We start from the raw sequence: 57,671 nt of genomic DNA on the forward strand, positions 1-57,671 counted from the left end.
GCGAAGATGCCGACAGGCTCGTTATTGCCGTCCTTCACTAGCGTTAAGAAGGTAATCCAAGTCCCGGTTGCGTCTGTATAAGGAGCAAGCTGCACGAAGCCTTCTTCCAGCACTTTGTCATACCCTTCAAGGAACTCCGGAGTGAGCTCATACGGTGTGCCGGGCTTGTAGAGATCGTCGGTGCTTGTCTGCATTATATTCAGGAAGGTTTGGCCATCCTTCTCGATTTTCTCAGGCATTAGAGCGTATGCGTTCGAAATAAGATCATTTGTCTTCATAGCATTGAACTGAAGCTTCAGAACGCCTAGCTCGCGCGAAGCTGTACTTCCCTCTAACAGCTGTGTATGGGATTTAGAGACCAAATCGAGGTTGGACTTGGTTTGGACACCGAAGGTTCGCGCAGTCCGTTCCATTTCTTCCAGATAGGCGGATTTCTGCGCTTTGTAAGAGGACAGCTGTGTAACACTGATAATAATAGCGAAAATAATAGCGAGTACAACAGAGCTGGTAAGTGTGAGGCTTTTGTCTTTTAATTTAAACATTCTGTCTAACCTCTCGTTTCTAAGTGGTGTAGAAGTGAATTCATGCTGTCTATTCTTGCGTAAGTATAACAGCCAAGTATTAGATAAGTTCGTAGAGGATGTTAGGAATATATTTAGATGAAACCTTTCTCATTATTTTCATGGCATTTTAAGGGAAGTTTAAAGCTGGGTTAAGTTAGGTTGGCTAATATGGTTCTTGTAAGCAAATTGACTGCGAAAGGTGGAAACATCATGAGAGGATCAAGAACAATAGTAGCAAGCACGCTAGCTTTGACACTGGCTTTAGGCGGAGGAATATGGGCAGCCCAAGATGCGAATGCCGCGACGGCAGCTGCGCAGACTAACATAACGAAGGAACGTGGATTATACGGAGGAGAGAAGAGCTTCGGAGGCGAGCGAGGAGGCGTGGCTGGCTTAAGCCAGCTGCAAGAGCAATTAGCCGAATACTTAAATGTAGATACGGAATCGCTGCGCACACAGCTGCAGGACTCGACGCTTGCCGAGATAGCGGAGGCTGGGGGCATTACACGTGATGCTCTGAAGGCGAAGCTGATCGAATGGATCGATGCAGCGGCGGCTTCTGCTGAAGCTCAGTCTACAGATTCGACTAAGGACAAGGTGCTGGATAGCTCGGCGCTTGCGGATAAGCTGCTTGACTCACAAGGCGGCTTCGGCGGTAAAGGCGGATTCGATGGAGGCAAGGGCGGCGGGCGTGGCTTCGCAGGCAACAGTGAAGCTCTTGCAGAGCTGCTTGGCCTGACGACAGATGAGCTGCAAAGCGCATTGAAAGAAGAAGGTGCGACGCTTGCCAGCATTGCCGCAGAGCAAGGGGTAGATGTACAGAAGGTTATTGATCTGCAGGTGAGTGAGGCGAAGGTGAAGCTGGATGAGAAGCTGGCTTCCGGTGATCTGACGCAGGATAACTATGATACGAGTGTAGCCTCCTTGACAGAACGGATAACGAGTCAAGTGAATATGGAGGCTGCGAGGTTGGAAGGCGGCAGAGGCAAGCATGGTGAAGGATACTTTGCTAATAGTGAAGAGGTAGCAGAGCTGCTCGGGTTAACAACAGATGAGCTGAAGGCTGCACTCGCAGAGGAGGATGCGACGCTTGCGAGCGTCGCTGCTGAGCAGGGACTAGATGTGCAGACTATCGTTGATCTGTTGGTCAATGAAGCAACAGCGAAGCTGGATGAGAAGCTTGCAGCTGGTGAATTAACACAGGAGGAGTACGATACCAAGGTGGCAAGCTTAACCGAGCGTGTAACGAAGCAGGTCAATGGTGAATTCGAGAAGCCGGAAGGCGGACGAGGTGGACATGGCGGCTTCAAAGGAAGTGAGGATGGCACAGCCGGCAGCAGTGAGGAAGCAGCTGCTGAATAAATAGATGCATAAAAGCCGTACGAGGTCTGCGCTTTCAGCCTGGTACGGCTTTTGCATGATGCCTGATGTAAGAAGTATCTATGCTTTTAGAACATCGTGATCCACGTAACGTTCCCCGTTCAACTCGCTAATGATGTTAATGGCTGCCTTCGCGCCATCGCCAGCTGTGATAACGGCATGTACACTAACGCCAGCAGCTGTTCCTGCGGCCCAGACACCGGCAATATTCGTCTTGCCTGCGGCATCTGTATCGATGACTGTTTTGATCCGCGGCTCTGTGCCTGGCTTCGTATGGACACCAATATGCTCTGCGAGGTCTGTTAATGCCCCTGTTGCAATCAGCACATGCTTGGCTTCGTAGGTACCGTGATCCGTTTGTACGGAAAGTCCGCCTTCGATAGCTTCAACCTTCTCGACCGTTTCTTCTTTAATCTCCGCTCCGAAGTGAAGCGCTTGCTGTTTGCCTATATCTACAAGATCGGGACCGCCAATTTCCTTGATGCCATAATAGTTCTCGAACCAGGCGCGTTTCGTCATCCCTTTGTTGTTCTCGAACACAAGCGTTGTCTTCCCTGCTTTGGCTGTGAAAATAGCTGCGCTGGCTCCAGCTGGACCAGCACCAATGATTACGATATCGTACATCATTCCAACCTCCAATTAACAAATAGAATAGACTGCTCTATTATTATAATAGGAAAATTTTAGTGCAAGCAAATGGAAAAAAGTTCAATATATTCACATGTCTCTCGTTGACTCCTAGGCTTGCCTTTTGCTATAGTTCTATTAATGAATGGTTTCATAGTGAAACTATATGGTTGATGGTTGTCTGAGAGGAGAATGGGGAATGACAATAGGCACCGAGCTGCTAGGACAGATTATTTCCCGTTACGAAGGGGCGCATTTCGCGGTGAATCGCAGGTTAACGGCTTTGCTGCGCGAGTTGATGCCAGAGGGGATTACAGTCGATCAGTATTCCACGATGCGCTACTTGCGTATGGAGGAGGTTAGTACCTCTTCTGAGCTTGCTGATATGTTCTGTGTGGGAAAAAGCTCCATTACTGCGATTATTACGCGGTTGTTCGATAAACAGCTGATCGAGCGGATTCCGGATGATAAGGATCGCCGGGTAACTCTGCTTAGGCTGACGGATGAAGGCAAGCGAATGACTGATGCAATGGAGATTAGGATTCAAGAAATGATCGCAACCTTACTGTGTCATTTTGATGAGGAAGAGGCATTAAACTTTATTGAGACCTTCGAGAAGCTTGCTAATGTAATGAAGCTCTCAGTGGAGACGGAGAGGAGTTAGAGAGAAATGAAGATGGTTCTAAAGTTCAGGTGGATCATTCTGGTATTGTGGCTGGTTGCTGCTGTCGGATTGATGGTGAGTGCGCCGAATATGCAAGAGCTCGTTAGGGAGAAGGGGCAGGTTAACGTTCCGGAAGGCTACTCCTCTACTATAGCGGCGGACATGGCGAAGGAAATAGGGGGCTCGGAATCCGGCGGTGGCGGTGCGGCAACCGTCTTGGTATTCCATCGGGACGGCGGACTGACAGATTCAGATACCGCTGACATGAAGGCTGGTATCAACAAGCTTAAGGAAATGAAGGAAGAGCTTGGCATTACCTCCTTGACGACGCATTTCGATGCGCCGGATTTGGTGGAGCAGATGGTGTCAGGCGATGGCACGACTGTGCTGGCACTGGTGAATGTGGATCTGGATGGTGCTGAGCTTGCTGAGGTGCGTGATAACTTATACGCTGCGGTCTCAGATGTGAAGGTGGATCATTATTTCACAGGCAACTGGCTGATTTCGGAGGATGTAGTTACGAGCTCTGAGGAGGGCTTGAAGAAGACTGAGCTTATTACATTAGGCTTCATTCTGATTATTCTGTTCGCGGTGTTCCGTTCGGTGGTTGCGCCGATTGTACCGCTCTTGACGGTTGGCTTCACCTATCTGATTTCGCAATCGATAGTGGCTTTCCTAGTGGAATATTCAGACTTCCCGCTGTCGAACTTCACACAAATCTTTCTAGTAGCAGTCCTGTTCGGTATAGGTACAGATTATTGTATCCTGCTGATCAGCCGCTTCAAGGAGGAGCTGTCTCACCGAAATGGCGATATTACGGAATCCATCATCGAAACTTACCGTACGGCAGGCAGGACGGTGCTGTTCTCCGGCTTAGCTGTTCTTGTTGGTTTCTCTGCTATTGGATTCTCGACCTTTATTCTGTATCGTTCCGCTGTTGCGGTGGCAGTAGGGATCGCGATCCTTCTTATTGCATTGTTCACGATTGTTCCATTCTTCATGGCGGTGCTCGGCAAAAAGCTGTTCTGGCCTTCCAAAGGTAATCTTGAGCATAAGCCAAGCAAGCTATGGGGAACCGTTGGACAGTTCTCATTGAAGCGTCCAATATGGGCACTTGTTATTCTTGCAGTTGTTATTGTTCCTTTTCTACTGACCTACAAAGGTACGACTTCATTCAACTCGCTGGACGAGATTGGTGAGAAATACGATTCGGCGAAAGCCTTCAATATTATTGCAGATAGCTTCGGGCCGGGTGAATCGCTGCCTTCCTCCATTATCGTGAAATCGGATGCTCCGATGGATACGCCAGAGGGGCTTGCTGCTCTAGAGCAAGTAAGCAGAGAGCTTTCCAAAGTTGAAGGGGTCAAAACGGTACGCAGCGCGACACGTCCGACAGGTGAGGTGCTGGATGATTTCCTCGTCTCGGATCAAGTCGGGACGCTGGAGGAAGGGCTTGGTCAGAGCAATGACGGGCTCGGTACGATCGGCTCCGGATTAACGGAAGCAAGTACGGCATTAAGCGATAATGCGCCGAAGCTGAATGAAGCGGTGGATGGTGCGGGTCAATTGGTTGAGGGGACGAACACCTTGAAGGATGGTGTTGTTCAGCTCAGCGCAGGTCTTAAGCAGATAGAGAAGGGCTTGAACGATGGCTCTTCGGGTGCGAAGGAGCTGAGTGCAGGCCTCGCACAGGCTAAGACAAGCGCAGATCAGCTTGCGGCAGCCAGTCAAGAGCTGCTAACCGGCTATGAACAAGCGGGAGCTGGATTGGGTCAGCTGTCTCAAGCATATGGCAGCATCGCCGCTGAGCAAGCGAAGCTGGCAGACGGATTATCCAGTCTAGGTCAGGGGCTTGGCGGACTCGGTGATCGTTATCCGGAGCTGATGGATGACGAGGCTTATCAGCAGGCGCTTAGCTCAGTAGCGGAGCTTCAGCAGGGCGCCTCGGGGTTAAGTCAGCAGCTGACGCAGCTTAATGCACAGCTTAGCGGCATCAATGGCGGCTTGCAGCAGGCGAATGCCGGATTCACCGAAGCATCCGGCGGGCAAGCAGCGCTGGCGCAAGGACTTGCTCAGCTGGCGGATGGTATTGCGGCTCTGCAAGCAGGCATCGAGCAGGCGGCTGCGGGTCAAGGTCAGGTGATATCGAAGCTGCCAGCCGTTACGAACGGCTTCGACGAGCTGGCGAGCGGACAGAAGGAGCTTCAGGCTGGCTTCGCCGATCTGAACGGCCAATTGGGCGAGCTGACAAGCGGGCTTAATCAGAGCGTGGATGGCCTGACACAAGTGACGGATGGCCTCAGCTCAGCCAAAGGCTATCTGAATGAGCTGTCCTCATCGCCTAATAAGCAAATAACCGGCTGGTTTATTCCAGAGGAGGCTATTGCAGGTGACGAGTTCCAGCAGGCGCTGGATGTGTATTTGTCAGAGGATCGCAAGACGGCCAAATTCGACGTCGTATTCAGCGGCAATCCGTATGAGACGGAGACGATGTCCAAAGTCAGTGATCTTGAGGCGGCAGTTGCTCGCGGCCTGCAAGGCTCCTCTTATGACAAGGCCGACTATGCGGTCGGCGGTGTGACGAGTATGAATCATGATCTGAAGACGATCTCGGATGCAGATTATTCACGTACGGTCATTCTCATGCTGATTGGCATATCGATTATACTAATTATTTTGTTCCGTTCCATCGTTATGCCATTGTATATGGTAGCTTCACTTCTCGTGACCTACTATACTTCGATGGCGATAGCGGAAGTTATATTCGTCCGTATACTTGGTCTCTCGGGTATTGGCTGGGCAGTGCCGTTCTTCGGCTTCGTTATGCTGGTGGCGCTTGGAATCGACTATAGTATCTTCCTAATGGATCGGTTCAAGGAATACAAGCATCTGTCTCCAATGGAAGCTATTCTGGCTGCAATGAAGAATATGGGTACTGTCATTATGTCGGCAGCCGTTATTCTCGGCGGAACCTTCGCCGCCATGCTGCCTTCGGGTGTCATGTCGCTGCTGCAGATCGCAACGATCGTATTGTGCGGGCTGTTCCTATACGCGCTGCTCATGCTGCCGCTGTTCATTCCAGTTATGGTGCGGACGTTCGGCAAGGCGAACTACTGGCCTTTCATGAAGGACGCAGACGACGGTCTGTCTGCGGCTAAGGGCAATGCGAAGGATTCCATTCGTCCTTATCCACGGGATACATCGATTTAACTAGGAAGCAAAGAGCCTCCAATTTCCACATTATTGTGGGGTTGGAGGCTTTTTTTATGAATTTGAGCATGTATCGTCCCACCACCGCGAGCTCGGGGTTTTGTATGGTACATCGGCTGCTTTGTGCCTATGCTAAGGAAGTTATTTTCGCTATTGGAGAAAGGAATTTCTTTATTGGGAGGAGTAAAGTGTGAGTACGTTCCATTAAGGAAAAGAATTTCGTTATTAGGGAAATGACCTTCACCAGAAGTGAAAATCGTTTCGCTAATGCGTGGTACCAGGTAACGCGGCTTGATAATAGCGAAAAGACGTTCACCAACTGCGAAAATCATTTCGCTATTCTCAAGCAGCTAGCCGCGTTGTCACTAAAAAGCACCTGTAATGCTGAGCTCAGCATTACAGGTGCTTTTTAACTGCCCATATTGGATAGGGCCCTGGGGTGAGAGTTTCGGCCATGTGGAGCGGAGAAAGTGGATGAATTCTGGAGAAGCGCAGCGTTCGCCTTTGCCTCCGGGCAACAGCGATCGGAAGAATCATCCGCTTTCGCAGCACCGCCGGACATTTATCCCTTATTATGCGATCGTATGAGACAGCACCAAACCGCCATAGGCGAACGCGATACAAATCACGATAGCAGGATGAACCTTCTTTCTCTCCATCAGCCAATAGGCGATGGCTGCTATCGCAAGAAACTGCCAGATCCCCGAGGAATGAACGGACGTATCGATCATTTGCCATGTCAGAAGCACCATCATAATGGCAATGATCGGTTGTACGAGCAGTGTCATTCCTTTGACGATTGGCGATGTGCGATGCTTCTGCAGCAGCTTGAGCAGCAGAATGAGGGCGACAGCGGATGGCACAATAGTTGCGAACAGAGCAACGAACATTCCGATCCAGCCGTAGACATCATATCCAACGTATGCGGCGATTTTGGTTGCGATTGGTCCTGGCAGCGCGTTGCCTAGTGCAAGAATGTTGGAGAAATCTTTATCCGTTGTCCAACCGTAGCGTGTCACAATCTCGTTGTACATAAGCGGAATGGAGGCTGGTCCGCCGCCATATCCCAGTACATTAGCAACAAAAAATCCGATGATAAGCTCTATCCATTCCATGTTTTCGACTCCCCGCTCGTTTGTGTCACTCTGCGGCGCTTATTTCTCCAGTTGTTGAACCAGCCAGATGCTTTGAAATGAATAGCCCCATAAGCAAGGAACAATACGATGACGACCGCGTCTTGTATATTAAGAATTTGAAGCAGCACGAAGGCAATAAGGAAGAAGGTGAAGCCTAATATTTTGCCTAACCCCTTCACGGCCCGATTAGCGAATTCATAAGCCATTACACCGAGCATGACTGCAATGACAGGAATAACGGCAGCTATCATGCCTTGTATAACCGTGGAATCGCTGAGCACCTGAACGACGGACAGTAAGGCGATCATGGCAATAGCAGATGGCAGGATATGCGAGAGAACGGAGACGGTCGCTCCAATCCAGCCCTTTTTGTGGTAGCCGAGATACGCCGCCATCTTCGTGGCAATCGGTCCGGGGAGGGCATTGGCTAATGCCAGTATTTCGGCGAATTCATCATCGTCAATCCATTTGTAGCGGGTTACAGCCTCGTAACGAATTAAGGGAATAACGGAGGGGCCGCCTCCATAGCCTAGAATACCTGTCTTGAACATAGCCCAGGCTATTTGGCCGTAGTTATTGCTTGTGTTAGGTTCCATCGGTTACAGCCTCATTCCCATTCGACTTTTATAGCGGTTAATCAGAACCTGGCAATCGACGCTCATAATGCCGGGCAGAGGATACAGCTTCTCCTTCATGAACGACTCCATCTCCTGATTGCTCTTGAATAGACCATGCATATGGAGCTTGCTTGGGCCTGTCATATGATAGAGGGAAGTGACGACCGGCTCGTCGGCGAGCTTATCAGCAGCTTCTATCAAATATTTGGGCTCCACCTCTACGTTGAAAAAGGCTGATACCGTAATGCCTATTCTCTCGGGGTTAATGACCGCAGTAAAGCGCTCGATGACGCCGTTATCCATTAAGGTATTAATGCGGGCTTGCACAGCTACACGAGATAACCCGATATCCTTAGCGAGATCTGTGTAAGATATTCTCCCATTATAATGCAGCGCGGAAATGATTTTACGGTCTATTTCATCAATCTGCACAGTATCAATAGGATTTGGTGTTTTGTTATTCATACTTGAAGCTCCTCTCTATTCACACTATGAGTCATTCAAAATGTTGGATATTACTTATTTCCAATTACCATATGTACAAATATATATCTATATTCGAACATGATCAACTAAAAATTGATTTTTTACCTTCGAAAAAATATTTTTCATTGCCTAGATGAACATCGCGTGTTATTTTTAAAAGTAAATACATGTCATGAAAGTTAACTTCAAAGGTGGAGATCGCATTGGGTAAACCGGTAATGGGAACGAAGGTCATGGTTGTTAGTCCACATCATTTGGCTACTGCGGCTGGGGCTAGAATATTGGAAAAGGGCGGCAATGCATTCGACGCGGCTATTGCAGTAAGTGCATGTCTAGCAGTTGTATACCCGCATATGACGGGGCTTGGAGGAGATTCCTTCTGGCTCTCCTATCATAAGGAAGATGGTCAAGTGAGAGCTTATAATGCTAGTGGCCGCTCCGGATACCGCGCAACAGCAGAGGCGTACGCTGGAGAGGAAGCTATACCAACTAGGGGCCCTCGGAGCGCGATAACAGTACCGGGCATGGTGGATGGCTGGCATGAGGTGCACAGCAAATTCGGACGCTTGACGTTCGCCGAGGTTCTCGAGCCTGCTATTCGTTATGCGGTGGAGGGCTTCCCGATGTCTCCGGATCAATATGAGAATACGAAGCATAATGAGGCGCTGCTTGCTTCACAGCCTATTACAGCTTCTATTTATATGCCAGATGGCAGAATTGTGCCTCCTGGTGAGCGTTTTGTACAGAAGGACTTGGGAGCAACGCTGCAGAGCCTTGCCGATCATGGCAGGGATTACTTCTATAAAGGAGAGATCGGAGCGAGTATTGCTGGCTATCTGCAGAGTGTGGGAGGTCTCTTGACAGCTGATGACTTCGCCGATCATAGCGGTGAGTGGGTAACGCCGCTTCGTGGTCAGTATAGAGGGCATGATGTGTATCAGGTTCCGCCTAACTCACAAGGCTTTGTCGGCTTGATGGCTCTGAATATCCTTGAGCATTATGATGTTGAGGAGCTGGGCCATGGCTCTTATGAGTATTATCATGTGCTGGTGGAGGCGCTCAAGCTTAGCTTCCGAGATCGCAATCGCTATTTGACTGATCCTGATTTCTCTGCTGTGCCGCTTGATCGCTTGTTGAGTGCGGAGTATGCGGCTGAGCTGGCGGCTTCTATTGAGCTGGATCGTGCGGTATCTATCGATAGCCAGCCTGTGGGCAATGATACAGCCTACGCTGCTGTAGTAGATTCAGAGGGGAATTCAGTATCCTTCATTCAGAGTCTTTACTTCGAGTTCGGCTCCGGCGTTGTAGCTGGCGATACGGGAGTTATTATGCAGAACAGAGGCTCGTTCTTCTCGCTTGATCCGCAGCATGTGAATCGACTGCTGCCGAATAAACGCAGCTTCCATACTCTGATGCCGGCAATGGCTTGTCAAGACGGACGTCCCACTCATCTATTCGGCACGCAAGGTGGAGAAGGGCAGCCGCAGACGCAGATCGCGATGCTTACTAGAATGATAGATTTCGGCATGAACCCGCAGCAGGCAGTTGAAGAGCCGCGATGGGTATGGGGCAGGACTTGGGGAGCGCCGTCCCAGGAATTGAAGGTTGAGGGACGAATAGACGAAGAAGTGATAGAACGCTTGGCAGAAGCGGGGCACATCGTACGCAAAATGAAGGATATGGACGGCATTATGGGCCATGCGCATGCGATTACGATTAGCTCTGACGGAATCATTATGGGAGGCACCGATCCTCGCTGTGATGGGGCAGCTATCGGCTGGTAGCAAGCGGGATAGGACTGCGGTTAGTGATAGAGGTACGAATACTTGAACAGCTGGAATGGAGGAGTAGGCAATGAGAGATCCGTTTAATGCATTTATGCAGCAGGATGTTGTGCTTCAGCCAACAGGGGAGGGTCCCCTGAATGAAATGACATTCGCCGTCAAAGACGTGTTTGCAATTAAAGGCTACGCTAGTTCGGCCGGCAATCCGGATTGGCTGCGCACACATGAGCCTTGGGCTGTTACAGCCTCATCGATTGAGCGCTTGCTTGCAAGTGGTGCCAGAATGGAGGGCACGACTCATACCGATGAGCTCATGTACAGTATTAATGGTCAGAATGACCATTATGGCACACCGCTTAATCCGGCAGCGCCTGATCGAATTCCGGGTGGCTCATCGAGTGGATCGGCAGTAGCCGTTGCTGCTGGAGCGGTCGATTTCGCGCTGGGAACAGATACAGGCGGATCGGTTCGCGTCCCCTCTGCTTATTGCGGAATTTATGGATTCCGCCCTACTCATAACTTGGTTCCCATAGATGGGGTCATCCCGCTTGCACCAAGCTATGATACCGTGGGGTGGATGGCGCGTGATACGTCTTTGCTGCTGAAGGTTGGTGAAGCGCTGCTGGAGCAGGAGGGTACTGTAGCTACGTCGCTATCATCGCCAGCCTTCCAGCGCGTCATACTGGCGGAGGAAGCTTGGGCGAAGGCGGAGGCTGCCAGCCGAGAGCTTCTGAACGGATTTATTCCTGTCATTGAGCAGGCTGCCCAGGGAGCGAGCCAGTGGCTGAGCATCGCGCCGGAAGGACTGGAGGAATGGATCAAAGCATTCCGGACGACACAAGGGGTCGAGATCTGGGAGACGCATGGTGAATGGATCGAGCAGGAGAAGCCCGTGTTCGGAGAGAGCATCGGAGATCGATTCGTCTTCGCAAGCACGCTTAAGCGCGAGGAGAGCACAGCTGAGATAGGCTTGTGGAACGAAGTGCGGACAAGGCTGCGGGAGCTGTTAGGTGAAGATGGACTTCTCGTCATTCCGACGATACCGGGTACAGCGCCAAGCCGTGATATCAGCGGCGCGGAGAATGAGCTTCGGCGATTCCAAGCGATGCAGCTATCCTGTATAGCAGGGCTTTCTGGTTTGCCTCAGGTTACTATCCCTGCTGGGGAAGTGGACGGAGCGCCAATCGGATTGTCTTTCATCGCGGGAGCGAATCAGGATCTGAAGCTGCTCAGATGGACACATGAATACATGGGCAGCCTGCAGCTTAATCCCCAGCAGATCACTCCATGAAACAGTAAGGATAGCATTAAACAATAGAGGGGAGTACCAATCTCATGAAGCTGGTCAGTGTACGAGTTAATGGAATAGAGCAAGCGGCTATTGCTGTACGGGAGGGCTGTGTGCTCATTGATACGGTGAACCGCTTAGAGCAGGCAAGCTGGAGCACGGGCATCTTCGAGCTCATTACGAGCAAGCAGCTCGATGCGTTGACGGCTTGGTATAATGGAACGGGACGAGAAAAGCTGGAGGCAATGGAGGTCATTCCTGAAGCTGCTGCTCAAGCCGTGCCACTGTACCGACATCCCCGCAAAATATGGGGCATCGGCATGAACTATGTGAAGGACCCTGCGGAGCTGGCTCATATTCCAGCAGATGAGGAGCCAGTCAGCTTCATGAAGCCGGACACCTCATTGATCGGTGAGGGCGAAGCTATCGTTCTGCCGGAGCAATCGAAGCAGGTAACGACCGAAGCAGAGCTCGCCATCGTCATTGGCAAGACCTGCAAGAATATAACGGCAGCAGAAGCGCCCGGCGTCGTTGCTGGATTCGTTGCGTCACTAGATACGACAGCAGCCGATATCCATGCGAAGAACCTGAGGTTTCTAACGAGAGCGAAGAGCTTCGATACCTTTTGCACACTCGGGTCAGAGCTGATTACAACGGATGAAATAGGGAATGTGCTGGAGCTCCAAGTAGAGACATGGTTGAACGGAGAGCTCCAGCATAAGAACGTAATTTCCAATATGCGGTTCAATCCGTGGTACGCGGTTGCGTTTCATTCGGAGGTAATGACCCTGCTGCCTGGAGACATCATCCTGACAGGTACACCAGGAGCAGTCGTTATCCGCGGCGGAGATGTGGTAGAATGCCGGATTAACGGCTTCAAGCCTCTTCTAAGTATTGTTCAATAATAAGCAAGCCTCATAACGCTGGCTCTCTTCTATTAAGAGGGCCGGCGTTTATGCGTTATAGGAACGGGCTCAGCTTCTTCCATGTCTGTCTCTGGACTCGTCTTCTGAGGGAATTGCAGCTCGTAGAGCTTCTTGTATCTGCCTTGCTTCAGGAGCAGCTCGTCATGGGAACCGGATTCTACAACCTGGCCTTTGTCTAATACATAAATACAATCGGCACGCTGAATAGTAGATAGACGATGAGCGATAATGAGGCAGGTACGTCCTTCTAATAGATGGGTTAAAGCGTCTTGAATCGATTTCTCTGATTCTGTATCCAGTGAAGAAGTGGCTTCGTCCAATAGAATTAGCCGAGGGTTGTTCAATAAGGCTCTCGCAATGGATAAGCGCTGCTTCTGTCCGCCGGATAGCTTCACTCCACGTTCCCCAATCTGTGATTCATACCCATCTGGGAATGCGGCAATGAACTCATGCGCATTAGCAGCCTTGGCTGCTGCAATTACCTCCTGCTCGGTTGCCTCTGGCTTGCCATAGACGATATTCTCTCGAATGGTTCCATTAAGCAGCCATATCTCCTGCGATACAATCCCCATCTGATTCCGCAAAGATTTCAGGCTGACATCTGTAAGCAGATGGCCATCAATCGTTATAGAACCTTGCTGCGGGTCATAGAACCGTGTGAGCAGATGGGCGATGGTGGACTTGCCCGCACCAGATGAACCGACGAGTGCGGTCATTTCTCCTGCTTTTAAGGCTAGATTGAATTGCTTGAGCACAGGAATGCCATTATGGTAAGCGAAGCTTACATTGTTGAATTGGATATCCCCTGCTAGCGGTGGCAGCTGTATAGCATTCTCCTTCTCTTTCACCTCAGGCTCTGCCTCTAGAATGTCCACAATCCGCTCATAGGCAGCAGCAGACTGCTGAATCGTATTCAAGGTGCGGCTGAAGCGCTTGACCGGATTTTGCAACAAACGCAGGTAAGCCATGAAGGCGACGATCGTGCCTACGGTCATGGAGCCTTCCATCGTCTGATGCGCTCCGAACAAGAGAACTGCAGCTAATCCAACAAAATTGAGAAGATCAATAATCGGCTCGAATACCGAGCGTAGGCGTACTGCGCCTAGGTTGGCGGTCATATTGCCATAGCTGCGATCGGCGAAGCGCTGCTCCTCGTACGATTCATTGGAGAAGGATTTGATCAGTCGAATCGAAGTAAGCGTATCTTGAAGATGGTTGCTGACTTCGGCTACGGATTCCTGTACTTTTTTGAATGAGGAGCGCATTCTTTGGCTGAAAAAACGTGTCGTTGCAATCATGAACGGGAAGGTAGCAAGGACGAGCAGCGTCAGCTTCCAGTCCACCCACAGCATATAGGCTGCTACAGCCACGAATGTGAATAGATCCGTTACGATGGACAGCATCCCCGAGGAGATGAGCTGCTGCAGCATATTCACGTCATTCGTTACCCTGGACATGAGGTCGCCAGTCCGATTGCGGTCGAAGAAGCCTACATCCAGCTTCTGAAGATGGCGATATAGCTCATTACGCAGATCATAGATGGCTCGTTGTCCAACGGAAGCTAGCGATAAGCTGCTCAAAAAATTAAATAGTCCTAGAAGAACCGCTGTGCCAAGTACGCCTAATCCGATCCACACTAGCTGGTCGTACTGCTTCTTCGGAATGAGATGGTCGATGGTGTATTGCGTGAGCTGCGGAATAACGAATTCCAGCAGCGAGACCGCGATTATGCATGCTAAGGCAATGAACATGAGCAATATATGCGAGCGCATATGAAAAAACATACGTTTGTACATCGCCCAAATGCTGCCTTTGTTCTTAGGCCGGTGTTGTGTCATCCGCAGCATTCGGCCGCCACCGCCTCCAGTTCCGGGGGACATAGGATCAGGTGTCATTCTGCATCACTCCACTATGATCTTGCTTGCCCTCAGAGCTGAGTAGGATCGATAACTGTTCATTCAGAGTGGCAACAACACGATTCAGTTCTTGCTTCTTGGCGGGGTTGTCAGCAGCCTGCTCCTCTGCTGCGGCTAATTGACGAATAACTTGGTACATATCAGCGCTAAGACCAAGCTTTCTACGGATTTTCTCATGGCGATACGCTTCACCCTCAGGACCGTGTATGAATCGTGGATGGCGTCCGTCATGCCCATGTCTATGGCTGTCCTGCAGCTCAAGAAGAATGGTTAAGCCAGCCTCGGTAATGGAGTAGACCTTCTTCGTTCCAGCTCCGGAGCCATCCGGTGATTGTGAAGAAATGAGTTCTCGGTCTTCGAGCATCTGCAGTGTGGGATAGATAGAGCCAGCGCTTGGAACGTAGAGTCCGCCTGATTGCTCCTCCAATGCCTTGATCATCTGGTAGCCATGCATGGGCTCTGAGGCGAGCAGTCCGAGTAGAGCCCGCTTGACCCCGCCGCGTCCGAAGTATCTTTTGCCATGTCCTCTGCCTGTGTGCAGCTGAGTGTCTTTATTGTTGTCTATCGGAAAATCCCGCAAGAAATAGGCCTCCTTCATTATCAATACGATATATCGTAATAAAATTAAACGATATATCGTATTGTATTGTCAATCCTATTTTTTAACACAACATTTCCAGTATAGCTGCGCTATAATAGAGCAATGGACCGTGAATCAAGTGTCAGGAACCCGCCTCACTGATAGGTGGAATAACCGGGTGATCTCCTACTAGCATTGACAATGATAATTATTATTATTTACAGTTAATTAAAATGGTTCAAATAAAGAGCGAGCGGTTAGGAAGGGTGTTGCATGTTGGATAGTCAGTCCTCCAAGACGAATGAGCAGCTGTTATTGACTTACATGGGCACGAATGAGCTTAAAATAGATGGCAATAAGCAGACAAGTATTTGTCTAGAGACCGAGCATTGCTTCGTATTCATACCTGAGCATAAATTACAGGTAACGATGCGATTCGCAGAAAGGAATAGCAGGGGCAGAGCGCTGAGCGGCGAGATTTTCCTAGTGCCGGCGAAATGTATGTGCACCTTGCGCAATCTCACGGATCAATCTACCGAGGTCGTTCTTATTCGGTTCACTTCATTATGGGAACAGCTGCAGCCTGTGGTGGCGAGGTCTGATTCAGAGTGTGGTCATCTGAGCTTCCATCCCTTCCGTATGCCTCAGGCAAGGGTATGGATATCGGATTTCCTATGCGGTGTTGATAAGGATGACCCGGCCCAATGCTTCCAGCTTCAGTCGCATTTGTACGGCATCGCAGCTGGCTTCATGCAATCGATTCAGAAGCCGAGAGCGGCGGAGAAGGACCTGCTTGGTTATGTTGAGCATACCCAGCAGCTCATGCTGGAGAAGTATCATGAAGCTATTGATATAGAGGAGCTGGCTCGGGCTTCTGGCTTCAGCACAACAAGGTTCTATCAGGCCTTCCGTCGTCATACGGGGCTGAGTCCACTTAAATATATGACGAAAATCCGCTTGGATGCTTCTTTGCGGCTGCTTAACACGTACAGCTCAATAGGCGAAGTGGCTCATCATGTGGGGTACCCGGATGAGTATTATTTCAGCAGGCTGTTCAAGAAACAGATGGGGATTACACCGACAGAATATGCTGCATCCACGAAGATACGAATCGCTAATCTAGTACCAGTGTTCTTAGGTGATCTGTCCGTTCTAGGCCTTACGCCGTATCTTTCATTCGAGCGAGGCTGGGACCCGGAGCAGGTGCTCAAGAGCTTAGCTGCCTCGAAGCCGGATGTTATATTGAGCGGTCCTATGCCTGTTGAGCTTCAAGAGAGGCTCTCGGAGATTGCGCCGCTGACGGTGTTAGAGTGGAAGAAGTATTCATGGAAGGAGCGTCTGCTGGATATAAGCGGGCTGCTCGGACTGACGACAGTTGCCGAACGCTGGCTTTCCCATTATGACATGAAGGTAGAGAATGCCAGGGTACAGGTGCGCAATGTACTGGGTGAGGAGCCTATGCTGCTCGTTCAGTCATTCGACTTCGGCTTCCGTGTATACGGCATGCTGATGAAGAAGATGAAAGATGTGTTCTATGATGATCTGCAAGTGACGCCAGCGCTTCCGGCGAAGGAGATCAGCTATAGAGATGTGACGACGATGCAGGAAATTGCCGATCTGGATTGCGAGAATGTCCTATTCCTCGTCTCCACTAGTACGACACAATCCCGCATGGATGAGCTGGAGTACAATTGGCGCCGTCTGAAGCGCAGCAGACCGAAGAAGCGCTGCCTGTTCATTCGTCATCAGGGTGCACTCAATTATAATGCGGCTGTCTACGAGAATTTAGTGGAGGAAACGGTTAAGTATCTGCTTAGCGGGGGAGAATAATCGAAGCCGCCAATTGTGACGAAAGCGCAAGCGCTGATGAAAAGTCCAAGAGGATAAAAGAAAAGTCCATTCCCCAATAGGAATGGTTTCTTTTATAGTATCTATTGAGAATGATTATTAATGTTAAAGGAACATATATGAAAAAAAGATATCTGCTCGTCCTACTCCTTATATTGTCGTGTACATCGCTCTTCGTCGGTGTCAAAAGTATTTCGCCGTTAGACCTCTTCAGCCTAACCGACGATCAGCTGCAAATCTTACTGGTAAGCCGTATTCCAAGGCTTGTCAGTATTATTATCGCCGGAGCGGGCTTAAGCATCACGGGTCTGATGATGCAGCAGCTCAGCCGCAACAAGTTCGTCTCTCCGACGACTGCGGGAACGGATGATTCAGCAAGGTTAGGCATATTGGTCGCTTTAATGCTGTTCTCCTCTGCCAGCTCATTAGAGAAGATGCTTATTGCATTCGTATTCGCGCTAGCCGGCACGTTCATATTCATGAAGCTGCTCGACCGAGTGAAATACAAGGATGCGATCTTCATTCCGCTGGTCGGCCTGATGTTCGGCAATGTAATCAGCTCTATCACAACGTTCTTCGCTTACAAGAATGATCTGGTTCAGAATATTACGGCTTGGCTGCAAGGCGATTTCTCCAGCATTCTGAGCGGCCGTTACGAGATGCTCTACATCAGTATTCCTCTGGTGATCATTGCATACTTGTACGCGGATAAGTTCACGATTGCCGGCATGGGGGAAGAATTCTCGGTGAACCTGGGACTTAACCATAAGCAAGTCGTTAATATTGGCCTAGTTATCGTTGCACTCGTATCGGTCGTGGTCATGCTTACGGTAGGCTTAATCCCGTTTCTCGGCTTAGTCATTCCGAATCTGGTTACGATGTATCAGGGTGATAACTTGAAGAAAAGCCTCTCTCATACCGCAATGGTGGGCGCGATGTTCGTCTTGGTCTGCGATATATTGGGCCGGATCATTATTTATCCGTACGAAATTCCGATCGGCCTCACAGTAGGTGTTATCGGCAGCGGGATTTTTCTGTACTTATTGATGAGGAGAAAGGCACATGACTTATAAGTGGAAGCTGAGCGCGCTGTCGCTGGCAGCCCTCGCATTAATCGCTGTTTTTATTTTTGCCAATATGATAGGCAACTGGGACTATGTGTTCCCGAAGAGGCTGTTCAAGGTGCTGGCTATCGTATTGACCGGAGCTGCCATCGCGTTCTCAACAATGATCTTCCAGACCATTACGAATAATCGCATTCTGACTCCGAGCATTATCGGCCTGGATTCCTTATACATGCTCATTCAGACGTTCATCATATTCGCCTTCGGATCGATGAGTCTGTCAGTTGTGAATAAAGAGCTTAACTTCATTATCTCGCTCGGCATTATGATGCTGTTCGTAGCTGCTCTGTACCGGTTCATGTTCAAGCGGGAAGGCCGAAATTTGTATTTTCTGCTGCTCGTTGGACTAGTGCTGGGTACGTTGTTCGGCAGCATGTCTACCTTCTTGCAGGTGCTCATTGATCCGAATGAATTCCTGATGGTCCAAGACCGGATGTTCGCCAGCTTCAATAACGTGAATACAGATCTGCTGCTCTACGCCGTTGTCGGCATCGCCCTGATTGGACTATATAGTGCCCGGTTCATGAAGTATCTGGACGTCCTGTCGCTCGGAAGGGAGCATGCGGTTAACCTGGGTATTCCTTACGATTATACGGTGAAGCGACTGCTCATTATCGTGGCTTTGCTCATTGCGATATCGACGGCTCTGGTTGGTCCCATCACGTTCCTTGGTCTGCTTGTCGCGAACGTAGCCCATCAATTCTTCGGTACGTACAAGCATCGTATTCTCATATCGGGCTCCATCTTAATTAGTATTATTGCATTGATAGGCGGCCAGCTGTTGGTCGAGCGAGTATTCACGTTCTCTACCAGCTTGAGCGTCATCATTAATTTTATCGGCGGGGTTTACTTTCTGTATCTGCTGTTAAGGGAGAATAAGTCATGGTAGAAGTGAAGCAGCTATCCAAAAAATACGGAGGCAAGCCGGTTGTTGAGCAGGTTTCTCTTCAAATCCAGAAGGGGAAGATTACCTCGTTCATCGGCCCGAACGGCGCTGGCAAGAGCACGCTGCTGTCCATGATCAGCCGCCTGCTCACAAAGGATAGCGGAGATGTGATTATTGAAGGCAAGGAGATTGGCGAGTGGAAGAGCACAGAGCTGGCTAAGAAGATTGCCATCCTGAAGCAGTCCAATCATATTAACGTTCGTCTTACTGTAAGGGAGCTCGTCAGCTTCGGGAGATTCCCGCATTCGCAAGGCAAGCTGACAGCGGAGTGCTGGAAGCATGTAGATGAAGCGATTCGTTATATGGATCTCGAGGAGATGCAGCATAAGTATCTCGATCAATTGAGCGGCGGCCAGAATCAGCGGGCTTTCATTGCGATGGTTATCGCGCAGAATACCGAATATATTTTGTTGGATGAGCCCCTTAATAACTTGGATATGAAGCATTCCGTACAGATTATGAAGGTGCTTCGGAGAATGGTGGATGAGCTTGGCAAGACGATCGTTCTCGTTATCCATGATATCAACTTTGCATCCTGCTACTCGGATCAGATTGTAGCACTGAAGGATGGCAGGGTTGTGCGGGAAGGCTCTGTTGATGACATTATCAATACGGCTGTTTTGCAGGAAATTTATGATATGGATATTCAGATTGAGAATATTAATGGCAACCGGATTTGTGTGTATTTCACTTAGGAGCCGGTGAATTTCATTAAAGGGGGGAATGCTTGGGGCTTAAGGTTTTGCTTTTGTTGGAACGGATGGGGATCTGCTTATCTTTACGAATATAATATAGAGGTGAATCGAAAGTGAAAAAATCAATCAGTATACTCGTACTTACTATGCTGCTCGCTGTCGTAGTTGCAGCCTGCGGAACAAACAATGCAAATAATGGAGCGGCTACGAATGAGCCAGCTGCGAATGAAGGCGAAGCAGCTGCTACTGCAGCTCCAGAGGCTGAAACGGAGCTTACGATTACGCATAAGCTAGGCGAGACTGTCGTTAAGAAAAACCCGGAGAAAGTGGTTGTATTTGATTTTGGCGTATTGGATTCACTGGATAAGCTGGGCGTAGAGGTAACAGGAGTACCGCAAGCGAATGTGCCATCATACTTGTCCAAATATGAGGATGCCAAATATGAGAACGCAGGTGGGCTGAAGGAGCCAGACTTCGAGAAGCTAAGCGCGATTTCACCTGATCTTATTATTATCTCAGGACGTCAAACGGATGCTTATGAAGAGCTGTCCAAGATTGGTCCTACGATTTTCCTTGGCGTAGACACTGCAAAATATATGGAGTCTTACACGGAGAATGCGAAGACGCTTGGCCAGATTTTCGGTAAAGAAGCAGAAGTAGAGACAGAGCTTGCTAAGGTCAATGAAGACATTGCGGCTCTGAACGAGAAAGCGACAGCTTCAGGCAAGAACGCTCTGATCATTCTTGCGAATGAAGGTGCAATCAGCGCTTATGGCGCAGGCTCACGCTTCGGAATCATTCATGATGTATTCGGATTTAAGCCAGCGGACGAGAATATTGAGGTGTCTACACATGGACAGACTGTTTCGTTCGAATACATCGCTGAGAAGAATCCAGATTACTTATTCGTCATTGACCGCGATGCTGCTGTAGCTACAGAAGATGGCGAATCGGGCACGAAGGCTCTAGTAGAGAATGCCCTTGTCAAAAATACGAATGCGTACAAAGATGGCAACATCGTATACCTTGATCCTGATTTCTGGTACCTGTCCGGCGGTGGACTGCTGTCTGTTGAAGCGATGGTGAATGAAGTATCCGCAGGATTGGAATAGCAGGAATGCTTTAAGCTTACTTGCGTGGAGAGAGAGCCGACACCAAAGTCATGAGACTAAGGGAGCGGCTCTTTCTCCTTAAGAATAGGTATGATAAATGGTTAAGAACGGAGTTGTTAAGTATGATGCCATTATCCAAGTTAATACGAGAAAGACGTTCTGTACATCAGTTCGAGGATCGGCCTGTACCTGTAGAGCTTGTCACAGACATTCTGGATACTGCTGTATGGGTTCCTAATCATAAGATGACACAGCCTTGGAGGTTTGTGCTGCTCCACGGACAGGGCAAGGAGAAGCTGGCTGCTGCTGCTCGCAAATCAGCTCCTAATGCGCCGAAGTTCGCTCATATGGAACCAGAGAAAAGAGCGCAGATGGGCGAGAAAATGTATCAAAAGTTCATGGGTGTTCCGATGTTTCTTGCTGTCATCATGTCAGAATATCCGAATGCCAGCGTTAGGGAAGAGGATTATGCTTCTACGAGCTGCATCATTCATAATTTCAGCTTGCTTGCATGGGAGCAAGGAATTGGTCTTGTATGGGAGACCTACGGTCTCATTAAATCACAAGAATTCCGTGATGTACTGGGTGTGAAGCCTGAGGAGAAAATTGTAGGTATGCTTCATATGGGCTATCCTGCTAAGGTACCAGAGGCTCAGCCTCGGATTCCAGCTTCTGAACGGCTAACCGTTATCGAGTAAGCTTAAGCTAACTGAGCTGACCAGTAGAATACACCGAAAAAGCCGTTATTTCATTGCCTCAGCAATGAGATAACGGCTTTTCGATAGGGATTACTACGAGCTCAGCATCATTTAGATTAAATTAGCCTAGCTTCATATAAACTTAGGACTGCCAGTTCACCGTCACAGTAGCGACTCCGCTCGAAGGGGAAGTAACGGTATGGTTGCTTCCGCCTTCCCATGTAGCGACAGCGCCATTCTTCTTAATGAACTTGAACTGCAGAGCAGTGTTGGCTGGAACGCTGACATCATAGTACCAAGTTGGGTAGCTGGTGATCACTGTGTTGAATATCGGACCGAGTGCCTTGGCGGCATCCCAGTTGCCAAGCTCAGATACGCTGCCGGTTAAGTAGACGTTCTCTCCCAGAGCTGTAGTCGCATTGTTCACGACGAAGCGAATCGTGACTTGCTCGCCTGTTAGAATATTGAAGTTGCTGTACGAGTTGCTGTCCACCGCTGAAGAATTTCTTACCTTCACGTTATATTTGCCCGGTGTAATGGATGGAACGATGACTTTGATCTGTGTATCTTCCCATGAAGTAATGCTAGCGCCTGTCACGGCTGTCGTTCCGAAGTAAACCGTACCTTTCGTCGAACCGAAGCCGCGTCCGTCGATAGTTACTGTGTTGCCTGCTTTACCCATAACCGGACCAACATGTCCGACAACAGGTGCTGTTTCTGTAGCTGTGTATTGCCATACGCCTACTCCGCCTGCTGGCAGGCTGAATGTCGAGACGCTGCCTGTGCTGCTTGCCGTGATGCTGCCGCCGTTAAGTGTGCCAGTAAGGACATCACTATACGTTCCTGCAGGAAGAGAAGTGGTAAGGCCACTGATGGAAGCGGCTGTTGTCGTGCTGCGGTTGATCGCAACGACGGCTACACTGCTGCCGAATTTGCGTTCATAGACATATACATCGTTATTAATCCAGCGCTGCGTGGTTGATCCATAAGCGACAGCTGGGTTCGTTTTGCGTAGTGGAGCGAGCTTGCTGATGACATTGTAAGCAGTCGTTGTCGTGGAGAATGAAGGCATTTTACCACGGTTATCCGGATCTCCGTTACCTGTCATGTATTGCTCTGTACCGTAGTAGATAGCTGGCACACCGCGTGATGTCAGTGTGAACGCCAGCGCTTGCTCGAGGCTCCGGTTCGTGCTGGTAGATGTCATGAAACGGTCCATATCATGGTTATCAATGAAGGTGACTTGATCGCTTACTTGAGCATATGCACTTGCTGTGCCTGAGATCATGGAGTCGAGTCCATACATCGTATCCGTGTTATCACGGAATACTTGACGAACCTTCTGGCCGAAGCGGAAGTCGAGCAAGCTCATGCCGGAGTCATTAGCAAACGCGACATTGTTCGGATCAGTATCGTTCACGCCAAGGAACCATTCACCGAAGGTAAAGACCGGTTTGTAGCTGTAGATAGCGGACATCCAGTTCTTCTGCCAGCCAAAAGGCATATGCTTGACAGCGTCTACCCGAATGCCGTCGATGCCAAGGTCAAGCCATAGCTTGATAGCATCTTTGAAGTAGGTATCAATCGTAGAGTTGTTATGATTGATATCGGCAAGATCATACAGATTCTTATAGATTCCGCTCTCCAGAGTGGAGAAGTCTGTACCACCGTTATGATGGAAATATCCGCTAGTGTCGCTTGTATAGCCGCCTAGCAGCGTTCCGTTATTGTATAGCTTGCCGTTCTCAGCGAACGTAGGAACAGTCTCAGAAGCCGGAGAAGTGTGGTTAGGTGCGAAGTCGATAACGATCTTGATGCCCTTGGCATGTGCAGCAGTTATGAGATCGGAGAAATCAGTGAAGCTGCCGAAGGCAGGATTCGTCTTCTTGAAATCCCGTGCCCAGTAGCCGTGATAAGAGGTATTGTTAACGCCGGAATAGTTAACAACGGAGTAAATATTCTCTACGGGTTGGGAAATCCATAGAGCGGTAATGCCCATATTGGAGAAATAATCATCGTTGATCTTGTCTGTAATACCCGCCCAGTCGCCACCGCAATAGAGCTTAAGGTTCGTACAGCCAGAGCTGAATGCACTGCCGGTTGGATTGTTCGAGGAATCTCCATCATAGAAACGGTCGGTAAATATTTGATAGATAACATCGGTCGAAAAGTTCTGTTTGTTCGTAACGGAGGTATCAGGTGCAGCATAAGCAACGGAAGATGATAGAGCCGGCGGGAATGAGGAACCTGCCAATAGAGCAATGGTTAACGTGATTGCGGCTATCCAATTACGGAGACGCAAATGCATAAAAAATTCCACCTTTCGATTTGGTTAATGGGTTGATTAAATGAGATGAACGGTAGTTAAACAATAAAGATAACGCTTTCATTTCTGTACGGTATTGCAAGATTGTTCAATTCTAATCGATCACCTCCAAAGTGTGAGAACGCCAAACAACCCCGGAGTTCTCTAGAAGAGAAGTTCCGGGGTTGTCTTTAAACCTGATATATGGTTTAAAAAAGCAGAGCCCTCAGATTATAAATGGTATCTGTACGAATCGACTCGTCAGGGCTGCAGTTCATAGGTTAGTAGAGTGATTCGATTTCATTGTAGATTCATAGACTAACATTGTCAACAATAAAAGTTATCATTTACATGTCTTAATCCAACATGCTACTATATGTAAAAATATGAAGGCAATGTTACCGAAAGGTACAACCTCGCTATCGGAATGGGGGCTGTGCCTTTTTGCCGTTTTTAGGCCATTATCGTGAGGAGGACAACATCTTGCATATTGAGGCACTGTATCATCGACACAAACAGAATTGGGCATTCGCGGTTGACAATTACAACATTCGAGTGCGATTGCGAACGAAGCGGGATGATGTAGAGCAAGCGGTCGTGTGTTATGGCGATAAGTATAACTGGTATGGAACCGAGCAGCAATCGGTCATGCATAAGGTTGTACCTGACGCTCTGTATGATTATTGGGAGACGACAATTGAACCAACTTATGGCCGCTTATGCTATCGGTTCTTGCTCAAAGCAGGCGAAGAACAGATCTATTATGGCGAGCGCTGGCATAAGAGTGTGCCACCAGAAGATTCTTACGGCAATTTCGAATACCCATACTTAAGTCCCGCAGATATTTTTCAACCTCCACAATGGGTAAAGGATGCTATCTTTTATCAAATTTTCCCGGATCGATTCGCGAACGGCGACATAAGCAATGACCCTCCTAACACCACAGAATGGGGAGGCAAGCCGACGAAAACCAACTATTTTGGCGGCGATTTGCAAGGCATTCTATCACGGCTCGATCATTTGGTAGAGCTAGGCGTTAATGCGATCTATTTCACTCCTCTTTTTCAAGCAGATTCTCACCACAAATACGACACCATAGATTACTTTACAGTAGATAGCCAGTTCGGAACGAATGATGACTTGAAACAGCTCGTTGACGCCTGTCATGAGCGTAATATAAAGGTTTTGCTGGATATTGTGTTCAACCATAGCGGGAGTAAGTTCCCTCCGTATCTAGACGTTCTGGAGAAAGGCGGGGAGTCGCCATATGCCGATTGGTTTCTTCCTGTACAGCGTATGCTGCCTAATGGAGAACCAGGAAGCGGCTTCGAAACATTCGGCTTCGAGGCTCATCTGCCTAAGCTGAATACGACTAATCCGGAATTGAGCGAATATCTGCTGAGCATAGCGGAATATTGGATTCAAAAAGCAAATGTTGACGGCTTCCGTCTGGATGTTGCCAATGAGGTTGACCATCGGTTCTGGCGCAAATTCCGCGACCGTGTCAAGGCAATTAAGCCTGATGCCTATATTCTTGGAGAAATTTATCATGATGCGATGGCTTGGCTTCAAGGGGATCAATTGGATGCCGTTATGAATTACCCTATCAGGTACTACGCTATTCAGTTCTTCGCAGCAAGAGCAATGGATGGCAAGACATTCGCTGATCACATAGGCGAACAGCTGGCGATGTACCCGCTGCAAGCGGTAGAAGCCTCCTTCCAGATACTCGGAAGCCACGACACGGCGAGGCTGCTGACTCTCTGCCGCGGCGATCAGTCCCGCTCTAAGCTTGCTGTATTGTTCCAGTTCACCTACTATGGCGCTCCATGCATCTATTACGGCGACGAGTTCGGCATGGAAGGCGAAGATGATCCGGATAACCGAGCCTGTATGGTATGGGATGAGCAGGATCAAAATCGAGAAATGTATGCTTTTTACCGCATGGTCGTAGCCCTTCGAAGCACCTATCCAGCTCTACGTACTGGAGAGCTGAGATTCTTGTATGCGAACACGGGAGACTATGCGATTGCTTATGAACGTTGGGACAAGCAGGATAAGCTGATCGTAGCTTTGAATGTGGGGGAAGAGCCGATGACGTTAAGCTTCCCTGTCCAAGACAAATCCTGGCTAGATGTGAATACGACGGAAGCTGTGCAAGCCGAAGAAGGAGTACTGAAGATTTCATTGCCTGGCCTAAGCTATCAGGTGATTCGCGCACAATTGTCGTAGTTCTCTAACTATGTGGTTCGTAGGCGCCATTGTGCAAACGTTTGAACAAAATAGTCGAGGAGGTTTTTTTGGACCATGAATGCTTTGATTTGGACGGAGAACCACAAGCTTGAGCTGTGTGAGCAAGAGGAGCCGCAGCTGACTTCACCAACAGATGTCAAAATAAAAGTGCACCTGACCGGCATATGTGGAACGGATCTAGCAGTCGTCGCTGGTAAGGAAGAAGGCGTTCCTGGTGTTATTCGGGGACATGAGGCGGTAGGAACGGTTGTTGAGATTGGAGATCAAGTAGAGGGGATTCGCTTGAATGACCGAGTGGTCATTGATCCGAATCAGAGCTGTGAGCAGTGCTACTTCTGCAAAAGGGATCAGCCTCACCTATGCATGGGGGAGGATGGCAGCGGAATGCTCATCTCTGGACTGAACGCTCCCGGAACCTTCGCTCCTTACTACGTGACGGATCAACGGCTCGTTAGACGAATTCCGGAGTCGATGAGCTGGGAGGCAGCAGTTCTCGTAGAGCCGCTGGCTTGCGTCCTTCACAACTTCCATGAAGCGAATGTCGGCAGAGGAGATTCGGTTCTCATATTGGGATCAGGGCCAATGGGCCTGCTGTGCCAGTATGTAAGCATGCTCCGATCCAGAATAACGGTAGCGACGGAAGTCAATCCCTATCGGCTGTACGCAGCTGCTCGTATTTCTGATTTTGCCATTATTCCAGATCAGCTTAATGAGTCCTTTATATCCCGTGTTCTGGGGAATCGCAAATTTGATGTCATTATCGATACGGTAGGCAATCAGCTGGAGACAGCGGAGAAATGGATTGAGCGTGGTGGAAGAATCGTGCCATTCGGCATTAATGCGAGCTACAGATATACGTTCTCTCCGACAAAATTCATTCAGAATGGCATCAAAATTATCGGAGCCGGCGAGTACAGGCATATGTTCGATGAGGCACTTCTGCTAGCTGGGAAATTACCTAATCTGGAGGGGGTGGTGACCAAACGATACGAGCTGAAGGATCATGAGCGAGCAATTAATGAGCTGCTGAGACATGGAGAATCGCCTGGTGAGACGTTGAAAACGGTGTTTGTTCCGTAACAGAGAGCTGATAAACAATAGTAAGGAGGGAATGAAGATTGAGTCAGATAGTGCCTGCTAAGCAAGAGAGAGAACTCGTGATTTGGCATGAATTCGACGGTCCTGGAGACACGTCTATCGAGGTTCTGGAGCATATTTGCAAGATGTATACCGAGCGCTACGGCTTGAAGGTATCGGCTGAGGTGATGGATATTGAGCAGCTGGGCAAACGGATAGGACGGGTGTCTGAGACCGGCGAAGCTCCGCATATGGCTTTCGTTCCATCGGATATGACGAGCTATGTCGAAGGTGGGCAGTACTCGCCATTGCCGGATGAGCTATGTCAGCTTGATATTTCGGAGAGCTCGCTTGGAACGATGCGGGTGAATGGCCTACCCTATGGAGTGCCTGTCCTGCTAGGCAATCATCTCGTGATGTATTCCAACAAGGAGCTGTATGATGTCCCTCCTGCGTCATGGGAGGATGTCGCAGAGCAGGCCGATCGGCTGAAGCAAGCCGGAATTGTTCCTGTAGGGTCGGATCTGAAGCAGGCTTATGGCTTGATCCCGTTCTTGAGCGCCTTCGGCGGCTGGCCGATGAAGGATGGGGAGGTCACTATTGATTCGGTTGAGCTGGAGAACGCGCTGCATTTTCTCAGCAATCAGCAGAAGGAGGGACTGCTGGGAAGCTTTGATGGCCCTACTGATCTGCTGGAGCTTTTCATTGCAGGCAAGATTGGAGCTATCATTAGCGGGGAATGGATCTACAATCATCTATCAAGGCATATGCCCGAGAATCTAGCGGTGTCAGCTATTCCTGCTATTGCTGGTAGAGAAGCTGTATCGATGTCTTCCTCGATTGGGCTAGTATTTCCTGGTCATTCACTGGAGAGGGAATACCGGGAGGATATTGTGTCGTTCGTGAAATTCATGCTAAGTGAGGAATGTCAGCTGCTATGGGCAACCAAGGTGCAGCGCATTCCAGCTAATGAGACGGTGCTGGCACAGCTGCAGCAAGAAGCCTCGGCCAACCGCAGCGCAATGATTAGTCAGTTGAAGCGGGGCCGTCCAATCCCTACGCATCCTCATATGATCGCGATATGGGTCGGGCTTGAAGAGGCGCTGGCCGTACTTGCAAATGGATCGCCGAGTGAGGCGAGGACAAGAATGATGAGCAAGGTGGAGGAAGTAATCGTCGAGATCGATAATCACATTAAACGGTTGAAGGGTGGGAATACACGATGATCGTTACGATTTTCAGCCAAATTTCGATTGACGGGAAGTTAACTTTTGGGACAGGCCAGTCAAGCAAGGAGCTTTTCCGCTTATTCAATGAGCAAGATATGGAATATATTCATCGGTTCCGCGGCAAGGTGGATGCGATTATGGTCGGCAAAAACACGATAAGAACGGACAACCCGTTCCTGACGAATCGCTACGAATCGAACAAGAATCCAGTAAGGATCATTCCGACTAGAACGATGGATATTCCGCTCGACAGCAATGTATTCGCTGATGATGGCAAGACGATTATCGTCACAACTGAGAAGGGAATCGACCTCGACAAGCAGGCACGTATTAGGGATATGGGCAAGGACGTTCTCGTGTGCGGAGTGGAATCGGTTGATTTCACTCAATTGTTCATCTTGCTGCAAGAGCGGTATGGCTTAGACAGTATTATGGTCGAAGGCGGAGGGCTGCTGAACTGGCATGTAGTCAATGAGGATCTGGTTGACGAGATCATTCTGATGCAGCTGCCGATTATCATTGGCGGGGCATCCAATATTACGCTGGTTGATGGCGAAGGGTACAGCAAGCTTTCTTTTACCAAAAAATTCAAAGTAACAGAAGTACAAGCGATGGAGAATTATACCTTGATGCGATACGCGAAGAGAGCTTCACTCCCTGAGCAGGCGGCACTATAACCTGTATGCGCTAGGCACAAGCAACTAAACAACGGAAGATGGAGTGATATGAGCGAGAATAAGCAATTTTACAATAATCTTTATAAAATAGCTCTGCCGATCGCGCTGCAAAGCTTGATCATGGCTGTGTTGTATTTGACGGACCAGCTGATGGTTGGGCAGCTTGGTGATGTTGCTATTGCCTCCGTGGGCATGGCAAGCAAAATTTACAGTATCATTGCCGTTGTGCTTGCTGGTCTGGCGACAGGGTTATCGGTCTTTACAGCTCAATATTGGGGGAGCAAGGATACGAAGAGCATCTCGCAATTGCTCGGCTTTGGACTGCTATTCGGCTCGGTGCTGTCTATCCTCTTCACAGTAGTCGTATTTTTTTATCCGCAGCTATGCCTCAGCTTGTTCACGACAGATGTGCGGGTAACGGATGAAGGATATATTTTCCTGAAAATAGTAGCATTGAGCTATGTGCCAACCATGCTGACGATGATGTATTCCGCTATCTTGCGCAGCACGGGCCATGTTAAGTTCCCGATGTATGTAAGCTTGGCCGTAGTCATTATCAACGTCATTCTGAACTATTTGCTAATCTTCGGGAATTTCGGATTCCCAGAGCTGGGGCTCGCAGGGTCTGCTTATGCAACAGTCATTGCACGGTTCATTGAATGTGCGCTTATCATTGGTGCGGTCTATTGGTTTAAGCTGCCGGGCTCTACTCAACTCAAGCAGTTATTCCGCTTCTCGAAGCCCGTTACGACTCCCTTCCTTCGTACGACCTATCCGATTATTCTGACGGAGCTGGTCTGGGTACTGGCGGAAGCAGCTTACGCTATTATCTACAGCCGCATGGGCACGACTGAAATGACGGCGATGACGATAACCTTCCCGCTGCAGGGATTGAGTATCGGCTTGTTGTCAGGACTGGCTGGCGCGGCAGGGGTGCTCATTGGCAATCAGCTGGGCGCAGGCAATAAGGAATTGGCTCTGGATTATGCGAAAAGGCTGATTCGCTTCGGTATTATCATATCCGTTGCCTTAGGTCTTCTTATTGCAGCGATTGCTCCCTTATACGTATCGGCATTCAACATTTCTAGCGAGGCGAATCAATTAGGCATCTATGTACTGTGGGTGTTCGCTGGCTTCATGTGGGTGAAGGTCGCCAATATGATTATTGCCGGAGGTATTCTGCAGAGCGGCGGGGATAGCAAGTTTGTATTCAAGCTAGAATCGATTGCTACCTGGGTCATTGGTGTTCCGCTGGGCTTATTGCTGTCCCTCGTATGGAAGCAGCCCGTATTCTGGGTTTACTTTTTCTTATCGCTTGAAGAGGTATTCCGCTTCGTATTCGGGCTTATAAGAGTGAGATCCAAGAAGTGGATGAACAATCTCACTGGCAATGATGCAGCGATGTAAATATAAGGCGTTCTATCTTTCATTATCACAGAGCAAGGGAGAAGACGAATGAATCGATTGCTAAGCCGTGTGGATCTATTGCCGTTAACGCATCCTCAGCAGCGAATCAGCCTTGTCGAGCAAATGTATCCTCAGACGCCTATACATGTCATTGGTTGTACGTGTGTGATTCATGGTCCTGTCGATATGGAGCTATTGGCCGCTGCTATTCGAAAGTTTGTCTCATCGACAGAAGCGCTCCAGCTTCGTTTTGTAGAGTCAGAAGGTGAAATCAAGCAGTATAAGGCCACCCAGAGCCGGGATTCATTCAAGGTTCCGGTCTATGATTTCTCACAAGAGGAAGACCCTGATACCGCTTATTGGGATTGGGTAGAGGAGCAGTCGCATGAGCCGATGCAGATGGGAGAAGATGCTCTGTACCGATTCGCATTGTTCAGGATCAGTAATGACAAGACCGGTTTTCTATACAAATTCCATCACATTATAGCCGATGGCTGGTCTGTTCAACTGATGACAGATGAGATCTGTGATCTGTACATGGGCATGCAAAGCGGAGAAGAGCCTGCTGTGGAAGAGCACAGAGAAGGTTATCTGGCCATGCTGGAGCAGGAGCAAAGCTATGAAGCGTCGGATCGGTTCGAGAAGGACAAGCAATTCTGGACCAGGCTGTTCGCTGAGCTTCCTGCGTCAAGGCTGTCGGATGCAGAAGATATGCTGGAAGGAAGAAGAGCGTCATTCCGCTTAGGAGTCGAGGTAACAGCAGCGATTAAGCGTCTAGCAGCTGAGCTTCAGTGCTCAGATCAGACCATGATTACCTCACTGATTCTGCTCTATATGTACCGAAGCGGGAAGCAAGAGGATCTTGTAATCGGAATGCCTGTCTTCAATCGCTCTGGGACGAGGCAGAAACGTACCTTCGGCGTGTTCACAAGCATGATGCCTTTCCGTATGCAGGTGGATCAGAGTGACTCAGTTGCAGCTTTCATCGGTAGGGTGAAGAGCATGCTGCGCAAATGCTACAGCCATCAGAAGTATCCTTATGATGTGCTTGTGCGTGATCTGGAGCTGCGGAAGCAGGAGTATGGCTCATTGTTCCAAGTGACAGTCAACTGCTTCAACACGAAGCCTCGGGCTGACTTGAATGGCTGGAGTCTGGAGCAGCGTGAGTTCTATAATGGGCATCAGCTGTACCCCTTGCAGTTCATCGCAAGTGACTGGTCAGAGCCATCTGAGTATACACTCGATATTCAGTATAAGACGAGTCTGTATACCGAGGAGCAGATTCAAGTGATGGGAGAGGCGATTCAGCAGCTGTTGTCGCAGATGCTCGGAGATCCTGAAGTATCCATTGACACACTCGAATTAATCTCACCAGAGCAAAGAGAGCTTCAGTTGGTTGGCTTCAATGCTACGAAAATGAAGATCTCGGAAGAGAAGACAGTCGTCGCTCTTCTTGAAGAACAGGCGGAAAGAATTCCTGAGCTTGCAGCGATTACCTGTGGCAGTAGAACACTCAATTATCTTCAACTCAATGAAGAGAGCAATCGGATAGCTGCTAGCATTCGGGAGCAGGGTATTGGACCGAATGATCTGGTCGCTATTGTTGCTACCCGATCGCTTGAGCTGATCGCTGGCATCTATGGCATTCTGAAGGCAGGTGCGGCATATGTGCCGATTGACCCTGCTTATCCGAAGGAGCGGATTGCTTATATTATTCGCGATAGCCAAGCTTCCCTAGTACTCATTCAGCCGCAGCTTCGTGAGGCTGGCGTTCTGGATGGTGAGGAGCTGGAACGGCTTAAGCTCTTGAATCTAGAGCTAGACCCGCATCTGGATGCGGATACCATTGTGTCAGAGCAGCTTCGCTGGAGTAATCCGGCCCCTGTTCATGCACCGAGTGATCTGGCTTATGTCATCTATACATCGGGATCGACAGGCAATCCGAAGGGCGTCATGATTGAACACCGCTCCGTCGTCAACTTCATCGAAGGGATAGCTGCTGCGATTCCAATGGATAAGCTGTCCAAGATGCTATGTGTCACAACGGTTTCCTTCGATATTTTTGTATTGGAGACACTCCTTCCGCTCTCAAGAGGCATGGAGATCATTCTTGCCGGAGAAGACGAACAAGTGGATTCCAGCCTTCTGCATGAGCTTATTGCAAGGTCACAAGCAGATATCGTGCAGATGACACCATCTCGGATGAGGCTTCTTCTGGAGGGAACGGACACCTCGGATTTCTTGAGCAGCGTGGCATTCATCCTGCTTGGAGGAGAGCCGCTGCCGCTTCGTCTGCTAGAGCAGCTTAGGGAGCATACAGCTGCTCGGATATTCAATATGTATGGTCCAACAGAGGCGACGGTATGGTCTACGCTAGCGGAAGTAACGGATAGTGACCGTATTACTGTTGGTCGACCGATTGCTAATACAACGATCTATATACTAGACAGCCATAATGAGCTGCAGGCAATTGGAGCTCCCGGCCAGCTGTGCATAGGGGGCACTGGATTGGCTCGCGGCTACTTGCATCGTCCTGATCTGACGGCAGACAAATTTATCGAGCATCCATTCGAAGCAGGCGAGAAGCTGTACCTGACAGGAGATCTAGCGCACTGGCTTCCAGATGGCACCCTTGTGCACATGGGGCGAATGGATGATCAAGTGAAGATCCGTGGCTATCGCATTGAGCTGGGCGAAGTCGAGAATGCACTCCTTCGACTGGATGGTATTCGTGCTGCTGCGGTGGTAGATCGGGAAGACAAGGAAGGCATTCGATTCTTGCATGCCTGCTATGAGACCGAGAGAGCTGTGGATATCACTGAGCTTCGAGCTTATATGGAGCAGATCCTCCCTAGCTATATGATTCCATCTTCCTTCTCAGCAGTGGATGCTCTGCCGATCTCACCCAATGGCAAGCTGGATCGCAAAGCGCTGCTGACGACTTTGTCAGTTCTGGGTAAGGAAGCGATTAAGACTGTCTCATCCCATCTGGAACGAGATAGGGAGAACATGGCAGATGCATCCGATTCGCTCGAAAGAACGATCGCGGCATGCTGGTCACAGGTGTTGACCGGTCAGTCTTTTGGCCGAGATGCTCATTTCTTCGAGTCTGGCGGACATTCTCTCCATGTGCTGCGAACGGTAAGTGCGATGAAGGAGAGAGACATTCCGGTCAAAGCTTCGGATTTGTACGCAGCTCCGACCATTGCGGGACTGGCCGCACGGCTTCGGGAGCAGAATGGTGCTTTTGCTTTCCAAGCTCTATATGAAGAACAGTCTCAGGTCTCAACCGTTAGTCGTATCCAGGTGAATACAGCAATCGTTCCGAATACGGACAGCTACTCCTGGGAGGCGGTCAACTGCTTCATTAAACCAATGGCCATTCTATTCGAGTCGTTTCATGCCGGCTACTTCGACTTATTCTTGTTCCTTGCCAACTATGAGATGACCTTCTTCCCTGAAGCTTGGAAGGAGGATATGTTCGAGAGAGCGAGTGAGCCTAATCAGGATTTCTTCGAGATGTATGATAAAAGACTGAAGTCTCGGTTCCATATTGATATCGAGAGAATGGTCTGTGGAAGCGTAAGCGAGTTCCAGCAGCTCGTCCATCATGAGCTCGACCGTGGAGCAAGGCTGCTCGTACCTGGTGATTTATTCGGCTTGTATTACTCGAATCATTATCTGAGCGAGCCACATATTCATTATTTTGTTATCAAGGGCTATGACGCTAAGAGAGGCTTGCTGTTCATTCTTGATAACATGCATATGGATGAAGGAGCAAGACCGGTCTACAAGGATTTTACCGTTCGTATTGATGATTTATTCGCTATGCTGCGCTATTACGTTCTACATTGGTGTCCAGATGGCACATCGCCTTTCTTCTGGACATTAACAGAATCGCAGCCTGCTGCAATGACAAGCCTTCAGGTGCTGGAGGAGCATTACATCCAGCTGGAGCAGTGGCATGAGGGAAGCTCATCTATTCAATTCATTGAAGAGGCGATGGTGAGGGAAATCAAGCTGCAGGGCCATGCGACAAGAATAGCGAAGGTCATTCCGCTGACGAATTACAAATTCGTCTATTATGATCTGCTGTACTCATTCATGAAGGAAGCGGGAGCCGGCGTCGAGGTGATTCAACAGCTCACGATGCTGGGTGAGACCATTAATGAGTCCTGGGAGCAGTTCCGTCTTGCCTTGTTCGATCTGATTGCTGATAAGCAATTTACGTTGGGAGAGCTCCAATCGCCCTTAGCTGACAACCTGGCTATGGAGCGAGAATATTTCCATTCATTAAGATCAGCCCTATCCTCTATTTCCTTCTCACCTGAGGATCAAGCCGCTCCTAGCGGTCATGGTGAAGGCTTGCTTAGCGTATATAACCCGAATAAGTCTTCTATTATCCACGAAGAAGAGAGCATTCGAATCCGTCATACCGTAGACAAGATTGATGATATATGGATCGTGAAGGATGAGGCTCCACAGCTGCTTATGCCAGTGAGTGATCTCCATTTCACCTTCGAAGCGAAGGTGACGAATCATAACAAATTCGGACCTTGCTATCATAGCGGCCTTATGATCAAATTCAATGACCGCAGTAAGATCATGTTCGGCAATGCACGAAGAAAGCTGCTCGGCATCTTCTTCCCGGAGCACACGGATAATTACGAACTGTATGCACGGCCTGATGTTCGTGACACTCATTATTTGAAGATAGAGGCAGCAGGGCAGAAGCTGACTTTCTATGTTAAAGCTGAGGCAGAAGAAGACTGGGAATTAATCTACGAGCTGGAACGGCAGGAAACGCCAGTCCTCATTGGCCTATTCTCGAAGACATGGGAGCCAACCGAGCATATGACGGAATTCTCGCAAGTGAACTATCTTAAACATGAGGTAGAGGAGTGATGAGATGAGCATGTTACAGACAACCACGGAGACCGTTTCTTTGTACCGCATCGTACAGTTTTTCTCGCAAAATAGAGGGAATCGTACGGAAACACTATGGCTGCCAGCCATATGGAACGTATGCGGATACTCTCGTGTTCTGGAGGAACGCGAGGGTGAGATTAAGGTGCTCGCTTTCGATTTCATTACGGAGCAGCTGCAATATTTGCTAGACAGCTCTCGCGATTACAGTCGCGCATCTACGGTTGACTTGGACAGAAGCGTAATCTATTCCTCACTGGTTAGATATACGACGGCGTGGGATTACGATCATGATGGTGAAATTGAGTCTGGGACGCTTATACGTCTCATTCTATTACTGCCGCTATTGAAGCAAATGGGCGTTAATATTCTGTATTTGCTGCCGGTTACCCGGTATAGTGAGTTGAATTTGAAGGGGGACATCGGTTCCCCCTATGCGGTACAATCCTTATTCAATCTGGACCCGAACCTTCATGAGCCATTGCTCGATGACATGGTAGATATGACGATTGATGATGAGATGGCTGCGCTGTCGGAAGCGTGCCGTCTCCTGGATATTCGAGTGGTGGTCGACTTCATTCCACGCGTGACTGCGAAGAATAGCGACTTCATCCATGAGCATCCAGAATGGGTATATTGGATGAACAAAGAGGCATCTGATACGTTCAAGCTGCCCCATGTTCCTGAGCTTGGCTTCTTCGAGGAATGTACGCCAGACAAGCTGGAGACCGTGTATCGAAGCCCTGAAACCCCAGAATTTCTGCGCCAGTTCTCACAGCCGCCCAATGAGCTTAATCCCGTCCTATGGGAGGAACTGCGAGCACGAGCTGCTGCTACAGGCGAAGAACTATTGACGTTAGTAGAGCAGGAGATGGGAATAACCACTTCACCTGCCCATTCGGATTGGATTAATGATGTTCAGCCGATTTGGACCGATATTACGTTTCTAAGGCTGTATCACGATATTGCACCGCCCGTCAGACCCTTACTCGAGCCGGATCAAGCGCCATATGTTCTGTTCGATACGATCAAATGCAATTATTATCCTGGCGAAGAACCGAACCGTGAGCTATGGGATGTACTGATAGATGCTCTTAAGCATAATTTGCTCCGCTATCGCATTGATGGGTTCCGTATCGATATCGGACATGTGCTGCCAATCCCGCTGCTGGAGGAGATGTTCCAGACGATCAAGTCGATCAGGCCGGATGCTCTCCTCATTAGCGAGGATCTGTTCAACCGCAATCATACGAAGGCGGCAGCCGTTGGCTACAACATTATGCTGGGCAGCGGATGGAACATTATGACTGATATTCAGAAGGATAACTTGCTTGCTTACGTGAACGAACTTCCGGAGCTGGATATTCATGTGTTCGCTTGTGCAGAGACAGCAGATACTCCCCGTATTACGAGCCGCGGAGGTACGGCGCTGGCGCGTATGATCGCGGTATTCAATCATTTTCTGCCTAATGCAATACCGTTCCTGGCTACGGGGTTCGAATTGAATGAGGAGCAGCCGATGAACTGCGGGCTTGGAGACAATACGAATGGTGCTGAGATTCCGCGTGCCTTCTTCAACAAAATGAAGCTGAGCTGGACGAATCCGCAGCCGATGATACCGCTGCTCACTGAGCTTCATGCCTGCAAAGAGGCATGGCTGCCATTGCTGAAGCCGGAGCATTTCTTCACCTCGGGCTCTCCTGATGATGTCGTCATCTATGGCTACATGCAGGATGAGAAGCTTCTGCTGGGCTGCTTCAATCTCCACGCTGAGAAGCGGATTCAAGTCAATCTCGCCTCCTTGCATCCGCCTGGAGGAACATTGACCGTGCGAATCAACAGCGTGAATGGGGATCAGCCAGCAGCACAAGCTGTAGATGAATTATGGCTCCAGCCTCATCAGGGCTTAATTCTGACAAGCGGTAATCTCAAATAAAAGAAAGACTATGAGCGAAGATTCCTCCTTCATCGGTTAACCGGAGAGGGTGGAATCTTCGTTTCTTATTCATAATTAAGAAGGTTAGGCTAGAACGCCTTTGCTGTCCTTAATGCTGGGCTGTGCAACTGGCAGTTCACTAGCTGCTTGAAGAATGACATAGCCATATGGAGGCAGATTGAGGGTAAGCGCACCCTCTTTAGAGGTGACATAGCTATCGCCGGAATATACCTCTGTCCAAGAGTTAACGGACACAGGAGCCTCACATTGTACGGCAGTATCCGAGTTGTTGATGGCAATGAAGAAGCTTTCTTGCTCATTAGCGCGCTCATACATGATGACCTGCTCAAGTCCATGGCTGCGAATGAATTGGAGGCTTCCTGTACGAAGTGCAGCATGTGACTTGCGCAGATGGATCGTGCTTGAGAAGAATTCCAGCAGATCAAGATCCTGCTTCTCTTTATCCCACTCCATGCATTTGCGGTTATAAGGATCATGCTCCCCATCCAGACCAATCTCATCCCCATAATAAATACAAGGCGCACCATAGAAAGTAAGCTGGAATAACGAAGCGAGCTTAAATCGTTCCTTGCTGCCACCGCATAGCGTAAGAAGACGAACGGTATCATGGCTGCCAAGCAGGTTGAAGGCGGCCTCGTTGATCTGTCTCGGATAGCTGGCCAGCTGATTAATAATAGAGTCGGCGAAGCTATCGGAGTTGATTCTTGCATGGGCGAAGAAGTTCAGAAGCGCATTGGTGAAAGGATAGTTCATAACGGCATCGAATTGGTCACCTTGCAGCCATGGCATCGAATCATGCATAATTTCGCCTAGAATATAAGTGTCGGGATTACAAGCTTTCACCGTGTCGTGGAATTGGCGCCAGAACCGGTGATCGACCTCGTTGGCTACATCGAGCCTCCAGCCGTCAATACCCATTTCATCTATCCAATACCTCGCAACTTCAAGCAAATATGCCTTCACTTCTGCATTCTCAGTATTCAGCTTCGGCATGATCGGCTCGAAGCCGAAGGTATCATAGGTCGTTCCTTCCTCAGTCACAGCAAGCGGCCATTCGCGTACGTGGAACCAGTCCGCATATTTGGAGGCAGCGCCATTCTTCTGAGCATCGACAAACGGCGGGAATGTATAGCCGCAGTGATTGAATACAGCATCGAGCATGACGCGGATCCCTCTGGCATGGCAGGCATCGACGAGCTCTTTGAACTTCTCATTCGTTCCGAATTGCGGATCAATCTTCAGGTAATCCTTCGTGTCGTATTTATGGTTGGTTGTTGCTTCGAACAAAGGATTGAAGTAAATCGCGTTAACGCCCAGCTCAGTCAGATGATCCAGATGGTCGATTACGCCTTGCAGATCACCTCCGAAGAAGTTCTTAGGTGTCGGTACTCCGCCCCATGGCTCAACCGTAGCAGGACTAATGGAAGGATCGCCATTAGCAAAGCGTTCAGGGAAGATTTGATAGAAGACAGCGTCTTTCACCCAATCTGGTGGCTTGATAATGTCCGCTGGATTGAGGAATGGGAAATCGAACAGCCCTTCGTAGATCACAGAGGGAGCTTCGGTGAAAAACCCTTTTTCAAGCATGTATACGGTTTCATCTTTGCCATAAAGCGCGAAATAATAGACGAGTCTGCGGTACTTCGGCTGAACACTTGCTTCCCAATAATCGAACAAGTTATCGGAGCCCCAATTCACCATAGGAATGGTTAGGCTCGTTTTGTCCCAGCCATATTTGTCCCCAGTATGGAGGTCAATACGGGTTACATCATCCTTCTTGGTTCTAATTCTAATGTGCAGGGTTTTCTCATCATAAGCGTAGGACCAGTTCTGCTTAATACGGTGATAAACGGACTCTAATTGCATATCTCATAAGCTCCTATCTGGCATAAAAACGCAAAAAGGGCCCATCCCCATGAAAAACGAGGATGAACCCTTAGGTTTCATTGCCTTTAAATTTCTTTCATTATAGCAGTATCTTATTAATGGAGCAACAAGGAATAATGTCGATCCATCGCAGATAATGTCCTTTTCATGCAAAATAGGCTTAGACAGAGGTGAGGATTGAATAGTAAAATAAGGGTGAGTTGGAGATGCTACTCTTACAGGCGGGGGTTTGGTCGGATGATTCGAAAGCGTATACCAGCAAATTGCTATCTGCTCATTGTGTTGCTCTGCTTGCTAGTGATGGCAGGCTGCTCTAAGCGAAGTAACCATGCATCCACTTCATCCAGCTATTATGATAACATTGTTACACTTACGATGATGCAGAGCCTAACGAACGAGCCTCGCACAGCCATTCTGCGAGAGATGCTCGATCGGTATGAGGAGCGTCATCCCAATATTAGAGTAAAGCTAGTTTCACCGACTAATGAAAGCGCAGATGAGCAGATTGAACAGAGTCTAAGTGCTGGCAAGAGCGTTGACATTGTAGAGGTTCGTGCCAATACCGTTAACCAGTTATCGAGTCAAGGATATCTTGTGGATTTGGGAGAGTACGTCCAGTCTTGGAACAACTATCCATTCATGAATCCTCAAGCCAAGGAATTGACGGTCAATCAGGATGGCAGCCGGTACTACATTCCCAATGGGCTGTATCAGCATCTGTTGTATTACAGGAAAGACCGCTTAGAATCCAAAGCACTTCCGATACCCGAAACGTGGGAAGAGCTGTACTACATAGGCAAGCAGTTGACTGATCCAAGCAGGAACCAATATGGCTATGCCTTCCGTGGGGGTTATGGCAGTGAAAGATCACTGGCTGCCATCGTGCAGGACTATAATGGGAGCCATGTCTTAGCCGAAGACGCCATGTTCAACGAGGATGGCTCTACCATCTTCTCCAATGAGCAAGCGCTTGATGCCTTGGATATGTATCGACGGATTTACAAGGAGATTTCGCCTCCGGAATCAAGCGAATGGGGATTCTTAGAGCAAGTAGAATCGTTCGCAAACGGTACTACCTCCATGCTTGTTCAGGAGGCTGGAGCGATCGCGCTTATAGCAGATAGATTGCCCGAAGGCGCTTGGTCAACAGCGCCGCTTCCGCTTGGACCACAAGGTGTGTCTCATTATACGATTGGGGTTGCCGGATGGGGGATAGCTGCTCACTCGGAGTATCAAGAAGAAGCTTGGGCACTGATTGAATTTCTATCTTCACCGGATATTAGTCTGGAATTTGCAGCAAAGGTTGGCGTGCTCCCGATCTATGATGATTATCCGGCCTATGAGTTAATATTCAAGGCAGGGCCATACACCTCATACTGGCTAATGGCGAATAATAAAGAGCAATATGTCAGCATGAGACTCCCGACGAAATATGGACAATATGATCAGTATGAAGAGGCTGTGAAGACGGATGGAGCCGCCTTTCTTGAAGGCACTCTATCAACTGAGCGGTATGCAGAAAATTTGGATTCGTTATGGCAAAGTATGAAGACAACTAGCGAGCACTAGAATGAGGCACGCGTGGAAAGGGAATAAGATGACCAAGATACTTGTAATGTTCACAGGAGGGACGATCGGCAGTAAGAACACCAGCGGCACGATCTCTGTTAATGAAGCTGGCTCCTATTATTTGATTGATGCCTATGAGGCTAGTCCGCAGCAGCGAGAGGTTCAGCTGGAGACGGTCCAGCCCTTAAATATATTGAGCGAGAATATCGTGCCAGATGACTGGAATACGATGATGACGGCTATGAATGAAGTGGATCCTTCCCAGTATGATGGGATTATCGTGACGCATGGGTCAGATACACTTGCGTATTCGGCGGCGATGCTGAGCTTCATGTGCTGTCATTCTAGCGTGCCAATCGTATTGGTCGCGAGCAATTATCCATTAGATGATGCAAGAAGCAATGGGCTGAGCAACTTCACAGCCGCCATTGATTTCATTGCTGAGGACCCCATACCGGGAGTATTCGTCGTCTATCGTAATGACAAAGGGGAATCTGTTGTATACCTAGGCACCCGTATTACACAAGCAGAATCGTTCACAGATCAGCTTGATAGCCCCTATTCCATTCCCTTCGGTGTGATTCAGAATGGGAGGCTTGCAGCACATGAGCATCCGTACAATCCTACTGTAGAGGAGCTGCGAGGTCGCCGCCTTCCGAGCAGTCCTTGGCAGCCTGAGGAAAGTAGTATTCAGGCGGGGCTTTTGTATATTAAACCGTTTCCCGGTATTGACTATTCCTACTATAACTTCAGTCAGCATGCCCCGAAGGCAGTTCTTCATGATCTGTATCATTCTGGAACAGCAGGAGCAAGCGCACCGGGCAATCACTCGTTAATTCGATTCGCGGAGCATTGCGCTAAGCATGATGTAGATCTGTACCTATGTCCATTGAAGGATCGGTCCGATGCGCTGTATGCATCCTCTATGAAGCTGCTGGAGGCTGGCGTTACCTTTATAGAGAATATGGGCGTGGAGGCAGCGCTGATGAAGCTGACGGTCGCTTATTCTTTCCTGAAGGACAGAGCCGCCATACATTCGTTCGTGATGGAGAAGCCGCTCTTCTATGAGATGATTGCACCGCGCACTACTCTTGATTAATACGTGTGAGTAACCCATGCTTACGAAATAAAGGCGTCTGAGAGTAAGGGATTGTATCCCTGCTGTCAGGCGCCTTTCTTGTCGTTATGGATTGGAATTACCGCTGGAAAAATTCGATCCATTCGCCTTCCGGCCCATGAATGAAGAAATAGCGATAGCCGTTCGGCAAGGTCGTAATGTCCTCGTCAATGAATGAAGCCTCCGATAACTTGAGCCTAGCGAATTCCTCTTCCACATCGGAGACATGAATGGCAAAATGATGGACCTTGCCCTCGGTTGGCAAGTTATCGTTATAGCCTTGAATCAGCTCGATCTCAGTCTCATCAGAATGTCCGAATCCGAGGAAAGCAAGCTCAATTACGCCATTCGTATGCTGAATACGACCTTTGAGTTCGAGTCCGACAATCTCCGTATAGAAGCGAATAGTTGCATCGATATCCTTAACCATGACACCAACGTGATCCACGCGTTTGATCGACATTGTATTCTTCCTCTCCCGCTTATATTGATTGAACCCATCATAGGATTGCATACCACAGTTGTCAAGTGGGGATTAGGTGAGCAGTGGGGTTCGCCTAGGGAGAAAAAAGACCTCCTGCACACCGCCAGACGAACTGAGCGGATAGAGAAGGTCTATTTATTAATCGTTCTTATTCTTTCGGTTCACGATCAGGCAGCTGACTGACGTAGCTGTCTGACAATTGAAGCAGCTCTAGTGCGCGGTTGTATTCATTCTCTGTCGCTTCAGGCTCTTGAATGCCGTCTCCTGCGAGCGGATGATGTGTGCCGTCGTCGTAGCCGCTGCCTGATAGGAACAATTCCTTGCTGCTGACGAAGGAACCGCTAGGCAGGTAATAACGCTGTGGCAGGAGGTTATACGTGCTGCTGTTGAACAAATCCTGTCCAAAGTGAATATAATCGTCGAGCTTGAATCCAAGCAGGTTGGCTGCTGTCGGCACGATATCGACTTGACCACCTAATTGCTCGAATACTTTCGGCTGCGTTACTCCGGTAGAAGCAACAATAAGCGGAATGTTAATCATATCTGTATATCCATATTCGCGGCCGTAAATTTCTTTCATAAGCTCTTTGTCATCACGGTCAAGAGAATAGATGGGTAATCCAAGGTGATCCCCGTACAGCATAATGACGCTGTTATCCCAAATTCCACGCTCCTTCAGATCCTCAATGAACAATCCAAGAGCATAATCCGCATAATTCTGTGAACGGATATAGTCGCCTACGAATGTCCCTTCATAACGTTCAGGAAGCTCCATCTGATACTTTTTATCAGGAATAGTGAATGGATGATGAGCTGTCATCGAAATCACTTGCGCATAGAACGGCTTGCCGGCCTTATTCATCCGGTCGAGCTCGTCAGCTGTTTTGGCATATAGCACTTCATCGGAAGCTCCGAAGAAGATGTTGTCCTCTTCGCCGAAGAAGGCTTTGTCATAGTAACGGTCAAAACCGAGCGCCTTGTACAGCTCTCCACGATTCCAGAATTCTACTACATTCGTATGGAAGGTTGCTGAGTCGTAGCCTTGCTCCTTCAGAAGCTTAGGTAGGCTTGGCAGCTCTTTGCCAGCATAGACCTGAGTTGCTGCGCCGTTAGGCGGAATATAGAAAGAAGTGTTGACGATAAACTCGGCATCAGACGTATTGCCCTGGCCAACGCCTTGATAGAAATGCTTGAAATAATAGTTCTCATTAGCCAGCTTATTCAGGTTAGGCGTAATTTCTTTCCCGTCGATCGACAGATTGACTAGGAAGTTCTGGAACGATTCCATCTGAATAATAATCAGATTCTTACCCTTTGCAGCTTGCCACAGCTCAGGAGAAGCTGGAGCCTCAATCGTCTTAAGCTCGTTAATCTTCGCTTGCGTAATTTCTGAAGAATCAACTAGCTCAGGCGTTTTGTTAGAAAAAATGGTGTAGGCTTCATAATTCAGAATGCCCATTTGCTCCGCTTTTACAATTTCATTCATGCTCGCACGGTTAGGCAAAATATTGAAAAGACACAGGGCGATGGAAAAACCGAACAAGGTTGCAACTACGCTGCGTTTAATACGCTTCTGGCTCGCTGTTTTCCAGTACTGGCCTTTTTTGCGCCTTGCAAGATAATACCCCATCACAATAATGTCGATGAACACTAACAAATAATAAGGGTCCATTAGAGAGAAGACACTGTTACTGACAGCTGTTACTTGGTTCACCTGCTGCAGCGCGAGGTAAGTAACGATGACGCCATAATACTTATAGTACATTAATACGGCGAACAGAATGGCAGTCATTAATAGATTGGCCGTCAAATAGTAGACAAGCTTTCTTTTAGTAGCAAACCATTCAATAAGGCAGAACACAATAAGTGCGAATGGAACTTCCTTGATCAATGTTGTCCATGACGGGCTGCCGAACACAACCATCCATGTTAAAAAGCTTTTGAGGAGGACGATTAGTGAGAACACGAGAATAGGTCTAGTGCTGAATAGCCGTTTAGGAGTTAGAACTGACACGATACCGCCTACCTTTCACAACAAAAACAGGCTGACATAACGCTTGCAGCCTCCATTGTCTAGTATTCATATTTACGAAATCAATGTATTATCCATTATGCTCCTAAGCATAGTCCAATGTCAAAAGGCAAAAGCAGCCTCGTTCTCCAATAAAACCGAGAAATAACGACAATAGGATGGAAAAATATTGCTATTTGGCGGTTCAGTGGAAATTATCAAGCCTTTCATATGCCTTGCGGGCAACATCCTCAGACTGATCATTTATATCTGGACTTTATTCGGCGCGCAAGATAGAACCCTATTACGATAATATCGGTGAATATGAGCAAATAAAGAAGGTCCAGAAGGGTGTACAAAAAGCTATTGTTACTAGTAACAGCCGTTACTTGGTTAATCTGCTGCAACGCGTGGTTAGTAATGAAGATGCCGTAAAACTTGTAGTATATGAGTATAGCGAATACAGTGGCAGTCATTAATAGATTGGCAATCATATAGTAGTCAAGCTTTCTTTTGGAGGCAAACCATTCGATGAGACCAAGCCCAATAAGTACAAATGGCATCCCTGTAATCCAAATCCATGACGAGCTGCCTAATAAAATGATCGATGTCAAAAAGCTTTTGAGTAGTGCGATTAGTGAGAATACAAGAATAGATCTAGTACTGAATAGGCGTTTTGGAATTGGATCTGACATGCCGTTTACCTTTCATAGGCTGATACAACGTTTGCAGCCTCTTTTGTATAGTATTCCCATTAAGTAAATGAATTCATTATGCTCCTAAGTAGTTCCGATGTCAAAAGGCAAAGGCGCAGCGTTCACGAATCATACGATTGGACAGCATTCTACAGAAACTATCAAAAATTTCATGCTCCACATCTGTAACATTTTCAAACAAAAAGGAGTCTAGTGGTTTATAGTAGATAGTAGACAAGCCGTATACCAGATTATCATTCATTTCCTATTATATTATTGAAGGAGTTGCAGCATGAGAAGTCAGAGAAAATATAGAAGAAGAAGAGCGGCGCTGCTGTTTGCAGTTGTATGTGTCATTGCTATTGCGGGTTTTTTGTTCGCTCGTTACGATGATTCCATCGCACAAGCACCAGAGGAAGAGACGGTGAACGGAGTGCCGACCGAGTCGCCAGCACAGGAGACGTCATCGGCGGAGCCTGAACCGACTGAAACACCAAGTGCTACGCCTGAGCCTGTTGCGACTGAGACACCGAAGCCTGATCCGACTAAAGCGCCGGTGCAGGAAGACGGCATGGCTGTTGTGGCTCAGCCAGAGAGCATCGAAGCATTGGTGAACAAACAAAATAAATTGCCTGAGGATTATAAGCCCAGCAACTTAGTATATCCCGATGTGGCTTTCTTATTCAGTGAGAAGATTGATAAACGTAAAATGCGTGAGGAAGCAGCCGGTCCGCTTGAGGAGTTGTTCGCTGCTGCAAAAGAGGATGGCATCTATCTAGCTGGTGTATCCGCTTATCGTTCCCATGCTACACAGAAATCACTCTTCGAGCGTTATGTAGAGAAAGATGGGCTGGAGAAGGCGAAAACGTACAGTGCTTATCCAGGTACAAGCGAGCATGAGACGGGACTTGCTATTGATGTGTCCGGCAGTGAAGGCAAATGTGCGGCAGAGAGCTGCTTCGGCGGTACTGATGAAGCGCTGTGGTTGGACGAGCATGCTGCGGAATACGGCTTTATTATCCGGTATCCCGAAGGCAAACAAGCGATTACAGGTTATAAATATGAGCCGTGGCATCTTCGTTACGTTGGCAAAGAGCTGGCAGCAGAGCTTGACTCCAAAGATCTGACGCTTGAGGAGTATTACAATGCTGTTCCGGTTACACAATAAATAATAAATAAGCAGCAGCATATAGCCTTCTTTGCACAGGGATTGCATGGCCAGCATTGAAGGCTATATGTCTACTGTTACCTTGCTGCTTACAGCTTTGATTCGAACGTTTTACAATCGGTTTCCTCTGAATTGCTCGCTTGCTTGCCACGGTTACTAACAACATAAATAGAAGAAGCTGCACAGTTGTTGCCTGGTGCCCAGAATTTGCAGGAATTCACTTCGCACAACACATCCTTAGCCATTGACAATCACCTCCTCTGCTTATAGGATGGACAAACGATATATCGTTTTATACTTCGGAAGGGAATGAATACGAATGGCAACAAAACTATATTTTAACCATGACGCTGGTGTGGATGATCTGGTATCCCTGTTCCTATTGCTTCAGATGAAAGAGGTAGAACTGATCGGCGTATCGGTTATTCCTGCTGACGGGTATTTGGAGCCGGGGATGAAGGCCAGTCGTAAAATTATAGATCGATTCGGTGCTGCTGGCAGTGCTGGAACCGTTGAAGTCGCGAGATCCAACTCCAGAGGCCGCAATCCGTTCCCTGCTGACTGGAGAATGCATACGTTCTTCGTTGATGCTCTGCCGATTCTGAATGAGCCTAGCCAGATACATACGAAGGAAGCAGATCTTCCTGCACATCAGCACATGATCGAGAAGCTGCGGGCTTCCGAGGACAAGGTGACGCTGCTGTTCACAGGGCCTCTGACTGATCTGGCAAGAGCGCTGGAGGAGGCTCCGGACATTGAAGAGAAGATTGAGAAGCTTGTCTGGATGGGCGGCACCTTCAATGAGAAGGGCAACGTTCAAGAGCCTGAGCATGACGGCACAGCAGAATGGAATGCCTTCTGGGACCCAGAAGCGATGGCGACGGTGTGGAAGAGCGGCCTAGATATTGTATTAGTGGCGCTTGAGAGCACGAACAAAGTGCCGTTAACTGTTGATGTGCGTAACCGCTGGGCTTCGCTAAGACGGCATGAGGGACTTGATTTCGTAGGCCAATGCTATGCGGCATGTCCTCCACTTGTGTATATGGAGACGAATTCAACCTATTATCTGTGGGATGTATTGACGACCGCTGTTGTCGGTGATCCTAGCCTAGTGGAAGTGAAGACGGTTCACAGCCATGCTATTGCAGATGGACCTAGCCAAGGACGTACGGTAGAAGCAGCTGACGGCAGGCCGGTGAGCCTGGTTTACGATGTGGATCCTGTCCGATTCTTCGACTATATAACGGAGCTGTCGCAGTCAGCTGTTCTGAATCCTGCGGAGTAACAGCAGAATAGATAAGGCTATGAAATAGGGCTGCCCTCTAGTAGTTGTCACTACTAAGGGGCAGCCCTTCGTGATGAATAGATGATGAGATTAATCCATCTCGTAGATGGAGCCGGACTTGCTGGCATACAGCTCGGCATAGACTTTCTCTGCGTAGGCGTCTGTCATTCCCGCAATATAATCAGCGACGAAGCGTGCCCAGCTCCATTCATGCTTATGCTGCTCATAGTTGGCTACCCAGTCTGGCGGAATGATGAGACGTCCGTACTCGGGAACCTTGAAGCTGTCCCATAAGCGGCGGATCATAATTTCACTGCGCTTCTGCAGCCGCTGTACACGGAAATCCTTGATTAGCGTTACCCATGCCAGCTTCTTCAGTATTTCCATCGTGCGGAGCAGCTCCAGATCCTGCTGTCCGTCTTGGACGAAGGTGACCTTCTTCCACCCTTTGGAGGGATCATCGATAATACCTACCTTGCCTGCAAATACGCTCACCCAGCGTGCCTTCATCTCACGGCGTGTTCGAGAAGACTCATTGTCGTATCTCGCATACAGCTCTTCCCATTGCTGCAAGTAATCCATGAGTACCCGTTTGACCATCGCTGGAATGTCGACTTGATCCCAGCCAATGTCCATATTGCCTTGATCCTCAACGATCTCCTGAACAAGATGATCAACTAGCGGCGAATCCTCGAAGAAGGTTCTGTTCATCTGAATCTTGCCAGCACGAATGCCATCTTCAATGTCATGAGTGGAGTAGGCGATATCATCACATAGATCCATCAGCTGGGCTTCAAGAGTGGAGCTGGCTTCAGGCATTTGCCACTGGCGCCGAAGTTCAGCGATAGAGCTCCACTCGGAGCTGTACAGGCCTTTGAGCCTGCCGGGCTCATCCAGGGAATAAGGATATTTATTAACCGCAAGAAGCACGGCCGCAGTCAGATCAAGCCCGCTGCCGCTGCCTGCTCTTTTCTCCAGAAACATGAGAATGCGGAAATTTTGCGCGTTGCCTTCATAGGCTAGTCCATGCTGCTCCATGAGCAGGTGGTTGAGCACTTCTTCCCCTTTGTGGCCGAAGGGCGGATGCCCGAGATCATGAGCAAGAGCTGCAATCTCGACAACGGCAGGGTCAAGAATCAATCCGGGATGCTCTTTGCGTGCCAGAAAATCATATTGCTTGCCGAGACGGCGAGCTACCTCTCGGGCAATTTGGGATACTTCGAGGGAATGTGTCAGTCTTGTCCGGTAGTAGTCGCCTGTACCTGCACCGAATACTTGCGACTTGCCTTGCAGCCTTCGAAAGGCGGGGGATTGTATAAGCCGCGCGTAGTCTCGTTCATATTCGTCCCGCTCTTCACTGAATGTACTGAGCGTATGTTCGTCTAGTCGAAATTTGCGTAAATCCATCAGGTTTCCTCCCATGCCGCTCTCGCATTTTGTCTTTTGAAAATTGTAGCATATTTTCATGTTTGAACATATATCCCGCATAGAGTATGATTTGAATACGAATTGGCAAACTTAACCGTTGATTGAGGTGCTTTTTATTTATGAACATTGTGCAGGACATATATTCCCTTTTTTCTATTCTTAACCTTCTTCTCGGATTAACGCTCATCTTTCTTGAACGTAAGAATATAAGCGCCACCTGGGCTTGGCTGATGGTTATTTATTTTATCCCGATATTTGGCTTCATTCTGTACCTCATATTCGGGCAGAAATTACGCAAGCGTAAGCTTAATAAGATGCTGGGGGATAACCAGCGAATTATTGAGGATACGGTAGAGGGACAGAAGAATCAGTTGGAGGAGCGCAATGTGGCGTTCAATGATCCGGCTACCGAGAATTACCGTGATATGATCTTCATGAACCTAGTCAGCAGTTATTCGTTATACACACAGAACAACGGCATTGAGATCTATACAGACGGAGAGACGAAATTCGAAGCTCTGTTCAACGATATTGAGTCCGCACAACATCATATTCATCTTGTCTATTACATTGTGCGTGATGATGAGCTCGGAAGAAGACTCATTAAGGCTCTGACGGAGAAAGTAAAACAAGGGGTGGAGGTTCGGTTCCTATATGATCATATTGGGAGCAAGAGCCTGCCTAAGAAATTTTTCAGCGAGCTCCGAGCGGCAGGTGGAGAAGCTGCGGCATTCTTCCCTTCACGTATTCCATATTTGAATCTGAAGCTTAATTACCGCAATCATAGGAAGCTGGTCATCGTCGATGGACAGGTGGGATATATCGGAGGCTTCAATATCGGGGATGAGTATCTGGGAAGGGATAAATATTTCGGTCAATGGCGTGACACCCATCTGCGTGTACAAGGACATGCCGTTCATCAAATTCAAGCGCAATTCCTCATGGACTGGAACCTGGCCTCCTCAGGCAAGATCGATCTAGAGAACAATTATTTCCCGCAGAAGCTGACAGGCGGAGGGACGATTGGCATGCAGGTCGTTGCCAGCGGACCAGATTCGGAATATCAACAAATCAAGGATGCATATATTAAAATGATCTATTCCGCCAAAGAAAGCGTCTGCTTGCAGACCCCTTATTTTGTGCCGGATGAGAGCCTGATGACTGCACTTAAGATTGCTGCGCTGTCAGGTGTTGATGTGAAAGTCATGCTGCCAAGCAAGAAGGATCATTTCTTCGTCTACTGGGCAACTCATTCCTACCTTAGTGAGCTTCTCGCAGGCGGTGCCAAATGCTATATGTATGAGAACGGGTTTCTTCATGCGAAGTCGCTTGTCGTGGATCGGCGGGTGGCATCCGTCGGTACGGCGAATATTGATATCCGCAGCTTCAAGCTGAACTTCGAGATGAATGCATTCATCTATGATAGTGCTACCGCTGCTGACCTGCAGCGAATTTTCGAGAACGATCTGGAGGAGTGTACCGAGGTTACGCTTGAAATGTACAACAAACGGCCGCTGTTTAATCGCTTCAAGGAATCGATCAGCAGGCTGTTGTCTCCAATTTTATAAAATAAGGCTGCATAGCAAAAGGGATTCCGCTTATCAATGATAACCGGAATCCCTTTACCTTTCGGAAAAGCAATTATTCAATTTACTCAAACGCTCCATTCCACACAACTTGCGTTGACATATTTGCTAGGCTGCTCAGTTAAGTACTTGCTGTTCAGGTTCAGGTGATTAAACGACGGGTTTCTAATGAGTTCCCACATGTCCAGTTAATCGACAGATTCTCCTTTCCACAATTGGTGGGGACATGCTTCGCTAACCTACTTCAATGGACTATCTCCTCTCTGTTTGAGGTAGGTTCATCATAACTTATTATTTGAATTTTGTAAATATTCAGATAATTAAAATTTGGCTTAATGCGTAAAAATAAGACGAAAGATGGAGCATGCTCATCTGAGAGCTGATGCTATGGTCACCTTCACTATAACTTATATAGCCCTCAAGGAGGGTGTGATACATATCGGGCAGCAATTTTCCCCAAGGCTGTACGGGTTGACGAAGTTAACATTTAGATTTATACTTAGTCTAAATTAAACGGAATCAAAAGGAATGAATGGGCATGAGCAAAATTAACTTAACCACTCAGCGTAAAGCGATTCTGGATGTTGTCATGCAAGCTCATGATCATCCAACTGCGGCTGATGTTATTGAAAGACTGCGCGAGAGTGGCATTAGCCTCGCCTACGGGACAGTCTATAATTCTCTCCGTTATTTGACCGAAGCGGGTATTATACGTGAGCTTAAGCTCGGAGAGGCAGTCAGCCGATATGACGCTAGAACCGAGGATCATCAGCATATTGTGTGCAAGCGATGCGGGAAAGTAGCCGAGGTTATGACGGAGGTACCGGCAGATTGGGTCAGCAAGGTTGAGAATGAAACGAAGTTCAAAATTGTTGAAGCACATGTTGTATTAGAGGGGGTATGCGAGGAATGCGCCAGCAACTAGCCAGTAACAGCCTATCTGATCTATATTCCGATCCAATGAAGCCAAGAATCAGTCCATTAGCGGAAGAAGATTCTCTTCAAGCTGAAGCTGCGGCCTGTTCGTTAACGAAGAGAGTAATGGTCGTCAGTCCATTCCCAGACCGTATGCACAGCCTGCTTAGAAGCTTGTCTGCGGATTGCTTCGACCTCTTTACTCTGCATGATCTGAATAAAGCCTTCATCAGCAGCCTTCAGCCAGAGCTGATTATCTATGATGCAACGCCTCACCCGCAGGTGAATCCGAATGCGATTGATGCGCTGCGAGCTGCCATGCTGCAGACGGCTCATGTGAAGAACGCATCGCTGCTGTTCCTCGTAGGCGAGGAGGCTTCCCGGATGTCTAGCTCGCTTCCACAAGGGGCGGAGCTGCTGCGATGGCCAGCAGCTCCTCAGGAGGCGCTGCACCGCATTAATGGGATTGTGCAGCGCCATTCTTCCGAAGCTCAGTCAGCGGTTGAATCTGGCTATTCATTCAAGGATTTGACGATAGATCTGAAGAAGATGGCGGTATATCGCGACAAGCAGAGAATTGATCTGACCAAGACCGAGTATGATCTTCTCCTCCTGTTCGTCGCTTCCGATGGTAGTGTTCTGACAAGGGAGACGATGTTCGATTCGGTATGGGGAAGCCAGTATTTTGGCGGCAGCAACGTTGTAGATGTGCATATTAAGACGCTCCGCAAGAAGCTGAAGGATAGCGCAGTAGCTCCGAAGTACATTGTAACAGTGCGTGGGGTCGGCTATCGTCTTGCAGACGAACGAACGCATTAATTAAATGTAGCGATATATATAGTTGAAGGCCGTGGGGGTATCCTACGGCTTTTTTTCATTCTTGATCGGATTATTCAGCAACTGCAGCACCTGAACAGAGAGAGTTTAAAGACCTCTGAGGCCTCTAAGTGGTTGGCAGAGAGAGGTTTGAAGAGAGATAAAGCCCCGGGAGGTCCTTAAGGATATGAAAGTGAAGGTTGTGTGAGGGCATAGAGGGAGATTGCGGAGTTTAAAGGTCTGGGAGTCCCTTATGTGATCAGTAGAGTGAGGTTTGAAGGGAGTTAAGGGCTTGAGAGTCCCTTATGTGGTTAGTGGGGAGATGAATCATGAGTTCATGCGCTACTCGGCTTCTAAAGTTAGTTGTTACTATGCTGGAGAAGGAGTAGAAATCATGCGGGTAATAAGAGGAACAGGCATATCTGTCCTTTGCGGCAACCCTTCATAGACGAGATAATGCCTTGTCCGAGGCAGCAGCCCAAGGGCACTAGTTCATGAAATCTTCATTGTACATTCATCTAAATTTCATGACAGCAAGCAGCCTCTACAGCTACAATTAGATTAAAGATTTAGATCAAGTCTAAATTTAATTCGGAGGTCATGCACATGAATAACTACAACTCATTAACAACAAACCAAGGGACACCAGTTGGCGATAATCAGCATTCACGAACGGCTGGGCAGCGTGGACCAACGGTGCTTGAGGATTATCATTTAATAGAGAAAATCGCGCACTTCGACCGTGAACGAATTCCGGAGCGTGTCGTGCATGCTCGTGGGGCGGGAGCACGTGGCGTGTTCCGTGTAGAGAATAGCATGAAGGCGCACACGAAAGCTCAATTCCTGCAGGAGGAGGGGAAGGAAACGGACGTATTCGTACGCTTCTCTACGGTTATTCACGGTACAGGCTCCCCCGAGACCGCACGTGATCCACGCGGCTTCGCTGTGAAGTTCTACACAGAGGAAGGGAATATGGATATTGTAGGTAACCATCTTCCGGTATTCTTCATCCGTGATGCGATGAAATTCCCTGATATGGTGCACTCGCTCAAGCCTTCGCCGCAGACGAATGTGCAGGAGCCGGGACGCTACTGGGACTTCATGACTCTGTCACCCGAATCCACCCATATGCTGACTTGGCTGTTCTCCGACGATGGAACTCCAGCCACTTATCGCGAGATGGACGGCTTCGGCGTACATGCCTTCAAGTGGATTAATGAGGCTGGCAGAGCAACGTATGTGAAATATCATTGGAAGTCGCAGCAGGGTGTGCGCAACTTCACATCGGAGGAAGCATCAGAGATGCAGGGCAAGGATTTCAACCATGCCACCCGCGATTTGTTCAATGCAATTGAGAAGGGCAGCTTCCCGCAGTGGGAGCTTCATGTGCAGCTTATGCCGCCAGAGCATACGGACCGCTATGCGTTCGATCCGCTCGATCCAACCAAGATATGGCCAGAGGACATGTATCCGCTCCACAAAGTCGGAACGATGACGCTGAACCGCAATCCAGCTAATTACTTTGCCGAGGTGGAGCAGGCGGCCTTCGCGCCAAGTGCCCTTGTACCGGGCATCGAGCCGTCCGAGGATAAGCTGCTGCAAGGCAGGCTGTTCTCTTATCCGGATACGCAGCGCTATCGCCTGGGAGCGAACTACTTGCATATCCCTGTCAATTGTCCGTATGCGACCGTACGCAACAACCAGCGCGACGGAGCAATGACGATGAATGCCAACCCTTCGACGATTAATTACGAGCCGAACAGCGCGCAAGGCACTCCTATGCAGGATCCTGCTTATCAGGATAGCTACGCGCCGATGAATGGAACGGTTGGTCGTCAGCGTATTGATAAAACCGATGATTTCACCCAAGCAGGTGAGCGTTACCTCTCGCTCGAGAAGGCCCAACAGAATAATCTGGTTAAAAACCTAGTGAATGACTTGAAGCAGACAAATGAGGATATTCAGCTGCGGGCGGTATGCAACTTCTTCCGCGCCAATGTGGAGCTCGGCATGAGACTATCCGAGGGACTAGGTGTCGATATTCGGAAGTATATGCCTCAAGGCTAAGCTATTTGCTATAAAACAACGGCAGGGTCAGCGTCCTTCATGACGTAGACCCTGCCGTTCGTGCGTATTAGCCGCTGCGCTGGAATTGGCTCATATAGAGACGATAGTAGAAGCCCTGCTGCTCCAGCAGCTCGTCATGCGTGCCGCGCTCCATAATGCCGCCGCCGCCCACGACGATAATCTGGTCGGCCTCGCGGATTGTGCTGAGGCGATGGGCAATGACGAAGCTCGTTCGTCCCTGCATCAGCGTGCGCATAGCCGCCTGAATATGCATCTCGGTCCGCGTGTCGATGCTGCTGGTCGCCTCATCGAGGATGAGGACGGCCGGATTGGCCAGCACCGCGCGGGCAATCGTGAGCAGCTGCCGCTGCCCTTGGCTTAGATTGCTGCCGCTGCCGGACAGCATCGTATTATAGCCGTGCGGCAGCTTATGGATGAAGCTGTGGGCGTTCGCCAGCCTCGCCGCAGCTTCAATCTCCGCATCGGTGGCGTCCAGCCTGCCGTAGCGTATATTCTCACGGATCGTGCCGCTGAAGACGTAAGCATCTTGAAGGACAATACCCAGCTTGCTGCGCAGGCTGTCTTTGTCCAGCTCTTGAATATCGACTCCATCGAGTGTAATGGAGCCTGCATCGATGTCATAGAAACGGGTCAGCAGGTTAATAATCGTCGTTTTCCCTGCACCTGTTGGCCCTACGAGGGCAATCGTCTGCCCAGGCTTCGCTGTAAGGGATACGTCGGATAGAATTGGTACGCCTGCCGTGTACCCGAAGGAAACGTGATTGAAGCGAACCTCGCCGCTTACATGCGTTAAAGCCTTCTCCCCATCCCCTTCATATTCGGATGCAGTATCCATCATCTCGAAGACCCGCTCTGCCCCAGCAACAGCGGATTGCAGCAGATTGAACTGATTGGCGAGCTCATTAAGCGGACGCTGGAATTGCTTGGAGTAATTAAGGAAGCTGACGACAACCCCAACGGTCGTCCAGTCCCGGAATACCATCCAGCCGCCTACAGCAGCAATTAAGGCGAAGCTGAAGTTGTTGAATACGTTCATGAATGGTCCGATGGTGCCGGAATAAATCTGCGCTTTAATGCTGACATCGGTCAGCTTCTTATTAATATCGTCGAACTCCTCAGCCGCACGCTGCTCTCGGCGATACACCTGTACGACCTTTTGCCCAGATACCGTTTCTTCAATAAAGCCATTCAGCTCTCCCAAGCTTTGCTGCTGACCAGAGAAGTATTGCCGTGTGAAGCTGGCAATCTTCTTCGTGAACAGCATAACGAGCGGTATCGTCACCATACTGAGCAGCGTTAGCCATAGATTGAGGTACAGCATAATACCGAGCGTACCAATCAGCATAATGACACTGGACATAAGCTGTGTCACACTCTGGCTAAGTGTGCTTGATACGTTCTCAACATCATTGGTGGTGCGGCTCATGAGCTCACCATGCGTCTTGCTGTCAAAAAATCGCAAAGGCAGCTTCTGCAATTTGGCGAATAGATCGCGGCGCATATCCCGTACGGTATATTGAGACGACTTGACGATTAGATGCTGCTGCAGCCACGTAAGGGCGGCGGTACCGACATAAGAGCCCAGCAAGATGAGACAGAGCTGCAGCAGCCCCTCGTATTGCTGTGGAATAATATAGGCGTCCAGCGCATGACCAATGAGATAGGGAGCGACGAGCGATAATACAGTCGCTCCGAGGGTAGCCACGAAGACACCTAGCAAGCCTGCACGGTAGAGACTTAAGTAATGCCATATTCTGCGCAGCGTATGCGCCATATTCTTAGGTCTGGCTTTGGACATCGCCACTCCTGGAGGACCGCCTCGCATACCTATATTCGGCAGGTTCGCTGGCTGTTCGTTCGATCGGCTATTTGCCATGGACGGTTTCCTCCTTCCCTGCTTGTGAGCGGTAGATCTCCTGATAGAGCGCACAGGCAGCGAGCAGCTCGCTGTGCGAGCCCTCGGCAATGAGCTTGCCATCATCCAATACGATAATTTTGTCCGCATCAATGACGGAGGAGATGCGCTGCGCGATCAGGAAGCTTGTGCGTCCGGCCATCAATTGCTTCAGAGCCGCTTGAATGCGAGATTCCGTTCCCATGTCGATGGCACTGGTGCTGTCGTCCAAGATGAGAATGGACGGCTGCAGAAGCAGCGCTCTCGCAATCGAAATCCGCTGCTTCTGCCCGCCGGATAGATTAACGCCCCGTTGACCGAGCAGAGTATCGTAGCCATCCGGCATACCCATAACGAACTCATGCGCCTGGGCAGCCATAGCGGCGGCTTCCACTTCAGCATCAGACGCGTCGGGCTTGCCGAAGCGGATATTATCGCGGATGGAGCCGGTGAAGAGGACGGACTCCTGAAGCACGATGCCGATGCTGCTGCGGAGAATCTCCAGATCGAACGATCTTATATCGGTTCCGTCCAGCAGAACGCGGCCTGCTGACACATCGTATAGCCTAGGAATGAGATTCACCAGCGTCGACTTGCCTGAGCCAGTTGCCCCTAGCAGAGCTACAGTCTGGCCGGGCTTCGCTGTGAAGCTGATGTCCTGTAAGGCTGGCTCTGCTTCAGTGCCTTCATAGGCGAATGTAACTCGGTCGAAGACGATCTCGCCGCTCTTATAAGCATCTGTCGCTGCACCAGGCGCCGTTACGATCTCGGATTCTGCCTCCAGCACTTCATGAATACGTTCAGCAGATACTTTGGCGGTGGAGAAACGAACGAGCATCATGCCAACCATCGATAGAGAGAACATGACCTGTGTGACATAGTTGATGAATGCAATGAGGTCACCTACAGGCAGGAAGCTGTTCTCCACCTCAAGGCCCCCGTACCACAGCACAGCAGCGATGCTCGCATTCAGAATAAAGGTCAGAATCGGCATATTCAGCGCTACAATTCGCATAGCCTTAATCGCTGTGCCCGTGTAATCGGCATTGGCACTGCCGAAGCGTTCATTCTCATAATCGGAACGAACGAAAGCTTTGGATACCCGAATGCCGGCGAAGTTCTCCTGCAGAACGGAATTGACCTTATCCAGCTTCTTCTGCATGGATGAGAACAGCGGCAGGGTAGAACGAATCAGAAGATACATAACGACGAATAGAAGCGGTACAACAATCGCAAGAATAAGGGCCAGCTTCGGGCTGATAATGACAGCCATAATGATGCTTCCGATAGCAAGGAA

At 48.9% G+C, this 57,671-nt stretch carries 44 protein-coding genes (2 of these 44 cut by a window edge); 27 read left to right on the forward strand and 17 right to left on the reverse strand.

The window, feature by feature from the left end; all coding sequences use genetic code 11:
- Window positions 1-542, reverse strand: the 5' end (the start) of a protein-coding gene (locus tag AC6ESP_RS19530; RefSeq protein WP_497098407.1) for a methyl-accepting chemotaxis protein. Its footprint begins 1,195 nt before the window's first position; only the first 542 of its 1,737 coding nucleotides appear in the window; the start codon lies at window positions 540-542; its stop codon lies beyond the left edge, outside the window.
- Between the two features lie 231 nt (window positions 543-773).
- On the opposite strand from AC6ESP_RS19530, the gene AC6ESP_RS19535 reads away from it, so the two are divergent.
- The gene (locus AC6ESP_RS19535) at window positions 774-1,925 is read left to right on the forward strand and encodes an SHOCT domain-containing protein (protein WP_497098408.1); all 1,152 of its coding nucleotides are present in this window, start codon (window positions 774-776) and stop codon (window positions 1,923-1,925) included.
- 78 nt (window positions 1,926-2,003) lie between these two features.
- Here the strand turns inward: AC6ESP_RS19535 and AC6ESP_RS19540 are convergent, their stop codons facing one another.
- Window positions 2,004-2,567, reverse strand: coding sequence for an FAD-dependent oxidoreductase (locus tag AC6ESP_RS19540; protein ID WP_497098409.1), 564 nt, complete (start codon window positions 2,565-2,567; stop codon window positions 2,004-2,006).
- Window positions 2,568-2,769: 202 nt separating this feature from the next.
- Here AC6ESP_RS19540 and AC6ESP_RS19545 point away from each other — a divergent pair, with 202 nt between their 5' ends.
- On the forward strand, window positions 2,770-3,234 hold the full coding sequence (locus AC6ESP_RS19545) for a MarR family winged helix-turn-helix transcriptional regulator (protein WP_497098410.1): 465 nt from the start codon (window positions 2,770-2,772) through the stop codon (window positions 3,232-3,234).
- Window positions 3,235-3,240: 6 nt separating this feature from the next.
- Complete coding sequence (locus AC6ESP_RS19550; protein WP_497098411.1) at window positions 3,241-6,444, forward strand: MMPL family transporter; 3,204 nt, start codon at window positions 3,241-3,243, stop codon at window positions 6,442-6,444.
- Here the strand turns inward: AC6ESP_RS19550 and AC6ESP_RS19555 are convergent.
- The 4 genes from AC6ESP_RS19555 to chrS form a co-directional block, all read right to left on the reverse strand.
- Window positions 6,441-6,776: a hypothetical protein gene (locus AC6ESP_RS19555; protein WP_497098412.1), complete on the reverse strand. Its 336-nt coding sequence runs from the start codon at window positions 6,774-6,776 to the stop codon at window positions 6,441-6,443. The genes AC6ESP_RS19550 and AC6ESP_RS19555 overlap by 4 nt on opposite strands.
- 240 nt (window positions 6,777-7,016) lie before the next feature.
- The gene (gene chrA / locus AC6ESP_RS19560; protein WP_497098413.1) at window positions 7,017-7,559 is read right to left on the reverse strand and encodes a chromate efflux transporter ChrA; all 543 of its coding nucleotides are present in this window, start codon (window positions 7,557-7,559) and stop codon (window positions 7,017-7,019) included.
- On the reverse strand, window positions 7,547-8,176 hold the full coding sequence (chrB, locus tag AC6ESP_RS19565; protein WP_497098414.1) for a chromate efflux transporter ChrB: 630 nt from the start codon (window positions 8,174-8,176) through the stop codon (window positions 7,547-7,549). Before chrB ends, chrA begins: the two co-directional genes overlap by 13 nt.
- Before the next feature lie 3 nt (window positions 8,177-8,179).
- Window positions 8,180-8,662 (reverse strand): chromate efflux transcriptional regulator ChrS, encoded by a 483-nt coding sequence (chrS, locus tag AC6ESP_RS19570; protein WP_497098415.1) that lies wholly within the window; start codon window positions 8,660-8,662, stop codon window positions 8,180-8,182.
- A 239-nt stretch (window positions 8,663-8,901) separates the two neighbouring features.
- Here chrS and ggt point away from each other — a divergent pair, with 239 nt between their 5' ends.
- The 3 genes from ggt to AC6ESP_RS19585 all read left to right on the forward strand — a co-directional run bounded on the left by ggt (window position 8,902) and on the right by AC6ESP_RS19585 (window position 12,660).
- Window positions 8,902-10,467, forward strand: a complete 1,566-nt coding sequence (gene ggt, locus AC6ESP_RS19575) for a gamma-glutamyltransferase (protein ID WP_497098468.1) — start codon at window positions 8,902-8,904, stop codon at window positions 10,465-10,467.
- A gap of 70 nt (window positions 10,468-10,537) precedes the next feature.
- On the forward strand, window positions 10,538-11,758 hold the full coding sequence (locus AC6ESP_RS19580) for an amidase (protein ID WP_497098416.1): 1,221 nt from the start codon (window positions 10,538-10,540) through the stop codon (window positions 11,756-11,758).
- A gap of 44 nt (window positions 11,759-11,802) precedes the next feature.
- Window positions 11,803-12,660 (forward strand): fumarylacetoacetate hydrolase family protein, encoded by an 858-nt coding sequence (locus AC6ESP_RS19585; protein ID WP_497098417.1) that lies wholly within the window; start codon window positions 11,803-11,805, stop codon window positions 12,658-12,660.
- Window positions 12,661-12,692: 32 nt separating this feature from the next.
- Here AC6ESP_RS19585 and AC6ESP_RS19590 read toward each other — a convergent pair whose 3' ends face one another.
- Both AC6ESP_RS19590 and AC6ESP_RS19595 read right to left on the reverse strand, forming a co-directional pair.
- Complete coding sequence (locus tag AC6ESP_RS19590) at window positions 12,693-14,576, reverse strand: ABC transporter ATP-binding protein (protein WP_497098418.1); 1,884 nt, start codon at window positions 14,574-14,576, stop codon at window positions 12,693-12,695.
- Window positions 14,566-15,177, reverse strand: a complete 612-nt coding sequence (locus AC6ESP_RS19595; RefSeq protein ID WP_497098419.1) for a PadR family transcriptional regulator — start codon at window positions 15,175-15,177, stop codon at window positions 14,566-14,568. The genes AC6ESP_RS19590 and AC6ESP_RS19595 overlap by 11 nt, the downstream gene beginning before the upstream one ends.
- 273 nt (window positions 15,178-15,450) lie before the next feature.
- Between AC6ESP_RS19595 and AC6ESP_RS19600 the strand changes: the two genes are divergently transcribed.
- The 6 genes from AC6ESP_RS19600 (at window position 15,451) to AC6ESP_RS19625 (ending at window position 21,600) form a co-directional block, all read left to right on the forward strand.
- Entirely contained in the window at window positions 15,451-17,007 is a 1,557-nt protein-coding gene (locus tag AC6ESP_RS19600) for an AraC family transcriptional regulator (RefSeq protein WP_497098420.1), read from the forward strand.
- A 137-nt stretch (window positions 17,008-17,144) separates the two neighbouring features.
- Window positions 17,145-18,098, forward strand: a complete 954-nt coding sequence (locus AC6ESP_RS19605; protein WP_497098421.1) for an ABC transporter permease — start codon at window positions 17,145-17,147, stop codon at window positions 18,096-18,098.
- The gene (locus tag AC6ESP_RS19610; RefSeq protein WP_497098422.1) at window positions 18,088-19,038 is read left to right on the forward strand and encodes an iron chelate uptake ABC transporter family permease subunit; all 951 of its coding nucleotides are present in this window, start codon (window positions 18,088-18,090) and stop codon (window positions 19,036-19,038) included. The genes AC6ESP_RS19605 and AC6ESP_RS19610 overlap by 11 nt, the downstream gene beginning before the upstream one ends.
- Window positions 19,032-19,790 (forward strand): iron ABC transporter ATP-binding protein, encoded by a 759-nt coding sequence (locus AC6ESP_RS19615; protein ID WP_497098423.1) that lies wholly within the window; start codon window positions 19,032-19,034, stop codon window positions 19,788-19,790. Before AC6ESP_RS19610 ends, AC6ESP_RS19615 begins: the two co-directional genes overlap by 7 nt.
- 113 nt (window positions 19,791-19,903) lie before the next feature.
- Window positions 19,904-20,902, forward strand: a complete 999-nt coding sequence (locus AC6ESP_RS19620; protein ID WP_497098424.1) for a siderophore ABC transporter substrate-binding protein — start codon at window positions 19,904-19,906, stop codon at window positions 20,900-20,902.
- 122 nt (window positions 20,903-21,024) lie between these two features.
- Window positions 21,025-21,600 carry a nitroreductase family protein gene (locus AC6ESP_RS19625; RefSeq protein WP_497098425.1) on the forward strand — a complete coding sequence of 192 codons (576 nt, stop codon included), beginning with the start codon at window positions 21,025-21,027 and terminating at the stop codon, window positions 21,598-21,600.
- 142 nt (window positions 21,601-21,742) lie between these two features.
- Here AC6ESP_RS19625 and AC6ESP_RS19630 read toward each other — a convergent pair whose 3' ends face one another.
- Entirely contained in the window at window positions 21,743-23,908 is a 2,166-nt protein-coding gene (locus AC6ESP_RS19630; RefSeq protein ID WP_497098426.1) for an alpha-amylase family glycosyl hydrolase, read from the reverse strand.
- 480 nt (window positions 23,909-24,388) lie between these two features.
- Between AC6ESP_RS19630 and AC6ESP_RS19635 the strand changes: the two genes are divergently transcribed.
- The 7 genes from AC6ESP_RS19635 to AC6ESP_RS19665 all read left to right on the forward strand — a co-directional run bounded on the left by AC6ESP_RS19635 (window position 24,389) and on the right by AC6ESP_RS19665 (window position 37,410).
- Window positions 24,389-26,137 (forward strand): glycoside hydrolase family 13 protein, encoded by a 1,749-nt coding sequence (locus AC6ESP_RS19635; RefSeq protein ID WP_497098427.1) that lies wholly within the window; start codon window positions 24,389-24,391, stop codon window positions 26,135-26,137.
- Window positions 26,138-26,212: 75 nt separating this feature from the next.
- Window positions 26,213-27,238 carry a zinc-dependent alcohol dehydrogenase gene (locus tag AC6ESP_RS19640; protein WP_497098428.1) on the forward strand — a complete coding sequence of 342 codons (1,026 nt, stop codon included), beginning with the start codon at window positions 26,213-26,215 and terminating at the stop codon, window positions 27,236-27,238.
- A 38-nt stretch (window positions 27,239-27,276) separates the two neighbouring features.
- Window positions 27,277-28,461, forward strand: coding sequence for a sugar ABC transporter substrate-binding protein (locus tag AC6ESP_RS19645; RefSeq protein ID WP_497098429.1), 1,185 nt, complete (start codon window positions 27,277-27,279; stop codon window positions 28,459-28,461).
- Window positions 28,458-29,141, forward strand: a complete 684-nt coding sequence (locus tag AC6ESP_RS19650) for a RibD family protein (protein WP_497098430.1) — start codon at window positions 28,458-28,460, stop codon at window positions 29,139-29,141. Before AC6ESP_RS19645 ends, AC6ESP_RS19650 begins: the two co-directional genes overlap by 4 nt.
- A 48-nt stretch (window positions 29,142-29,189) precedes the next feature.
- Window positions 29,190-30,548, forward strand: coding sequence for an MATE family efflux transporter (locus AC6ESP_RS19655; protein ID WP_497098431.1), 1,359 nt, complete (start codon window positions 29,190-29,192; stop codon window positions 30,546-30,548).
- A gap of 48 nt (window positions 30,549-30,596) precedes the next feature.
- On the forward strand, window positions 30,597-35,453 hold the full coding sequence (locus AC6ESP_RS19660) for a non-ribosomal peptide synthetase (RefSeq protein ID WP_497098432.1): 4,857 nt from the start codon (window positions 30,597-30,599) through the stop codon (window positions 35,451-35,453).
- A 4-nt stretch (window positions 35,454-35,457) separates the two neighbouring features.
- Window positions 35,458-37,410, forward strand: coding sequence for an alpha-amylase family protein (locus tag AC6ESP_RS19665; RefSeq protein ID WP_497098433.1), 1,953 nt, complete (start codon window positions 35,458-35,460; stop codon window positions 37,408-37,410).
- 84 nt (window positions 37,411-37,494) lie between these two features.
- On the opposite strand, the gene AC6ESP_RS19670 is transcribed toward AC6ESP_RS19665, so the two are convergent.
- Window positions 37,495-39,297, reverse strand: a complete 1,803-nt coding sequence (locus AC6ESP_RS19670; protein ID WP_497098434.1) for an alpha-glycosidase — start codon at window positions 39,295-39,297, stop codon at window positions 37,495-37,497.
- A gap of 258 nt (window positions 39,298-39,555) precedes the next feature.
- Here AC6ESP_RS19670 and AC6ESP_RS19675 point away from each other — a divergent pair, with 258 nt between their 5' ends.
- Window positions 39,556-40,887 (forward strand): ABC transporter substrate-binding protein, encoded by a 1,332-nt coding sequence (locus AC6ESP_RS19675; RefSeq protein ID WP_497098435.1) that lies wholly within the window; start codon window positions 39,556-39,558, stop codon window positions 40,885-40,887.
- Window positions 40,888-40,915: 28 nt separating this feature from the next.
- Window positions 40,916-41,986: an asparaginase gene (locus AC6ESP_RS19680; RefSeq protein WP_497098436.1), complete on the forward strand. Its 1,071-nt coding sequence runs from the start codon at window positions 40,916-40,918 to the stop codon at window positions 41,984-41,986.
- A 97-nt stretch (window positions 41,987-42,083) separates the two neighbouring features.
- On the opposite strand, the gene AC6ESP_RS19685 is transcribed toward AC6ESP_RS19680, so the two are convergent.
- The 3 genes from AC6ESP_RS19685 to AC6ESP_RS19695 all read right to left on the reverse strand — a co-directional run bounded on the left by AC6ESP_RS19685 (window position 42,084) and on the right by AC6ESP_RS19695 (window position 45,194).
- Window positions 42,084-42,467, reverse strand: coding sequence for a VOC family protein (locus AC6ESP_RS19685; protein WP_497098437.1), 384 nt, complete (start codon window positions 42,465-42,467; stop codon window positions 42,084-42,086).
- Window positions 42,468-42,636: 169 nt separating this feature from the next.
- Window positions 42,637-44,502 carry an LTA synthase family protein gene (locus tag AC6ESP_RS19690; protein WP_497098438.1) on the reverse strand — a complete coding sequence of 622 codons (1,866 nt, stop codon included), beginning with the start codon at window positions 44,500-44,502 and terminating at the stop codon, window positions 42,637-42,639.
- Between the two features lie 257 nt (window positions 44,503-44,759).
- Complete coding sequence (locus AC6ESP_RS19695) at window positions 44,760-45,194, reverse strand: hypothetical protein (RefSeq protein WP_497098439.1); 435 nt, start codon at window positions 45,192-45,194, stop codon at window positions 44,760-44,762.
- Window positions 45,195-45,486: 292 nt separating this feature from the next.
- Here AC6ESP_RS19695 and AC6ESP_RS19700 point away from each other — a divergent pair, with 292 nt between their 5' ends.
- Window positions 45,487-46,362 (forward strand): M15 family metallopeptidase, encoded by an 876-nt coding sequence (locus AC6ESP_RS19700; RefSeq protein ID WP_497098440.1) that lies wholly within the window; start codon window positions 45,487-45,489, stop codon window positions 46,360-46,362.
- An 89-nt stretch (window positions 46,363-46,451) separates the two neighbouring features.
- Here the strand turns inward: AC6ESP_RS19700 and AC6ESP_RS19705 are convergent, their stop codons facing one another.
- Complete coding sequence (locus AC6ESP_RS19705) at window positions 46,452-46,607, reverse strand: DUF1540 domain-containing protein (protein ID WP_497098441.1); 156 nt, start codon at window positions 46,605-46,607, stop codon at window positions 46,452-46,454.
- A 74-nt stretch (window positions 46,608-46,681) separates the two neighbouring features.
- Between AC6ESP_RS19705 and AC6ESP_RS19710 the strand changes: the two genes are divergently transcribed.
- Window positions 46,682-47,647, forward strand: coding sequence for a nucleoside hydrolase (locus AC6ESP_RS19710; protein ID WP_497098442.1), 966 nt, complete (start codon window positions 46,682-46,684; stop codon window positions 47,645-47,647).
- A gap of 90 nt (window positions 47,648-47,737) precedes the next feature.
- On the opposite strand, the gene AC6ESP_RS19715 is transcribed toward AC6ESP_RS19710, so the two are convergent.
- Window positions 47,738-49,054 carry a deoxyguanosinetriphosphate triphosphohydrolase family protein gene (locus tag AC6ESP_RS19715; protein WP_497098443.1) on the reverse strand — a complete coding sequence of 439 codons (1,317 nt, stop codon included), beginning with the start codon at window positions 49,052-49,054 and terminating at the stop codon, window positions 47,738-47,740.
- Window positions 49,055-49,194: 140 nt separating this feature from the next.
- Between AC6ESP_RS19715 and cls the strand changes: the two genes are divergently transcribed.
- The 4 genes from cls (at window position 49,195) to AC6ESP_RS19735 (ending at window position 54,459) form a co-directional block, all read left to right on the forward strand.
- Complete coding sequence (gene cls / locus AC6ESP_RS19720; protein ID WP_497098444.1) at window positions 49,195-50,643, forward strand: cardiolipin synthase; 1,449 nt, start codon at window positions 49,195-49,197, stop codon at window positions 50,641-50,643.
- 556 nt (window positions 50,644-51,199) lie between these two features.
- The gene (locus AC6ESP_RS19725) at window positions 51,200-51,586 is read left to right on the forward strand and encodes a Fur family transcriptional regulator (protein ID WP_497098445.1); all 387 of its coding nucleotides are present in this window, start codon (window positions 51,200-51,202) and stop codon (window positions 51,584-51,586) included.
- Window positions 51,571-52,395: a winged helix-turn-helix transcriptional regulator gene (locus AC6ESP_RS19730; protein ID WP_497098446.1), complete on the forward strand. Its 825-nt coding sequence runs from the start codon at window positions 51,571-51,573 to the stop codon at window positions 52,393-52,395. The genes AC6ESP_RS19725 and AC6ESP_RS19730 overlap by 16 nt, the downstream gene beginning before the upstream one ends.
- Before the next feature lie 603 nt (window positions 52,396-52,998).
- Complete coding sequence (locus AC6ESP_RS19735; protein WP_497098447.1) at window positions 52,999-54,459, forward strand: catalase; 1,461 nt, start codon at window positions 52,999-53,001, stop codon at window positions 54,457-54,459.
- Window positions 54,460-54,526: 67 nt separating this feature from the next.
- Here AC6ESP_RS19735 and AC6ESP_RS19740 read toward each other — a convergent pair whose 3' ends face one another.
- Both AC6ESP_RS19740 and AC6ESP_RS19745 read right to left on the reverse strand, forming a co-directional pair.
- The gene (locus AC6ESP_RS19740; protein WP_497098448.1) at window positions 54,527-56,356 is read right to left on the reverse strand and encodes an ABC transporter ATP-binding protein; all 1,830 of its coding nucleotides are present in this window, start codon (window positions 56,354-56,356) and stop codon (window positions 54,527-54,529) included.
- On the reverse strand, window positions 56,346-57,671 hold the 3' portion of the coding sequence (locus AC6ESP_RS19745; protein WP_497098449.1) for an ABC transporter ATP-binding protein. 414 nt of this gene lie beyond the right edge of the window; 1,326 of the gene's 1,740 nt are visible here — the last part of the coding sequence; its start codon lies beyond the right edge, outside the window; its stop codon occupies window positions 56,346-56,348. Before AC6ESP_RS19745 ends, AC6ESP_RS19740 begins: the two co-directional genes overlap by 11 nt.

The sequence above is a fragment of the Paenibacillus xinjiangensis genome, assembly GCF_059686975.1.

Bases quoted from the DNA above. Each gene is read 5' to 3' on its own strand.
- AC6ESP_RS19535 (WP_497098408.1), top strand. From the start codon at position 774: ATGAGAGGATCAAGAACAATAGTAGCAAGCACGCTAGCTTTGACACTG.
- AC6ESP_RS19540 (WP_497098409.1), bottom strand. From the start codon at position 2,567: ATGTACGATATCGTAATCATTGGTGCTGGTCCAGCTGGAGCCAGCGCA.
- AC6ESP_RS19545 (WP_497098410.1), top strand. From the start codon at position 2,770: ATGACAATAGGCACCGAGCTGCTAGGACAGATTATTTCCCGTTACGAA.
- AC6ESP_RS19550 (WP_497098411.1), top strand. From the start codon at position 3,241: ATGAAGATGGTTCTAAAGTTCAGGTGGATCATTCTGGTATTGTGGCTG.
- AC6ESP_RS19555 (WP_497098412.1), bottom strand. From the start codon at position 6,776: ATGATTTTCGCAGTTGGTGAACGTCTTTTCGCTATTATCAAGCCGCGT.
- chrA (WP_497098413.1), bottom strand. From the start codon at position 7,559: ATGGAATGGATAGAGCTTATCATCGGATTTTTTGTTGCTAATGTACTG.
- chrB (WP_497098414.1), bottom strand. From the start codon at position 8,176: ATGGAACCTAACACAAGCAATAACTACGGCCAAATAGCCTGGGCTATG.
- chrS (WP_497098415.1), bottom strand. From the start codon at position 8,662: ATGAATAACAAAACACCAAATCCTATTGATACTGTGCAGATTGATGAA.
- ggt (WP_497098468.1), top strand. From the start codon at position 8,902: ATGGGAACGAAGGTCATGGTTGTTAGTCCACATCATTTGGCTACTGCG.
- AC6ESP_RS19580 (WP_497098416.1), top strand. From the start codon at position 10,538: ATGAGAGATCCGTTTAATGCATTTATGCAGCAGGATGTTGTGCTTCAG.
- AC6ESP_RS19585 (WP_497098417.1), top strand. From the start codon at position 11,803: ATGAAGCTGGTCAGTGTACGAGTTAATGGAATAGAGCAAGCGGCTATT.
- AC6ESP_RS19590 (WP_497098418.1), bottom strand. From the start codon at position 14,576: ATGACACCTGATCCTATGTCCCCCGGAACTGGAGGCGGTGGCGGCCGA.
- AC6ESP_RS19600 (WP_497098420.1), top strand. From the start codon at position 15,451: ATGTTGGATAGTCAGTCCTCCAAGACGAATGAGCAGCTGTTATTGACT.
- AC6ESP_RS19605 (WP_497098421.1), top strand. From the start codon at position 17,145: ATGAAAAAAAGATATCTGCTCGTCCTACTCCTTATATTGTCGTGTACA.
- AC6ESP_RS19610 (WP_497098422.1), top strand. From the start codon at position 18,088: ATGACTTATAAGTGGAAGCTGAGCGCGCTGTCGCTGGCAGCCCTCGCA.
- AC6ESP_RS19615 (WP_497098423.1), top strand. From the start codon at position 19,032: ATGGTAGAAGTGAAGCAGCTATCCAAAAAATACGGAGGCAAGCCGGTT.
- AC6ESP_RS19625 (WP_497098425.1), top strand. From the start codon at position 21,025: ATGATGCCATTATCCAAGTTAATACGAGAAAGACGTTCTGTACATCAG.
- AC6ESP_RS19630 (WP_497098426.1), bottom strand. From the start codon at position 23,908: ATGCATTTGCGTCTCCGTAATTGGATAGCCGCAATCACGTTAACCATT.
- AC6ESP_RS19640 (WP_497098428.1), top strand. From the start codon at position 26,213: ATGAATGCTTTGATTTGGACGGAGAACCACAAGCTTGAGCTGTGTGAG.
- AC6ESP_RS19650 (WP_497098430.1), top strand. From the start codon at position 28,458: ATGATCGTTACGATTTTCAGCCAAATTTCGATTGACGGGAAGTTAACT.
- AC6ESP_RS19655 (WP_497098431.1), top strand. From the start codon at position 29,190: ATGAGCGAGAATAAGCAATTTTACAATAATCTTTATAAAATAGCTCTG.
- AC6ESP_RS19660 (WP_497098432.1), top strand. From the start codon at position 30,597: ATGAATCGATTGCTAAGCCGTGTGGATCTATTGCCGTTAACGCATCCT.
- AC6ESP_RS19665 (WP_497098433.1), top strand. From the start codon at position 35,458: ATGAGCATGTTACAGACAACCACGGAGACCGTTTCTTTGTACCGCATC.
- AC6ESP_RS19670 (WP_497098434.1), bottom strand. From the start codon at position 39,297: ATGCAATTAGAGTCCGTTTATCACCGTATTAAGCAGAACTGGTCCTAC.
- AC6ESP_RS19675 (WP_497098435.1), top strand. From the start codon at position 39,556: ATGATTCGAAAGCGTATACCAGCAAATTGCTATCTGCTCATTGTGTTG.
- AC6ESP_RS19680 (WP_497098436.1), top strand. From the start codon at position 40,916: ATGACCAAGATACTTGTAATGTTCACAGGAGGGACGATCGGCAGTAAG.
- AC6ESP_RS19685 (WP_497098437.1), bottom strand. From the start codon at position 42,467: ATGTCGATCAAACGCGTGGATCACGTTGGTGTCATGGTTAAGGATATC.
- AC6ESP_RS19695 (WP_497098439.1), bottom strand. From the start codon at position 45,194: ATGTCAGATCCAATTCCAAAACGCCTATTCAGTACTAGATCTATTCTT.
- AC6ESP_RS19700 (WP_497098440.1), top strand. From the start codon at position 45,487: ATGAGAAGTCAGAGAAAATATAGAAGAAGAAGAGCGGCGCTGCTGTTT.
- AC6ESP_RS19705 (WP_497098441.1), bottom strand. From the start codon at position 46,607: ATGGCTAAGGATGTGTTGTGCGAAGTGAATTCCTGCAAATTCTGGGCA.
- AC6ESP_RS19710 (WP_497098442.1), top strand. From the start codon at position 46,682: ATGGCAACAAAACTATATTTTAACCATGACGCTGGTGTGGATGATCTG.
- AC6ESP_RS19715 (WP_497098443.1), bottom strand. From the start codon at position 49,054: ATGGATTTACGCAAATTTCGACTAGACGAACATACGCTCAGTACATTC.
- cls (WP_497098444.1), top strand. From the start codon at position 49,195: ATGAACATTGTGCAGGACATATATTCCCTTTTTTCTATTCTTAACCTT.
- AC6ESP_RS19725 (WP_497098445.1), top strand. From the start codon at position 51,200: ATGAGCAAAATTAACTTAACCACTCAGCGTAAAGCGATTCTGGATGTT.
- AC6ESP_RS19730 (WP_497098446.1), top strand. From the start codon at position 51,571: ATGCGCCAGCAACTAGCCAGTAACAGCCTATCTGATCTATATTCCGAT.
- AC6ESP_RS19735 (WP_497098447.1), top strand. From the start codon at position 52,999: ATGAATAACTACAACTCATTAACAACAAACCAAGGGACACCAGTTGGC.
- AC6ESP_RS19740 (WP_497098448.1), bottom strand. From the start codon at position 56,356: ATGGCAAATAGCCGATCGAACGAACAGCCAGCGAACCTGCCGAATATA.